Origin of the sequence: Lentzea sp. NPDC051208, assembly GCF_040682435.1 — a bacterium.
GTDB classification, from domain to species: Bacteria; Actinomycetota; Actinomycetes; order Mycobacteriales; family Pseudonocardiaceae; genus Lentzea; species Lentzea kristufekii.
This window is the reverse complement of the sequence record NZ_JBFBAW010000026.1, coordinates 1-57671: the sequence shown is the minus strand read 5'-3', so window position 1 is coordinate 57671 and position 57671 is coordinate 1. Positions and strand designations below refer to the sequence as shown.

Sequence of the window (57671 nt, the reverse complement as noted above, 5' to 3'; positions counted from 1 at the left end):
CGATGGTCGACTCGGAACCGGAGGCGGGCGGCCAGTACCTGCGCGGCCGGGCCGAGTTCGGCCATGCCGGGGTCACGCACCTCAAGAACACCGAGGCCTGGCTGGTGGAGGGCGACACGCTCCACCTGCGCGGGCCGGGGCGACTGCGGTTCGACGCGCTGGTCATCGCCACCGGCGCCTACGACCGCCCCCTGCCCTTCCCCGGCTGGGACGGTCCCGGTGTGATCACCGCGGGTGCCGCCCAGGCCCTCGCCAAGCAGGGCGTCACGCTGGCCGAACGCGTGATCGTCACGGGCACCGGCCCGTTCCTGCTGCCCGTCGCCACCGCGCTCCAAGACCTCGGCGCCACGCTCGTCGGCGTCTACGAGGCCTCCTCTCCCGCCCGGTGGCTGCGCGAGTCCAGGGCCGTGCTCGCCAACCGGCACAAGATCGGCGAACTCGCGGGCTACCGGAAGGTGCTGCCCCGCCTGGAGACCCGCAGCGCCGTCATCGCCAAGCACGGCGACCGCGTGACGATCGCGAAGCTCGACAGCCGGTGGCGGCCCGTCAGCCACCGCACCGAGCACGCCGACCTCGTGTGCGTCGGCTACGGCTTCCTGCCCCGCACGGACCTCCTGCCGAACGCCTTGCGCATCAACGACTTCTACGACGTCGACGAACACCAGCGGACCTCGGTCGAGAACGTCTACGCGGCCGGCGAGGTCACCGGCATCGGCGGCGCCGACCTCGCCGAGGCCGAGGGAGTCGTCGCCGGAGCCGCCGCGGCGGGACAGGAACCGCCCGCGAAGGCCGTGGAGGCCGTCCGCAGGGGGCGTCTGTTCGCCGGCGCGCTGGCCAGGGCGCACGAGGTCCAGCCCGGCTGGCGGACGTGGCTGAACCCGGACACCACCGTGTGCCGCTGCGAGAAGGTACGTCTCGACGATCTGACCGACGCCGCGAGCATGCGCGAACTCAAGCTCACCAGCCGTGTCGCGATGGGCCGCTGCCAGGGCCGCATCTGCGCCCGCAACGCCGCCGAGCTGACCGGCGTCCCGTTCGACGGCCAGCGCCGCGTGATCGCGGTCCCGATCCCCCTCGGCGAACTAGCAGAACTCCCGGAGGAATCTGAATGACCGTGTCAAGCCGCAGCAGTAGCGGGCTGGGGCGCGGCCGGGGTGAATTTTCGGCCGTCGCGCAGCAGGGCCCAGAGCACGTCGACCAGGCGGCGGGCCAGGGCGAGCAGGGCCTGGGTGTGGATGAGTCGTTCACCGCGTTTCTTGTCATAGAAGGCGCGGGAAGGTCCACTGACTTTGAGGCTGGACAGTGCTGCCATGTAGAACACGCGTCGCAACCTGCGGTTGTAGCGTTTCGGGCGACGCAGGTTGCCGGTCACCCGACCGGAGTCCTGCGGCACCGGGACCAGTCCGGCGTAGGAGGCCAAGCGACCGGACGTGGCGAAAGCGGCGAGGTCGCCGCCGGTGGTCACCAGGAACTCCGCGCCCAGGATCGGCCCGAGACCGGGCAGCGACTCGATGATCTCCGCCTGCGGGTGCGCCCGGAACCTGCTGGTGATCAGCTTGTCGGTCTCCTTGATCCGCCGGTCCAGGTCGAGCAGCCACCGGGCCAGGTCGGCGATCAGCGTGGCGGTGGTCGCCTCGCCGGGCAGCCGCAGCGTCTGGGCCTCGGCGGCGGCCAGCGCGTCGGAGACCATGGCCGGGATTCCTTTGACCCAGGCGCCGTGCTCACGCAGGTAACTGTCCAGACAGGACTGTCCCGCGTCCCGGACCGCTTGTGGTGTCTGGAAACCGGTGACCAGTATCAGGGCGCTGCGGGTGGAGAAGTCGAACGCGCGTTCCAATGCGGGGAAGATCCCGGTCAGCATGTCCCGCAACCGGTTGACCCCGCGCACCCAGTCGGCCATCAGGTCCTCGCGGTGCGCGGTCAGCCGGGTCAGCTCGACCACCAGCTCGTCGGTGGCCGTGACAGGCGTGAGGTCGGTGCGCATGCGGGCGGTCTCGGCGATCACCCGCGCGTCCTTGGCGTCGGACTTCGCCTCGCCGCGGAACACCCCGCTCATGCGGTTCACCACCCGGCCCGGCACGTAGACCACCTGCTGACCCGCGGCGATCAGCACCGCGACCAGCAGCGCCGCCGCGTTGCTGGTCAGATCGATCGCCCACCGCACCTCGCCGGCCGCCTGGCCGGCACGGGCAACGAGGTGCTCGATGGCGGCCTGGTCGTTGGCGAACTTCTGCGAGAACACCACCTTCCCGGCCGAGTCCATCGCGCACGCGTGGTGCGTGGCCTTGCCGACATCGACACCGACCCAGACCAGCGGCCGATCCTTCACCCTCGTTCTCCTGTTGTCTCAGTCAAGTCCCGTGGACAACCCCGCCAGCAGGTCCCTAAACAGCGACGGTCCGCACCAGATCTGAATCAGCGGCCAGGGCGTCCAGAACGACGGGGCGGCCATTCCTTCGGAGCCACCTCACGGCAACTAGTCATCAGCCACACCCCATCGCTCTGGGCTTCCGGGGCACTCACCCCGAACAACATCGACCTTAGGGACAAGTCATGACCGAACGCCTCGACGGCGTCATCGTCGCCACCGCGCTCCCCTACGCGGAAGACCCGAAGGCCCCCGCCGGGCTCCGTCCCGACCTGGACAGGTTCGCCGAGCACTGCCGGTGGGTCGTCGACAGCGGCTGCCGCGGCGTCGGCCCGAACGGCTCGCTGGGCGAGTACTCGTCGCTGACCGACGCGGAACGCCGTGAGGTCGCCCAGACCGCCATCGCGGCGGTCAAGGGACGTGGCATCGCGGTCATCGGCGTGCACGGCGTGGGCGCGCACCAGGCCCGGCACTGGGCCGAGCTCGCGGCCGAGGACGGCGCGGACGGCGTGCTGTGCCTGCCGCCGACGATGTACCGGGCCAACCGCGGCGAGGTCGTGCACCACTTCCGCGAGGTCGCGAAGGCCGGGCTGCCGATCATGGTCTACAACAACCCGATCGACACCAAGGTCGACCTGACCCCGGACCTGCTCGCCGAGCTCGGCCAGATCGAGAACGTCGTGGCGGTCAAGGAGTTCTCCGGTGACGTCCGGCGTGTGCTGGAGATCCGCGCGGCCGCCCCGCACCTCACCGTCGTGGCGGGTGCGGACGACGTCGTGCTGGAGAGCCTGCTGATGGGCGCGACGGGCTGGTTCGCGGGCTACCCCAACGTGTTCCCGGCCGAGAGCAAGCAGCTGTTCGACCTGGCGCTGGAGGGCAGGCTCGACGAGGCGCGGGCGCTGTACGAGAAGCTCGTGCCGGCGTTCCGCTGGGACTCGCGCACCGAGTTCGTGCAGGCCATCAAGCGTTCGATGGACTACGTCGGCCGCTACGGCGGTCCGTGCCGTCCCCCGCGCGGCCCGCTGAGCCCCGAGCAGCTCGCCCAGGTCGACGCGGACATGAAGCTGGCGACCTCATGAGGTTCGCCAAGTACTTCAGCGCCGTCGACTCGCACACCGAGGGCATGCCGACGCGGGTGATCACGGGCGGGGCCGGCGTGATCCCCGGCGAGACCATGGCCGAGAAGCGGCTGAACTTCATCAAGGACCACGACCACATCCGCCGGCTGCTGGTCAACGAGCCGCGCGGCCACGCGGCGATGAGCGGCGCGATCCTGCAGCCGCCGACCCGCCAGGACGCGGACTGGGGTGTGCTGTTCATCGAGGTCTCCGGCCTGCTGCCGATGTGCGGGCACGGCACGATCGGCGTCGCCACGGTGCTGGTCGAGACCGGCATGGTCGAAATGACAGAACCTGTCACGACCGTGCGCCTGGACACCCCGGCCGGGCTGGTCCTCGCCGACTACGACACCCGCACGAAGCTCGTGACGATCCGCAACGTCCCGTCCTACGCGCACGAGCTGGACGCCGTGGTGACCGTGCCCGGACTCGGCGAGATCCGGTACGACATGGCGTACGGCGGCAACTTCTACGCGATCGTGCCCTTGGCGGACCTGGGCATCCCGTTCGATCGTGTGGAGAAAGAACGAATTCTGGCCGCTGGTCTGTCCATCATGGACGAGATCAACGCGGTGAACCGGCCGGTGCACCCCGTGGACGCCGCGATCAGCGGGTGCAAGCACGTCCAGTTCGTCGCGCCCGGTCACGACGGCGCCCACTCGCGCAACGCGATGGCGATCCACCCCGGCTGGTTCGACCGATCTCCTTGCGGCACGGGCACTTGCGCCCGGATGGCTCAGCTGCACGCCCGCGGTGAGCTCGGCATCGGCGAGGACTTCGTGAACGAGTCGTTCATCGGCACGAGGTTCGTCGGCCGGTTGCTGGAGGAGGTCCCGCTCGGCGACCGCACGGCCGTCGTGCCCACGGTGGCGGGACGGGCGTGGATCACCGGCATGGGCCAGTACCTGCTGGACGAGACCGATCCGTTCCCCGAGGGGTTCGCGCTCTAGGCAGGCCGCCGACCGTTGTCACTAGAGTCAAGTCCGTGACAACGACGCCCAGTCTGGAAGCGCTGCTGCGCATCGGACCGTTCCACTCGGCGCTGCGCGCGGCCATCCGCCGTCGTGGCCTGACGCTGGAACGGCTCCGGCTACGCCTGCGGCAGCAGGACGTGGCCGTCGCGCTGTCGACGCTGAGCGACTGGCAGCAGGGCAGGGTGCGGCCGGTCTCCCCGAAGTCGCTGCGGGCCGTGGCGGTGCTCGAAGAGCTGCTGGAGGTGCCGCCGCGCTCGCTGCTGGCCCTGCTGGAGCACACCGGCCCGAGCGGCTGGCCGGACGTCGTGCCCGGCATGGTGCCCGGCTTCAACGCCAACGACCTGGAGGTCCTCTCCCGGCACGACAGGGTGTTCGTGGACGCGGAACGGCACGCGTCCCGCGTCCACGCGCAGATGGCCGTCCGTGCCCGCCACGACGGCGTCGACAGGTTCTACGCGCACTACTTCTGCGACGACTCGGCGGAGACCGCGGAGGTGCGGCAGGAGCCCGTCCGCAACTGCCGTCTCGGCCGGTCCACGCGCCACGAGGCCGAGCGTGTGGTCGTCCACGAACTGCTCTTCGACAAGCCGTTGTGGGAAGGCGAGACCTGGGTCTTCGAGTTCGTCGCGCACGACCCCACACAGCTCGACAGCATCGAGTACGCGCACGGCGTGCGTTGTTTCCTCGCGCAGAGCCTGATCGAGGTGCACTTCGACCCGGCCGCGCTGCCCGTGGACCCGCACGTCTACTTGCAGGACTGGGAGGAAGAAGAACCGCACCGGACCATCGACCTGGTACCGGACCACACGAACTCCGTGCACCACTTCGAGACTGACGTGTCGGTCAACTGGGTAGGTATCCGCTGGAGGTGGGCCTAGGCCCTGTCCTGCCTCGCCTCCGGATCGCTGGACCGCGACGCCCCTCGAACGGACGCACAGGACAGGACCTGGATGATCACCACCGAGTACGTCCCCGGAGCGCCGGCCTGGATCGACCTGGGCACCTCGGACGAGGCGAAGGCGGCCGAGTTCTACAGCGGCGTGCTCGGCTGGGAGTACCAGCCCCTCGACACCCCGGGCTCCGGCGTCTTCACCCGCGGCGGCCGGGCGGTCGCCGGGCACGCGACCTCGCGGCCCGGCTCGTGGACCGTCCACTTCGCCGGTACCTCGCCCGCCGCGGACGTCCGGCTGACCGACCCGCACGGCGAGGAGTTCGGCGTGTGGCAGGGCCCCGCCGGGCTCGGCGCGGTGTCGGTCCCGGGGTCGCTGACGTGGCTGGAGCTCCACTCCCCAGCCCCCACCGTGTCCGCGGACTTCTACCGCTCGCTGTTCTCGTGGGAGATCCAGGTGGTTCCCGGCGCGCCGGGCCAGTTCCTGCAGCCCGCGGGCGCGGGTGCGGGCCGGATGTTCGGTGCGATCGTCGCGGACTCGCAGGCCTTCTGGCTGCCGTACTTCGAGGTGGCCGATGTGGATCAGGTGGCGGCCGCGGCACCGGTGCTCCTCGCACCCCACGACCTGGACGGAGTCGGCCGGATCGCGGTGCTCGTCGACCCGTTCGGCGGCCGGTTCGGCGTCATGCGTTCCGTTACCTCCTGAACGCTCCCCAAATCGGGGAACGGCGGTTAGCGTGCGCTGGTGCAGTTGCCGTGGAGAGCCGCGCCCAGGGCGGCGCTGTCGAGTCCGCTCACGTTGCTCGTGAGCATCGCGACGACGTTGCTGCTGGGCTTCGTGGTGGCCGCGGCCGCCCTGCACTCCTCCGCCGCGGGCAGCGCCGCTCTCGCCTACCAGCAGAGCCGGATGTGCCCGCACTCCGTGCACCCGTCGCTGGACGGGGACCGGCTCCCGCTGTCCACGGCCGTCTCGCTGGCGGCGCGCAGTGATCTGGGCGGCGCCTACTCGCGGATCGGCCGGCCCGACTTCAACGGCATCGCGACCTACGGCCGGTTCGGGTACCGGCCGGACGCGGTGTCGCACCTGACCGCGGTGCAGGGTGGTGGTACCGGGTTGTGGGTGCCGCAGACGATCGCGACGGCGGCGAAGGTGAAGGTCGGCGACCGGCTGACCGGGTCCTCTCTGGTGGTGTCCGCGATCTACGCCGACCTCACGCAGCCGGTGGACGGCTGGTGGTGTTCCGAGGCGAAGACCGTGGTGCCGAACCCGCTGGCCGGCGACGGTGCCAGCACGTCGGTGATCTGGGTGACCTCGGCCGCGGACCTCGCCGCGCTGCCACCGGAGTTCGCGTCGGACGCCACGGTGTCGTTGCGTTTCGCGGCCGAGGCGCCGTCGACGCTCGCCGAGGCGGAGGCGTTGCGGGACAACGGCAACGCGCGGCTGGCGGCGCTCGGGCTGTCGTTGACGCGGACCGATCTGCTGTCCGGTGCCATCGCGGCGGCACGGACCTCCGAGCGCAACGTCTCCTCCTCGCTGCTGCCGTTGGTGATCATCAGCGTGCTGGTCGGGCTTGCGGGCGTGGGCACCGTGACCGTGCAGTGGGCGCAGCGGCGGCATTCCGAGCTGAGGTTGCTGTGGGTGCGCGGGGCGAGTCCGTTGGCACTGGGCCTGCGCGGTGTGCTGGAGCTGGGGATGCCGCTGGTCCTGGGCGGCGTGCTCGGGCTGGTGGCCGCCCGGTTGCTGCTGCCGTTGTACGCGCCGGGTGTGGTGCTGGCTCGCGGAACGCTCTGGGTGGCGCTGGGCTTCGTGCTGGCCGTGGTGGCGCTGAGCCTCGCCGTGACGGTGCTGGTGGCGTCCTGGCGCGCGCATCGGACGTTCCAGCGGCAGGCCCGTTCGCGGCGGCTCGCGCTGGTGCCGTGGGAACTGGTCGTCGCCGGGCTGGCCGTGCTCGCGTGGGTCCGCCTGTCCCACAACGGGTTGGGCACGTCGCTGAAGCCCGGCTCGCTGCCGCGCGTCGACGTGGCCGCGCTCGCGTTCCCCCTGCTCGTGGTGCTGGCGGCGGCGTTGCTCGCGACGCGGCTGCTGCGCTGGTCGCTGGGGTGGTCGCACCACGTGCGGTGGTGGCGGGTTCCGGCCGCCCAGCTCGCGTTGCGGCGGCTGGCCGCCGCCGTCGGACCGGTGACCGGCGTGCTGCTCGTGGGCGTGCTGGCGGTCGGCACCATCGCCGTCGGCAGCGCGGTGGCGGGGGCCCAGCAGTCGGCGCTGGACTCGAAGTCCGGCGTGTTCGTCGGCGCCAACAGCACGGTCCAGGTGTCGCAGGACGTCGCGCTCGGCCGGGTCGCGCTGCCCTCGTCGTTGCGGGGCAACACGACTCTCGTCGGGGTGAGCACGGGCGCGCTGGTCGTGGACCCCGCGACGTTCACCGACGCCGCCGTGCTGAACGACGCCGCCGAGGTGCGCTCGCTGCTCTCGGGCCTGAAGCGCACCGGTGAGGTCGCGCCCGCCCTGCGCATCGGCCGGTCGGCGAACCAGGAGATCCAGATCGCCGGCCTGCCGCTGCTCAAGCCCGTGGCGGCGCTGCCGTCGTTCCCGAAGCTCGGCACCCGCGGGTACGTCGTCGCCCGCGACTCGGTGCCGGCAGTCGAGCAGGTCGGCTCGTGGCACCTGTGGTCGACGCTTCCGTTGTCCGCCTTGACTTCCGCGTTGCAGGCCGACGGCATTCACTACACGAACGTCGCCGACCGCGCCCGCGTCCTCGACGGCCTGCCGTTCCTGACCGTCGAGTGGACCTTCGGCTTCGTGGCGGCGATCGGCGTCGTCCTGGCCGTGGTCGCCGCCGTGGCGCTGCTGCTGGCCGTCGAGGTCCGCCGCCGCCAGAACGCCGTGTCCGGCGCCCTGTCGACGCGCATGGGCATGCGCCCGTCCGTGCTGTGGTCGAGCCATCTCCTGGAGGTGGGCGCGCTGGCGTTGCTGGCCGTGGGGATCGGCGTGGTGGCGTCGTTCGCGAGCGCCGGGGCGGCCGTACCGCGCCTGGACCCCGCGCCCTGGCTGAACCCGGCGCCGATGCTGCCGGACCTGCTGCCGCTGCTGGGGTCGATGGTGGCGTGCGGCACCCTGGTGGTCGTCGTGGCGGCCTGGCTTGCTTTGCGCGGTGTGCGCACCGCGCGGATGGGAGAACTGCTCAGGTGATCCGTGCTTGTGGCGTAGGGGTGTCCTACGGTTCCGTGCACGCCGTCACGGACGTGTCGCTGTCGATCGCGCCCGGCCTCACCGCCCTGTCGGGACCGTCCGGCTCCGGCAAGTCGACCCTGCTGCGCGTCCTGTCGCTGATCGAACGCCCTTCGCTGGGTGAGGTGTACGTCCACGACGTGCCGACCTCGTCGTTGTCGTGGTCGGAGCTGCGGGTGTTGCGGAGCAAGGAGATCGCGGTCGTGTTCCAGAACCCGGCCGACAACCTGATCTCGCACCTGACGGTGGGCGAGAACCTGCGCGCGGCCGGTGCCGCGGACCTCTCCCTGCTCGACCGGCTCGGGCTGGGCGGGTCCGCGACCTGGCGGATCGGCGCGCTGTCCGGTGGCCAGCAACAACGTCTGGCGTTCGGGTGCGCGCTCGCCCGCGGCGCTTCGGTCGTGGTGGCCGACGAACCGACCTCGCAGCTCGACGCGCGGTCGGCCGATCTCGTGCTGGAGATCCTGGGTTCGCTGCCGGTGCCGGCCGTGGTGGCGTCGCACGACCCGCGGCTGGTGGCGCTGGCGGACCTGTGCGTCCCGCTGGCCGCGTCGTGATCCGGGCGGCCGGGGTGCACCGGGCCTTCGGCGGGGTGTCCGTGCTGCGCGGGGTGGATCTGGCGGTCTCCTCCGGCGAGCTGGTGACCCTGAGCGGGCCGTCCGGTTCCGGCAAGACCGCGCTGCTGTCCCTGTTGTGCGGGTTCGACTTCCCCGACAGCGGGTCGGTGTCGCCCGGACTCGCCTCGTGGTCCGCGTGTGCCGTCCTGCCGCAGTCGCTCGGGCTGGCCTCCGAGCTGACGCTGGAGGAGAACGTCGCGCTGCCGTTGCGGCTGGCGGGGCGGGACGTGGCCGGCGTCGCCGAGTTGCTGGCCGAGCTGGGGATCTCCGGGCTGAGGTCCCGGTATCCGGGGCAGGTCTCGTTCGGGCAGCAGCAACGCGCGGCGCTGGCGCGGGCAGTGGTGGCGCGGCCTTCGGCGTTGCTCGCCGACGAGCCCACCGCGCACCTGGACGCCACCAGTGCCGAGGCCGCGGTCGGGCTGTTGCGGCGGGTCGCGGACGAGGGGGCCGCGGTGCTGATCGCGACCCATCACGACGCCGTGCACGCCGTCGCCGACCGGGTGCTGGTGCTCGCCGACGGACAGGTGCGCTGACGGCTGGTGCTGCGGCGGGATCTCCCACCGCAGCAGGCAGTCCACCGTCAGACCGCGGGCGGCCTGTCCTCGTACGGCGTCGACAGCACGACGGTCGTCCTCGTCGACACGTTCGCCGACTCCCGGATCTTCTGGAGGAGCTCCTCCAGCGCGACCGGCGAGCTGACGCGGACGCGCAGGACGTAGGAGGCGTCACCCGCCACCGAGTAGCAGGCCTCGATCTCAGGTAGGTGTTCGAGGCGCTTCGGGTAGTCGTCCGGCTCGGCCGGGTTGATCGGGAACAGCGAGATGAACGCGGACATCGGCAGGCCGATCTCGGCGCCGTCCAGCCGGGCCGCGTAGCCCTTCACGATGCCGCGCTGTTCGAGGCGCTTCACGCGCTGGTGGACGGCCGAGACGGACAGGCCCACGCGTTCGGCGAGGTCGGTGAAGCTGCACCGGCCGTCCGAGGCGAGTTCCTTCAGTATCGCTCTGTCGATCTGCTCGAGGGTCAAAGCACCACCAGGTCGTGAGGTCGGTTGTTGAAGGACTCGACGCCGTCCGGGGTGGCGACCACGATGTCCTCGATGCGGGCGCCCCAGCGGCCGGGCAGGTAGATGCCCGGCTCCACGCTGAACGCCATGCCGGCTTCGAGCGGCAGCGAGTTGCCGCTGACGATGTAGGGCTCCTCGTGCACGTCCAGGCCGATGCCGTGGCCGGTGCGGTGGACGAAGAACTCGCCGAACCCGGCGTCCGCGATGACGGAGCGGGCGGCGGCGTCCACCTCTTCACAGGTCACACCCGGCTTCACGGCGTCCACAGCGGCCTGTTGCGCGGCCTGCAGGACGGCGTAGGTCTCCCGGACGTCGTCGTAGGCGGGCTCGCCCATCACGTACGTGCGGGTCGAGTCGGAGTTGTAGCCCTCGGCGACCGGGCCGCCGATGTCGATGACGACGACGTCGCCCGCCTCGACCACGCGGTCGGAGTCGCGGTGGTGCGGGGACGCGCCGTTCGGGCCGGAGCCGACGATGACGAATTCGGCGACGGTGTGGCCTTCCTCGACGATCGCCAGCGCGATGTCGTGCGCGACCTCGCGTTCGGTGCGGCCCACGCGCAGGAACTCGCCCATGCGCGCGTGCACGCGGTCGATCGCGGCGCCCGCCTTGCGCAGGGCGTCGATCTCGGCGGCGTCCTTGCGCATGCGCAGTTCGCGGATGATCGGGCCGGCCAGCGACTGCGCGCCGCCGATCGCCTGGCCGAGCTTGATGGTGTGCAGGGCGGGCATCATGTCCGCCACGGCCGTGCGCGAGCCCTTGAGCGCGGCCTTGACCAGCGCGTACGGGTCCTCGCCGTCGACCCACGTGACGACCTCGACGCCGAGCTCGTCGGTGGGGATCGCCGCGTAGCCCGGCTGCTCCAGCTTCGGCACGACCAGCGTCGGCGTGCCGCCCACGGGCAGCGCGAGGCAGGTGAGGCGCTCGAAGGAGTCGCCACCGGCACCGATCAGGTACCGCAGGTCCGAGCCGGGCGAGATGAGGAGGGCGTCGACGCCCGCCTGCTCGGCGGCGGCGGAAGCGCGGTCGAGCCGCGCGCGCAGCGCGGACACGTCGATGGGCCCGGTGATCGTTGCCATGGAGGAAAGCCTAGTAGCTTGTCCGTTCGTGAGCTCTCCCCTGGTGCTGCTCGACTCCGCGAGCCTCTACTTCCGGTCGTACTACGCGCTGCCGGACTCGATGACCGCGCCCGACGGCACGCCCGTCAACGCCGTGCGCGGGTTCGTCGACACGATCGCCCGCGTCATCACCGAACGCGGCGCCGCGCGCCTGGTCGCGTGCCTCGACGCCGACTGGCGTCCCGAGTTCCGGGTGAAGGCGCTGCCGTCGTACAAGGCGCACCGGGTCGCCGCGGACGCCACCGACGGCTCGGAGGAGGTCCCGGACACGCTGACCCCGCAGATCCCGATCATCCTCGACGTCCTCGACGCCGCCGGCATCTGCACCGCCGAGGCCGTGGGTCACGAGGCCGACGACGTGATCGGCGCGCTCGCCCACCGCGAGACGAAGTCGCCCGTCGAGGTCGTCACCGGCGACCGCGACATGTTCCAGGTCGTGCGCCACGAACCGACGCCCGTGCACGTCGTCTACGTCGGCCGCGGCTGGAACAAGGCGGAGGTCCTCGGCCCCGAGGAGCTGGCCGCCAAGTACTCGCTGCCCGTCGAGAACGCGGGCTCGGCGTACGCCGACATGTCCGTGCTGCGCGGCGACCCGTCCGACGGCCTGCCGGGCGTCGCGGGCATCGGCGAGAAGACGGCGGCCAAGCTCATCACCGAGTTCGGCTCGCTCGACGCCGTCCTCAAGGCCGTGACGGACCCGATGGACCGCAAGCTCACCACCAAGGCCCGCAACGCGCTCATCGCGGCCGAGGAGTACCTGGCGGTGGCGCCCGTGGTCGTCCGCACCGCGCTGGACGCCCCGGTCGTGCTGGACCGCGCCGACGAGGTGCCGCGCGTGCCCGCCGACCCCGAGCGGCTGCGTGAGCTCACACAGCGCTGGGGCCTGGGCAGTTCCGTTCCGCGCCTGGTGAACGCGATGGAGCGGCGCGCTTAGAAGAACGTCGAGCAGAGCGGGGCGAGAGGGCCGGCGAACAACGCGTCGGCCTCCGCGCACCGCGAGCCCTGGATCCGCTGGGCGGCCGCGAGGTCGGAGAACCTCGTGTCACCGAGGTAGACGGCCCCGAGCAGGTCGGCCGGGATCGTGATGTCGGGCTGCGCCTCGACGCGTTCGGCACCGGCGGGCGAGACGCGGTAGCAGCCGTCGTTCGCGGGCAGGAGCTTGTCGCGCACCTCGATGACGACGGGATCGGCGCTGCCGTAGGTGCGGGCGGCGAGCATGCGCGGGACGTCCACGAGCCGCAGCCAGATCTGGTCGTAGACGTCCTTCGTGTACACGACGCGCGGGTCTTCGAAGAGCCAGTGGAGCGGGTCGTCGAGTGCGGCGTCGAACTCGATCGTGTCGACCAGGTCGAGCCTCGTCAGGTAGATCCAGAGGTCGCGCCACGCGTCGGCGTTGGCCCACGCGAAGTCCTGCACCTCCATGTGGTGGTGGAAGTCCTTGTCCTCGGACACTTTGTAGCAGACGTAGCCGTCGTCGCCGTCTGGTCCACTGTGGACGATGGTGACCACGTTCTCGGCCTCGGTCTTGCGGTCGAGCGCCCTGGCCCACCAGCCCGGCCAGCGGGAGATCTGTCCCGGCCGGTTCAGCGCGACCTGGGAGTGCAGCTCCGGCCGCAGCTTGTCCGCGGTGTCGGGGTCCACCATCCGCACCCGCCCGGCCGGCGAGCCCGGGATCACGGCCTTGCGCGCGTCGATCCGCAGGAACCGCACGCGTCCGGCGAGGCCGTAGCCGAAACGGCCGTAGATGCGGCCCTCCGACGCGCGCAACGTCGCGACGGGTTCCTGGAGCGTCGAGAGTTGTTCGCGCATCAGGGCGCTCAGCACGCCACGGCGCGTGTGGTCCGCACGCACACCCACGCGTGACACGGCCGCGTGCGGTACGAGGGCGCCGCCGGGTACCACCATGGTGCAGCCGAACGACTGGGTGGTGCCGATCATCTCGTCGCCTTCGAACGCGGCGAGCACCCGGCCGGACTCGTAGGACGGCAGCGTCGTCGGCCACTGTTCGTCCGTGGGCGGGCCCCAATGCATCGCACGGCGGAAGAGCGTGTTGTGGGCGCGGTACTGCGCTTCGTCGGTGAGTACGCGGATCTCCGTCACGCCCGCGATCGTCGCTCAGGCCGACGGCGAACGCACCTCAGTTTCCGCGAGACGCGAAAGGCGCCCCGCAGGAACCCTGGGGACGCCTTCCGGAAGAGCTGGAATCAGCCGGTGGGCTGGCCGACCTCGTACTCGCCGTCCTCGGTCTTGACGACGATCTTGACCTTCTTGTCCTTGCCGCCGACCTGCACCTTGCACTCGAACGAGGTGTTGGGCTTGACCTCGTTCTCACCGGTGCACGTCGCCGCGCCGACGTCCGAGATCTTGTACTCGTCCTTCAGGATCTGGACGACGCCCTTCTGGACCTCGGTGTTGTTGAAGATCTTCTTCTTGAAGAAGGCCGGCGACACGAAGCCGGTGAACAGCACGCCGCCCACGAGCAGGACGACGACGACCGCGGCGACCCAGATCGCGGCGCTGGACTTCTTCTTCGGCGGCATCGGCGGGCCGTAACCCGGCTGCTGCCCGTACGGGTTGGGCTGCTGCTGGCCCGGCATGCCGTACTGCTGCGTCTGCTGACCGTACGGGTCCTGGGCGGGAGTGCCGTACGGGTTCGACTGCGGCTGCTGACCAGGCACGCCGTACTGCTGCGTCTGCTGCTGCGACGGGTCGAAACCCGGGTACGGCTGCTGCTGACCCGGCTGGGGCTGCGGCGGGCCGTACGGGTTCTGTCCCGGGTTCTGCGCCGGGAAGCCGCCAGACGGGGTGCCGGGAGGGAAACCGCCTCCATAAGGCTGCTGCGGCGGTTGCGGCTGCTGGCCCCACGGCTGCTGCGGATCGTTCCCTCCGGACGGTCCGTACGGGCTGCTCATCAGTCGACCTCCGTGTGTACGACGTTGCGGCGAAATCCAATCACACCGTTGACGTCAGTCTTTACTCCGACTCGCAAAACCTTCGTCAGGCCTGGGGTCTGCATCGAAGTCCGTGTTCGCGACAGCCGGCCGGACGCGACTCTCATCGAACGGGACTTCGATGCAGACCCTAGGCCACGACTCGGGGTCACATCATCGCCACCACTCCGCGGCGCAGCGCGTCGACGGCCTTGGCCGCGGCCGCGCCGACCGGGTCCTGGCGGCCGACCACGTCGCGGATCTGGTCCAGGAGGTCGATCACCTGGCGGCACCAGCGCACGAAGTCACCGGCGCCGAGCTCGTTGCCCCCGGCCTCGGCGGCGATCAGGACCTTCTCCAGCGACTCGCCGCGCGCCCAGCGGTACACCGGCCAGGCGAAGCCGGGGTCGGGCTGGCGGGTGATGCGTTCGAGCTTGTGACGACGCTCGTCGTCCTCGATCTCCGCCCACAGCCGCACGGTCTTGAGCATCGCGTCGGCGACCGGGCCCTGCGGCAGGCGTGCCTCGACGGGACCGTCCCGGCGCGCCTCGTAGACCAGCGACGACACGACGGCGGCGAGCTCCTCCGGCTTGAGGCCCTTCCACACGCCGTTGCGGATGCACTCGGCGGCGAGCAGGTCGGACTCGCTGTAGAGCCTGGTCAGCCGCTTGCCGTCAGCGGTGACCTCCTCCGACTCGCTCAGGTAACCGCGCTCGCGCAGCAACGCGCGGATGCGGTCGAACTGGCGCGCCAGCGAGTGCGTCGTCGCCGCGACCTTGCGCTCCAGCTGCTGGTTCTCGGCCAGCAGCCGGTGGTACCGCTCGCCCCACCGGGCGTGGTCCTCGCGCTGGTCACAGCCGTGGCACGGGTGGGCGCGCAGGGCGCGGCGCAGCGTCGCGAGCTCGGGGTCGTCGTCCGCCGTGGTCTGCCTGCGGCCCCGCGACGGCACGGTGATGCCCGTGTTGCGGATCGTGGACGCGAGGTCGCGCCGCGACTTGGGCGAGCGCACGTCGACCTGCTTGGGCAGCCGGATGTGGCCGAGCACCTCGACCGGCGACGGGAAGTCCGCCGACGTGAGGCGGCCGGACCAGCGGTCCTCGGTGACGACCAGCGGCTTCGCCTCGCCCATCGGCTCCAGGCCGGGGTCGACGACGACGGCGAGGCCGCTGCGGCGCCCGGACGGCACCGCGATCACGTCGCCCTTGCGCAGCCGTTCGAGCGACTTGGCCGTCTCGATGCGGCGCGCGTTCGTGTTCTGCTTCGAGAGCTGCTTCTCCCGGTCGCCGATGCGGCGGCGCAGTGCCGCGTACTCGGAGAAGTCGCCCAGGTGGCACGTCATCGACTCGGTGTAGCCCGCGAGCGCCTCCTTGTTGCGCTCGATGCGGCGCGCGAGCCCGACCACCGACCTGTCCGCCTGGAACTGCGCGAACGACTGCTCCAGGATCTCGCGCGCGGACGCGGCACCGAGCTGGTGCACGAGGTTGACGGCCATGTTGTAGCCCGGCCGGAACGACGACCGCAGCGGGTACGTGCGGGTGGACGCGAGCCCGCCGACCGCCTTGGGGTCGATCCCCGGCTGCCAGACGACGACCGCGTGCCCCTCGACGTCGATGCCTCGACGCCCCGCACGGCCCGTGAGCTGCGTGTACTCACCCGGGGTGAGGTCGACGTGCGCCTCGCCGTTGTACTTCACGAGCTTCTCGAGCACGACCGTCCGCGCGGGCATGTTGATGCCCAGCGCGAGCGTCTCGGTCGCGAACACGACCTTGACCAGACCGCGGACGAACAGCTCCTCGACCGTCTCCTTGAACGCGGGCAGCAGCCCGGCGTGGTGCGACGCGATGCCGCGCTCCAGCGCCTCGCGCCACTCCCAGTACCCGAGCACCGTCAGGTCGGCCTCGGGCAGGTCGCGCGTCTTCTCGTCGACGATCCGGCGGACCTGTTCGGTCTCCTCCGGCGAGTTGAGCCGCAGCCCCGCCCGCGCCGTCTGCGCGACCGCCGCGTCACAGCCCGCGCGGCTGAACACGAACACGATCGCCGGCAGCAACGACGCCGCGTCGAGCCGCTGGATCATGTCGATGCGCGACGTCGGCTTGAACCCGCTGTTGCGCGCAGGCCGCCCCGGGCCGCCGCCGCGGTTGCGCCCGCGGCTGAACGGCACGTGGTACCGCACGAGCTCCTCGGTCTTGCGCAGCACCTGGGAGTTGATCCGCGCGTGCGTCTGGTCGCCCTCGAACAGGTCGAGCATCTGGTTGCCCACCAGCATGTGCTGCCACAGCGGCACGGGCCGGTGCTCGTCGACCACGACGGAGGTGTCGCCGCGGACCTCGACCAGCCACTCGCCGAACTCCTCGGCGTTGCTGACCGTCGCGGACAGACCGACCACCTGCACGTGCTCGGGCAGGTGCAGGATGACCTCTTCCCACACGGGGCCGCGGAAGCGGTCCGCCAGGTAGTGCACCTCGTCCATCACGACGTACGCGAGTCCGTCCAGAGTGGACGAACCCGAGTAGAGCATGTTCCGCAGCACCTCGGTCGTCATGACCACGACCGGCGCACCGCCGTTCACGCTCGTGTCGCCGGTGAGCAGGCCGATGTTCTCGGGCCCGTACCGCGCGGTGAGGTCGGCGAACTTCTGGTTGCTCAGCGCCTTGATCGGCGTCGTGTAGAAGCACTTGCGGCCCTCGGTCAGCGCGAGGTGCACGGCGAACTCGCCCACCACCGTCTTACCGGCACCGGTGGGGGCGCAGACGAGCACTCCGTGACCGTCCTCCAGGGCCTCGCAGGCCTGGCGCTGGAACGGGTCCAGCTCGAACGAGATCACGGACAGGAAATCGGTCAGCTTGGGCCGCTGGGCGTTGCGCCGGGAGTGGGCGTAGGCCTCGGCCGGGGACCGCGAAGCACTTGACACCCCTCCAGGCTTTCACATCGCACCGACAATTGCCGTCGAGATAGATTAACTTCAGCCTGCACTGAAGCCATAGAGGGCGATGTCCCCTGGACATCGCCCTCCACCTGCGGTTTTGTCAGAACGTGCGCTGCACCCGGTCCGCCACCAGCTTCACGAACCGCGACGGGTCGGCGAGCTCGCCGCCCTCGGCCAGCAGCGCCAGCCCGTGGATCAGCTCCGCGGTGTCGGCCAGCCCGTCGCGTTCGCCGGTCGCGAACGCCTTCTGCAGGCCCTCCACCAGCGGGTGCGACGGGTTGAGCTCCAGGATCCGCTTGATCTTCGGCAGCTCCTGCCCCATCGCCTTGTACATCTTCTCCAGCGTCGGAGTGATGTCGTACGAGTCACCGACGACGCACGCCGGCGAGGTCGTCAGACGGGACGAGAGGCGGACCTCCTTGACGCTGTCCTCCAGCTGCTCCTTCATCCACGTGAGCAGGTCGGCGAACTCCGCGGCCTTGGCCTCGTTGGCCGACTTCTCCTCGTCGGTCTCCAGGTCCACCTGACCCTTGGCGACGGACTGCAGCGTCTTGCCGTCGAAGCCGGGGACGGAGTCGACCCACATCTCGTCGATCGTGTCGGTGAGGATCAGCACCTCGTAACCCTTGGCGCGCAACGCTTCCAGGTGCGGCGACTTCTCGACGGCCACCCGCGAGTCGCCGGTCATGTAGTAGATGTGCTCCTGGCCGTCCTTCATCCGGGAGACGTACTCGGCGAGCGTGGTCAGCGACTCTTCAGAGTGCGTCGACGCGAAGGAGCACACCTCCAGGATCGCGTCGCGGTTGTCCGCGTCGGAGAGCAGGCCCTCCTTCAGCGCCGCGCCGACCTCGCGCCACAGCTTCGCGTAGTCGTCCGGGCGCGTGCCCATCAGCGACTTGATCGAGGACAGCACCTTCTTGACCAGGCGGCGGCGCATCAGCTGGATCTGGCGGTCCTGCTGCAGGATCTCGCGCGAGACGTTCAGCGAGAGGTCCGCCGCGTCGACGACGCCCTTCACGAAGCGCAGGTACTCCGGCATCAGCTCGGCGCAGTCCTCCATGATGAAGACGCGCTTCACGTAGAGCTGGACGCCGCGCTTGCCGTCGCGCATGAACAGGTCCATCGGCGCCTGCGAGGGCAGGAACAGCAGCGCCTGGTACTCGAACGTGCCCTCCGCCTGCATGCGGATGGTCTCGAGCGGCGCGTTCCAGTCGTGGCTGATGTGCCGGTAGAACTCGGCGTACTCCTCCTCCGTCACCTCGGAGGCCGGGCGCGCCCACAGGGCCTTGCGCGAGTTGATGTCCTCGCCGCCCAGGCGCACCGGCCAGGTGATGAAGTCCGAGTAGCGCTTGACGATCTCGCGGATCTTCGCCGGCTCGGTGTAGTCCGGCAGGCGGTCCTCGTCGTCGGACGGCTTGAGGTGCAACGTGACCGAGGTGCCCTGCGGCGCGTCGTCCACGTCGTCGATCGTGTACGTGGCCTCGCCGGTCGACTCCCAGCGCACGCCCTTCTCGGCGTGCGGGTACTTCGTCACGAGGGTGACCTTGTCCGCCACCATGAACGACGAGTAGAAGCCGATGCCGAACTGGCCGATCAGGTCGGACGCGCTGCCGGACTGCTGTTCCTTGAGCTGCTTCAGGAACTCCGCGGTGCCGGACTTCGCGATCGTGCCGATGAGCCGGACGACGTCCTCGCGCGTCATGCCGATGCCGTTGTCCCGCACGGTCAGCGTGCGCTCGGCCGGATCGGACTCGATCACGATGTGCAGGTCGTCGACGTCGACCTGCATGTCCTTGTCGCGGAACGACTCCAGCCTCAGCTTGTCGAGCGCGTCGGAGGCGTTCGAGACCAGCTCCCGCAGGAACGTGTCCTTGTTCGAGTAGATCGAGTGGATCATCAGCTGCAGCAGCTGACGCGCCTCGGACTGAAACTCCAGCGTCTCCATGAATCCCTACCGAAAACCGTGAAACGAACCGAACAGCCCCATAATTTAGCGACCCACGACCGTGAGGGCTCCGGGAACCGTCCGAACGGTGATGGGCAACGCCTCCTGGCGTTCGCCGTCGGCGTAGGCGATCCAGCCGTTGCCGCCGGACAGCGAGACCTCGCGCGCACGGAACGTCCGCACGGCCGGGTGCTCGGTGTGCTTGCCGGTGCGCAACGTGGGCAGCATCCGCATCAGCATCGTGCGGCTGGCGCCCTCGACGACCGTGACGTCGAACAACCCGTCGCCGGCGTCGGCCGTGGGGCACACGGGGATGCCGCCGCCGTAGTTCGGCGTGTTGCCGATCGCGACCAGCGTCGCGTCCAGCTCGACCGTCCCGGACTCGGTGGTCACGACCAGCGGCGCCGGCTTCAGCGACGCGAGCTCCGCGACGATCGCCAGGTCGTAGCGGCGCGGACCGGCGGGCCAGCGCATCGCGTTCGCCCGCTCGTTGACCGCGGAGTCGAACCCGGCGCACAGCACCGTGGCGAACCACTGCCCAGTCGACAGCCGCCCGAGGTCGAGCTGCCTGCGGGTGCCGTGCACGACGTCCTCGACCGACTGCGAGCCCACGGCCGCGGCCAGGTCGTTGCCGGTGCCCGCCGGGACGATGCCCAGCGCCGTGGACGTGCCCGCGACCGCCTGGACGCCCAGGTGAGCGGCTCCGTCACCGCCCAGGACGACGAGCAGGTCGACGCCGTCCGCGACGGCCTGGTGCGCCATCGCCAGCGTGCCCTCGGCGTCGTGCGCGACCAGCTGCGTCAACGACGACACGTGCGGCCGCAGCGCCGCGGCGGTCGACCCGGCCATCCGGGCCGCCCGCCCCTTGCCCGACGCGGGGCAGACCAGTAAAGCCGCGCGCGTCACGTGGCGTCGTCGTAGTTCACGCGCTTGGGGGGATCCGCGGCGATGGCCTTCTCGCCGGGGTCGTTGCCCTCCGCGTCGGACGCGACGTAGTTGAACGGCGCCGCCTCGTCGTCGTCGAGCGCGTCCCAGCCCTCGGCGACGCGGAGCTTCGCCTTGCGCTTGTCGTGCACGCGGGAGATCTGGATCGCCATCTCGAACAGCACCGACAGCGCGAGGGCCAGCACGACCATCGAGATCGGGTCGGTGCCCGGGGTCGCGATCGCGGCGAACACGAACAGGCCCATCATCAGGCCGCGCCGCCACTTCGCCAGCCGCTCGTAGGACAGCACGCCCGCGCGGTTGAGCATCACCACCACCAGCGGCAGCAGGAAACTCACGCCGAAGATGAACAGCATGGTGATGACGAAGTTGATGTACTTGCTACCGGTGAGCGCCGTGACCCAGTTGTCGCCACCGAAACCGAGCAGGACCTTCAAGCCTTCGGGCACCACCAGGTAGGCGAGCACCGCGCCCGCGACGAACAGCAGCGCGCCGGCGCCGACGAAGACGCGCGCGAACTTGCGTTCCTTCTGGTAGAGGCCGGGCGTGATGAACGCCCAGATCTGGTACAGCCACAAGGGGCTGAGCAGCACCGCACCCGCCGCCGCACCGACCTGCAGCTGCACGAGGAAGATCTCGAACGGCTCGGTCTGCAGCAGCGCGCACTCGCCGTTGTTGGTGATCTTCGCGCGGTACTTCTCCAGGTCCGGCTGGCAGTACGGTCCCGTCAGGATGTCGCCGAGCGACGGGATCGGGCCGAGCCGCACCTGGAACCAGATGAAGCCGAAGATGGCACCCAGGCTGATGACCAGCATCGCGAGACCGAGCCGGTACCTCAGCTCGTAAAGGTGCTCTTTGAGCGACATCGTGCCGTCGGCGTTGCCCCGACGGCGCCTGCCGCGTTCCCGGCGTTCAGCGACCCACCGGAACGGACTTGCCACCGCGTCGACCGTCCTTACAAGTCAGGAGAGGAGGAAGGTCAGTTGTTCGCCTTGTTCTGGGTGGTCTGCTCGATGGGAGGCGCGACCTGGGGCTGCTGCACCGGCTGCGGCTGGGCGGGCGGGAGCTGCTGGACCGGCTGCTGCACGGGCTGCTGCACCGGCGCGTCGTCCGCGTCCTGGTTGTCGCGCAGGCCCTTGGTCTCAGCCTTGAAGATCTTCGCCGACTTGCCGAGCGAACGGGCCATGTCGGGAAGCTTCTTCGCACCGAACAGCAAGATGATCACCACAGCGATGATGATCAGCTCGGTGGGTCCGAGGTTACCCATTGGTGATCCTCCTGTCTGCCCCGCCACGACGATCGTACGCGGGGTTTGCCCTGGTGCGGGCCTGTTGCCTGGGCCGCCGTCCGGCGATGGCCACCTTCAGCGCCGCGGATCGCGCCTTGAGCAGACCGACGCCGTTGCCGACCCCGTCCCCCACCAGAGTGCGGGCGCGGGCGAATCGACGCAAGGATCGGATGACTCGGATTGCGATCACGACGAGCACGATCAGGCCGAGCGCGATCAGCGCCAGGGTCGGTGTGGACGGCACAAGCACACGTTATACGTCTTGGGTGGACAGCAGGTGATCTGCCCGGCGCAATGCTTCTGCCGCTTGGCGAACAACTTCCCCGGCGAGTTCCGACGGCTGTTCGACGTGCACGTCGCCGCCCAGCCCGAGGAGCAGGCGAACCATCCACGACGGGTCGTCGTAGCGCATGAGCACACGCGTGCGGCCGTCCGAGAGCTCGGCCGAGTGGTCGACCGGGTAGTACTCGGCGACCCAGTGCGCGTCCGGTTCGAGCAGCAGCACGGCGACCTTCTGGTCGTCTCGGGGGTGGAACAACCCCTCCGATGTGTCGGTCAGCTGGGCGTGCGGCGGAGGCGACGACGGCTCGTCGAGCACCCGGACGTCGTCGATGCGGTCGAGCCGGAACAACCGCACGCCGAGCGCCGACCGGCACCATCCTTCGAGGTAGCCGCGCCCTTCGACGAGCAGAAGACGCATCGGATCGACCACTCGGTCGCTCATCGCGTCGTGCGACTGCGAGTAGTAACGGATGCTCACGGCCCGTTCGCGCTTCACGGCGTCCTGCACGGCGGCGCGGACCTCGGCGGTCTCGCCGCGCTCGAACGCGCCGAGCCCGACGACCATGCCCGCCGGCTGCGCCTTGCCGACCGCGGCCTCGATCTTGGCCAGCGCCCGCTGCACCGCGTCCGTGTCGACGACGCCCGGTGTGTCCGCCAGCGCCCTGAGCGCGACCAGCAGCGACGCCGCCTCGGCCGCGGTGAGGCGCAGCGGCCGGTCGAGGCCCGCGTCGAACGAGACGGTGATCGTCTCGCCCTCGAACGACAGGTCGATCAGGTCGCCCGGCCCGTAACCGGGCAGGCCGCACATCCACAGCAGCTCGAGGTCCTTGCGCAGCTGCTTGGGCGTGATGCCGAAGTCGGCCGCGGCCTCCTTGACGGTGATCGCGGGCCGGTTGAGCAGGTACGGCACGAGTGCGAGCAGCCGCGGCAGCCGTTCGTTCGACGCGGTCACCGCGCTCCTTCCAGTGCGCCCTGCAGGCGGTCGCGGACCGACTTGGCCAGGACCTCGGGCTCCAGCACCACGACGTCGGGCCCGAACCCCGCGAGCCACTTGGCGGCCGAGTCGGGGAACTTCAGGTCGATCTCGACGACGTCGCCGCCGTCGCGTTCCCCGACGACCTTCGCGTGCCGCCGCAGCCCCTGCGCCCGGCCCTTGGCCACCCAGATCTTGGCGGGCGCCGTGTGGTGCGGATCGGCCTGCGTGCGCGCGATGAGGCTCATCAGGTCCGTGCCCTCGGGCACGGTGAAGGCGCCGGGCTTGCCGACGGTGCGGACCGCGCCCACGACGCGAGAGAGCCGGAAGCACCGCGTGTCGTTGCGTTCACGGTCCCAGCCGACGAGGTACCACTTGCCGCGCCACGCGACCACGCCCCACGGTTCGACCGTGCGTTCCTTCTGCCCGCCCGGCGGCGGCTTGCGGTAGTCGAACGAGACCACCTGTCCCGCCTGCACGGCCTGCAGCAGCGGTGGGAACGCGGGCTCGTTGGCCCGCACCTTGGGCTCGACGGCCGCGGGCGTGTCCTGGTCGACGTCGACCCCGGCGGCCCTCAGCTTGATCAACGCGCCGTGCACGGCGCCCGTGAGCTGCGGCGAGTCCCACAGCCGGGCGGCCAGCGCCACAGCGGCGGCCTCGTCGGGTTCGAGGTCGATGTCGCCGAGCTCGTAGTCGCGCCGCGCGATCCGGTAGCCGTCCTCCGCACCCTCGGCGTTGGACTGCCTCCCGGTCTCGAGCGGCACGCCGAGATCACGCAGCTCGGACTTGTCCCGTTCGAACATGCGGAAGAACGCCTCGTCCGTCGGCGCTTCGTGATAGCCGGGGACGATGGCGCGGATGCGCTCCGCTGTCAGGTACTGACGGGTCGACAACAGGCACAGCACCAGGTTGACGAGGCGTTCGGCACGTGCGATGGCCACGGACAGACCCTAACGCGTGCGCGCGCCGAAACCTCATCACCACCTGTCGTGAACGGTCCGTTCAGAACAACTCACGTAGTTCGCGGACCAGTTCGACGGGTGCTTCCTCGGCCATGTGGTGCCCGCAGTCGAGGGAACGAACCCGCACGTCGTCGGCCCATTCGGCCCAGATCGCGGACAGGTCGCCGTACAGCTCGCCGAGGTCGTCCTTGGCCGACCAGAGAGCGAGCACCGGACACGTGATCCTGCGTCCCGCGGCCAGGTCCTCGTCGTCGTGGTGGCGGTCGACCTCCAGGCCCGCCCGGTAGTCGCCGCACATCGCGACCACGGTCTCGGGGTCGTGGATGGCCCGCTGGAAGTCGGCCCAGTTCTCCACGCCCATCGCGAGCGGGGTGTCGCGGTAGCGGCCGCCGTACCAGAGGTCGGGGTTCTCGTTGATCATCGCGGCGGCGAGTTCCTGCTGGGCCAGGAAGAACCAGTGGTACCAGGCCTGGGCGAACCGGTCGTCGCAGCGGCTCAGGTGCGCGCCGATCGGCAGTCCGTCCAGCACGGCCAGGTGCGTGACCCGGTCCGGGTGGTCGAGCGCCAGCCTGATCGCCGCGGCGGCCCCGCGGTCGTGGCCGACGACGGCGAACTCCTCGTGGCCGAGCCCCCGCATCAGGTTCACGAAGTCGCGGGCCATCGCCCGTTTCGAGTAGTCACCGGGTTTGCTGGATTCGCCGTAACCGCGCAGATCCGGGCACACGACCGTGTGGTCCTCAGCGAGCAGTGGCGCGACGCGGTGCCAGGTGGTGTGGGTCCGCGGGTGGCCGTGCAAGAGGAGGACCGGCGGCCCTGCACCGCCGGTCCTCACTCGCAGATTGGCCTCGCCAACGTCCCTGCAACGCAACGAGAATCCGTCGAACACCTGCTTCGGTTACCCCGCGAGGGAGCGGCCGACACGTCCTTTTTCGCCGAAGGCCCGGCCGGTGTTACACCGCGACGACGATCTCGGACTCGGGATCGTGGCGGAGTTCGCCCGTACCTGCGACGACGACGGTCGCCCTGCGCCACGGCTGTTCGCGCAGCAGGAACGGCAACTCCTCGGCCAGCCACGCGGCGACGTGCCGGCGCTGCTCGGCGGAGTCACCGTCGCGGGCGGACAGCCGGCGTTCCTGCTCGTCCAGGTCGCCCTGCACCCAGATCGAGGCGTCGATCCACGGAGCGCACTGCTCCCGGATGATGCCGGTGCCCTCGACCCACACGACGTCCGCCCCGGACGCGACGTGGATCGCGCCGGGCCGGTCGTGGCCGGCCCAGGCCACCGGCCGGAACGCCACCGCCTCGCCCCGGTGGAGGGGCACCAGGACGTTCTCGGCCAGCAGACCGCCCCAGTCGAAGTACGCGTGGTTCCAGGCGACGTCGTCGGTGTGCACCACCCCGGACCCCGGGACGAGGCTTCGCAACCGTTCGACGAGAGTGGTCTTCCCGGCACCACCGCGCCCGTCGACGGCGACGACCAGCGGACGCCCGGTGACGCCGGGCGCCTCCTCCCGCAGTCGCCGCACGACGTCGGTCAGCTTCGCGACCCGCCAGCCCGAGGCCTCGGTCTCACCCGGATGCAGACGCATTCCCCGTCTCCTCTCAGGTGCGGCCGACGCGTCCCTTCTCGCCGGCTGCCCAGCAGGTGTGTCCCACGCAGTCCACGGTGTCGAAACTTCCCGTGTCCGCGATCTTCCAGGACTTGCCGTCCTTGCTGGTGTCCGTCCCGGACGGACCGACCGCCACCAGCCCGTTGCCGCGGTAGGCGATGCCCGACCGGTAGCCGACCGGCGCCTGCTCGCCCGCCGTCCAGCCACGCCCGTCGCTGGTCGCGAACGCCGGCGTCGGATCGGTCGGCTTCAGGTAGTCGCCACCGATCGCCACCCCGCGCCAGGGCGTCTTGAACGCCACCGCGAACACCCCGGCCGCCTCGCCGGACGGCAACGGCACCTCGCTCGCCTTCCACGACCGGCCGCCGTCGCGCGACTGGAGCACCCGTGCCTTCGCGCCGCCGCCGGTCGCGATCCACGCGTGGTTGCCGCTGGTCGTCACGCACTGCCCGGACGCCGCGAACGCGAACTCACCCGGCAGTGCGTCCGGCATGCCCTTGGGGTCGTCGACGTGCCACGACCGCCCGCCGTCCCACGTCCGCAGCACCCGGAACCTCCCGTCGACGGGGTCGCTCAGCGCCAGCCCGCGGAACCGGTCGAAGAACGCCACGCAGTCGTAGAACGCCTTCGGGTCGGTGTTGCGGAACTCCTCCTGCCAGGTCTTGCCGCCGTCGGACGTGCGGTAGATCCGCGACGACTCGCCCGGACCGATCGAGAGCGTCACGGCGTTGCGCGCGTCGAAGGCCTCGATGTCGCGGAACTCGAGCGCCTCGGTGCCGGGCGGGCCGACCGACTCCCACGTCCGGCCGGCGTTCACGGTGCGCAGGACGGTGCCCTGGGAGCCGCTCGCCCACGCGACCTGATCCGACACGGCGGACAGGCCGCGCAGGCGGGCGTCGGTGCCGGTCGGCTTCAGTTCCCAGTAGGTGTCCGTCGCCGAAGCCACCCCGGGAAGAACCAGGAGTGCGGCGAGTGCCACCGCGATGATCCTCATGCGGCCACTCTGGTCGAGCTGGTGATCGCTTCCTACCCCCGATCGGCGGTCAGGGCGCGATCCGGGCCAGGTCCACCCTGGACCCGATCGCGAGCTTGCGGTAGATCTGCCGCAGGTGGAACCCGACCGTGTGCGGGGAGATGAAGAGCTCCTTCGCCACCTGGCGGTTGGTGAGGCCGTCCGCGACGAGGCGGGCGACCTTCTGCTCGGTGCCGGTGAGGCTGTCCCAGCCGGTGCGGGGCCTGGGTTCCGGGTCCTGGTCGTCCTGGCGTCTCGCCGTGGCGCGGCGCCGCCGGACGCCGAGCCTGCGCAGGGTGCGGCGCACTCGGGCGGAATCGAGTTCGGCCTCGATCTCGTCGTAGCCGCCCAGCGCGTTGTTGAGTTCGAGGACCGCCTGCTCCCGGTCGGTCTCGACGTGGACGGCCGCGATGTCCTCCGCGAGAGAGGCTTTCGTCCACGGGTCGGTGCACGTGTCGCGCAGTCCCGCCAGCGCGGCGGTGTCGTGTTTCACCAGCGCACGGCCGTGTGCGGCCGCTACGACCACCGACTCGTGCTTCGGGTTCGCACGGGCCAGGTCCTCGGCCGTGCTCGCGAACAGCTCGGCGAGGGCGTGGTCGTCGGCGGCCAGGGCGGTGCGCACGCACCACGCCGTCGCGGTGGGTGCCTCCATCAGCAGTTGCAGGCACAGCCCGGGATCTTCCGCGTACGGGCGGATCTCGTCGATCGCCGCCGCCGCGCCGTCGCCGGCCGCGGCCACCTGACCCGCGATCAGCCGCAGCGTCACCGCGCACGGGTGGGGGTGCCCGGCGGGGATCGACCCCTCCAGCTGACGCAGCCCGTCGGTGGCGGTCACCAGATCGCCGCGCCGGAGTGCGCAGCGCACCAGCACCGCACCGAGTTGCGGCTGGAACAACGGCATCTCGGCGATCTCGGAGGCCGCGAGACCGGTGGTGGCGGCCGCTTCGGCGGCGGCGACGTCGCCCTGGGCCAGCAGCACGGCCGCGCGCAGCGTGAGCGGGACCGAGGTCATCACGCCGGTGCCGTGCGCTTCCGCCGTGCCGCAGGCCTCGTCGACCGCGACGAGCGCCTCGTCGAGCCGGCCGAGCCTGGTGAGGATCCACACCTTCGTCCACAGTGGATCGCTCTGCCAGATCCTGGTCAGCTCGGCGCGCACGGCCACGGCCGCCTCGGCGGCCTCGATCGCCGCGTCGAGGTCCCCCTCGCGCCAGCTCGCCATCGCCCGCACGGTCAGCGCGGCGGCCAGCACGTCCGGGCTGAACTCGCCGGACTGCGCCAGCACCTGGTCCGCCATCCCGATCGCCGCGCCGAGGTTGTGCAGCGACAGGATGTTGAGCAGCAACAACTCCGGCGACAGGTCGTGCCCGTCTGCGGCCGCCCCGGTGACCTCCAGGCCGACGGTGCACACGGTCGTGGCGTCGCCGCGCAGCATCTGGGCGATGGCCTGCCAGGTGCGCAGCACGGACGCCGACTGCACGTGGCCGGGGTCGTCGGGGTGCAGCAGGTCGCGCGCGAGCTCCACCGCCTGGCTGAGCCTGCCCATCCGGACGAGGGCCGCGGCCGCCGTGACGCCGAGCGCGATCCGGTTCGGCTCGCCCTGCCCGGTGATCCTCAGGCCGTTGATCGCGAGCGCCGCGGCCGCCTCCGGCGACTCCGGCAGCAGGCTCTGCGCGGCCGCGTCGACAGCGCTGACGGCCTCCGCGTCCCCGGTGCGCGCGCAGTGCACGAGATGCACCGCGACGGACACGGCGTCCTGGTGCTCACGGCCGAGCAGCATCGTCACCGCCTGCCGGTGCAACGCCGACCGCATGGGCTCCGGCACGGAGCCGAGCACGGCCCGCCACACCGGTTCCCGGTGGAAGACGAACTCGGCACCGCCACCGCGCAGGAACCCGGCCGCGAGCGCTTCGCGCAGCGGCCGCAGCAGCACGGCCACGGGCTCGCCCAGCATCTCCGCCAGGTCCTCGGGGGCGAAGCCGCAGCCGAGCACCGCCGCGACCTGGAGCACGTCCTGCGCCTGGGGCGACAGCGCGTGCAGCCGCTCGCCCATCCTCCGCCGGAACGACCACGGCAGTCGCCCGGCCGGTTCCGGTGACACGGCGCAGGCGATGCCGCGCTCCATCGGGCCGGCCATCAGCCGGGCGACGTCGCCCACGACCTGGACCTGGCCGTCCCGCAGCAGGTCCAGGACGACCTCGACGACCTGCAGCGGTGTCGTGCCGGCGCTGTTGACCAGTGCGGCGACGTCGTGGTCCGGCACCGCGCCCAGCACGTCGGCGGCGATGGCCAGCGCCGCGTCGTCCGACAGTGGCGTGAGCGGTTCAAGCCAGTCGCACGGAAGAACGCGCGCCATGTCCTGCAGCATCGCGCTTGCGGCCGTGCCGAACTGTTCGGCGTGCACGGTGAGAAGCCAGCACACGGGCAGATCTTTGAACTTGGCCATCACCGCGCTCACGGCTGCGAGCACCGACGGTGGCGTCCGATGAGCGTCGTCGAGCGTGACCAGCACCGGTCCCTGCCGGAGCCGCTGGGCCAGTCGCGGCTCGATCTGGGCGGCCAGCGCGCTCACGCTGACCACGTGGGGGTGGTCCGTCCGGGAGCCCTCCGCCGGAAAGGCGCCCGGCGACAGGTCCAGCGAGGAGAAGCCGCGCAGCGCGGCCAGGGACGTGCCTTCGGCCACCAGCCTGGTGTTGCCCGTGCCCGCGGGGGACGCCACCACCAGCATCCGGGCCTGCCGGGACTCCGCCACCGCCTGAATGAATCGCTTGGTCCTGCGAGTTTCCTCGTCACGTCCGCGCAACGGGAGCGACACGGGCAGATCAACCGACTGCTCGCACGCCGCGAGATTCTCACCGAGAGGTGTGCACGACACTTATTTTCCCTGTCCTATGAGCACAGTGGGGAAAGATGAAAAGCGAACTTCCTACGACTCGGATAAATCTGCCTCGCGCAGCCAATCAAGACGCGGATGTCCATTGGGCGTGCGACTCACCGACTCCACCCCAGAACCTCCCTACCTCGTCCGCCTGGAGACTCGCGCGACGTCACCCGCCATGTCAACACCCGTGAGAGATCGAGAACAGGTGCGTTCTTCCAGTGCCGCTCCACGAGCCGGCGCAATCACCGCGTGGAATTCCGCTCCCCCGGCGGGCGATGCCAACAATGTTGACCAGCACGATCACGGCCTGATCACCGGAAGCACACCGGGCCGTCGCGATCGGAATCCGAGAAGAGCGCTCCCACGAGGACGGTGTCCGAAGAGCGCCCATTCGAGACGCCAGACGTCCGTCACACCGGCGAAAATCCGAGTGCCGCGCACGTTCACACGGGGTGCGGGTGGTCAAATGTCAACCGAGGCAGCGCACCGCCGCGCCGACGGAGGCGGGGTCGAACGCGGAGAAATGACCCATGGCCGCGGTCGCGTGCAGGGGAAGTGGTCTCCCAGCACGGCGACCAGCTGGGTCGCGGTGGAGGTCGCTCAGGCATCCGACGAGCTTCGGTAGGTCGTGCCGCGGGACAGGCCCGCTAGGAGCCGAGCTCGGGCTCGGGGCTTCGCCGACGCTGGCCGTCAGGGCCTTCGGGACCGCGAGCACTCGCGCGGCGGTCCGGCGCGTCGGGATCGCGGTGCCCGGCCGGTGCGTCACCGCGTCAGATCCAGCGCCGCCACGTGGGCGGTGCGCCGCAGTTCGATGGCGACCGGTGCACGCTGCCACCCGGTGACGGAGTCGTTCCATTCGCCGTGGTCGAAGGCCACCCCCTGCGGGCCGGCCGCGCGACCGGCCCGCCGATCCCCGTCAGCGCAGGGTCGCCGGCAGAACGCTCATCCGGCGGATCATCCACTCGGACTCCCACTCGTACGGCGTGGTCGTGCTCAGCCGGGCCTGCGGAAAACGCCGCAGGAACCCGCTCACCGCGATCTGGGCTTCCAGGCGCACCAGCGACGCGCCGATGCAGTAGTGCATGCCCAGGCCGAACGAGAGGTGCCCGTGCCCGCCGCGTGCGGAGTCGAAGCTGTCCGCCCCCTCCCCCGGCTCCCGGTTGGCCGCGGCGATGCTGACCTGCACGGGCGCGCCCTTGGGGATCAGGTAGCCGCCGAGCTCGATGTCCTCCAGCGGGAAGCGCCAGGTCGGGTGCGGGAACGGCGGGTGCACGCGCAGCGCCTCCTCGATCCACGCCTTGATCTCGTCGTCCGTCTTCGGCCGCTCCTGCACCGGGCGCCGCAACGCCTCGAAGAGGGAGGCCGAGATCAGGCTGCCCGTCGTCTCGTAGCCCGTGATGATCATGCCCAGGGTCCACACGATCACCTCGCCCTCCGTCACGGCGGCGTCGATGCCGTTGGAGGAGGCCAGAAGCCCGGTGATGACGCCGTCGCGCAGCGGTGCCGGGTCGGCCACCCAGCCCTCGACCGCGCCGTACAACGCCCGCACCGCAAGGGTCCTGGCCTCGTAGTCCGACGAGTAGAGCATCACGTCGGTGATGCTGCGCAGCTGCCGTTCCGCCTCGTCGGGCAGGCCCAGCATCTCGGAGATGAACGCCAGCGGGATCTTGTGGGTGTAGTCGGTGACGACGTTGACCTCGTTGTCGCCTTGGGCGCCGCGCTGGTCGAGCTCGTCGAGGAAGCCCTCGACCTTCACGCTGACGCGTTCGCCCCACTTCTCCGTGTTGCGCGGGCTCAGCACGGGCGCGTGCAGCCGCCTGATCCGCGCGTGGTCCTCCCCGTCACTCATGATCATGGCCCGCGCGTACTCGGGCGGCGGCTGGGAACCGACCATCAGGCCCGGCTGCTTCATGAACTCGGGCACGAGGGTGATGTCCTTGCCCATCTTCGGGTGCGCGAGCGCGACCTTGACGAGCTCGCGGTCGCACACCACCCACGCGTGCTGTCCGAGGTAGGGAATCCGCACGACCGGGGCCACCCGCGCGGCGGCGAGCAGTTCCGGCATGCAGTCGAAAGGACCAGGATCGATGGGCATGGTCGTCTCGGGGGCCTGGAGCCCCGTCTTCGTCGTCCCGTTCAACTTGCGATACCTCCGGTGGGAATCTGGTCCTGGAAAACGACGGCGGACTCGATCAGGTCGGCGGCCCGTTTCGGCGCGTCGCTGTTGTTGAGGTCCACCGCGATCTCGGCGGCGCGACGCCGGTAGCGCTCGTCGGTCCGCACCGTGGTGACGGCGGCGCGCAGGCTGGACTCGGTGACAGCACGGGGTTTCACGACCACGCCGACGCCGGCGTACTCGACCCGCGCCGCCACGTCGGGGTTTTCCTCCGTGGCGGGAACGACGACCAACGGCACCCCGTGCGCGAGAGCGGCGTTGACCCCGTTATAGCCGCCGTTGGTCATCATCACGTCCACGTGCGGAAGCAGGTGGTGGTACGGCACGAACCGTTCCATCCGGACGTTGCGCGGCAACGGAAGCAGCCGCTCCACGTCCAGTTTGCTGCCGGTCGTCAGCACGACGAGGACGTCCTCGTCGGCGAGAGCGCGCACGGCGGGCACCAGCATGCGTTCGACGTCGTTGGCGGTGGTGCCCTGCGTGATCAGGACGACGGGCCGGTCCCCGGACAGCTCGTCCCACCACGAGGGCGGGTCGAAGTGCTTCGGTGGCACGCCGAACAGGCCGCCGATGAAGTGCGTGCCCGGCGCCAGGTCGCGGCGCGGGAACTCGAACGACGCCACTGACCCGACCAGGTACAGGTCGGGGTGACGGGAGATGTTCTCCATCGCCCTCGTCCTCAGCCGGGGCAGCCCGACCTGCGCGCGCACGCGGTCCGCTTCCGCACGCAGGTCCCGCATGGACACCTGGTCGCCGACGAACCTCAGCGCGGCGTTGCGCAGGCGGTTCCACGGGTTCGTGCTCGGCCCCAGACCCATGCCGAGCGGCCCGGTGTCGCGGCTGCCCAGGATGTAGATGGAGTTCGCCAGCCACACCAGGGGAATCCCCGTCTTCTCGCTGGCGAAGCAGGCGCCGTAACACATGTCGTCGGCGAGGATGCGGTCGGCGGGAAACCGTTCCAGCAACGCCAGGATGTCCGCGAGCTGGCCGGGGGCGGTGCGGTAGAAGATGTCGCGAACGCCGACCTTGAAGCTCTTCAGCCCGGCCAGTCCGGCGTGCTCGGGAAACGCCTCCTCCCGGCTCCTGCCGCCGAAGTCGAGCCCTTCGGTCATCGGCTCGAAGCGCGCCCCGGTCCGTTCGACCTGGTCCCGGAAGACCTCACCGGTGTACCAGCGCACCTCGTGACCGCGGCGCGTCAGTTCGGTGGCTATCTCGAACAGGCTGACCACATGTCCTGGGGCCGGTGTCGTCGCGATCAGCACTCGGGTCAACGTCGCCTCCAGCGGCTGCTCCGGGGTGGCCGCTGAGCGGCTCGCGTCAGCATCGCCCTGTTCACGGCGCTGTCCGGCGTGTCAAGACAAACCCCGCGCACTTGCGCAGGGGCCGGGCGGCTTCCGCCCGTCTCGATACCCCTCACGGACCTGCGCGGCCGTGCACGACCGGCTCTGTCGGGGGATACGGGCGCACCTCCGCCGACCCAACAATGGCGCCAGATCAATTCCTTGCCCGCCGCTAGCGCACCGGAAGGAAGTCCGCGGTGACAACGCTGCAAGAGGTCAACGGGCTCGACGCCATCGGTGAGAGGAAGAACGTCACCGTCATCGGCGCGGGGGTCGCCGGGCTGGTGACGGCTTACGAGCTGGAGCGTCTCGGCCACCGGGTGGAGATCGTCGAGGCCGGCGACAGGATCGGCGGACGCGTCCACACCCACCGGTTCACCGGCGAGGCCGGGCCGTTCGCCGAGCTCGGTGCGATGCGCATCCCTTCCGCACACCGCCTGACCCTGCACTACATCGCGGAACTCGGCCTGCAGGACCAGGTGCTGCCGTTCCACACGATCTTCTCCGACGACGCGGCGTACCTGCCCAGCTCGTCCGGCTACCTGCGCGTGCGCGACGCACACGACGTGCTCGTCAGCGACTTCGCCTCCGCGGTGCCCGCCGGGCGCTACCGCGACGGCACCCTGCTGTTCGGCGCCTGGCTGGACGCGACCATCCGCGCCATCGCGCCGCGGCAGTTCTACAACGGCATGCACGGCGAGATCGGCACCGGCCTGCTCGACCTGGTCGACGAGGTCGACCTGACGCCGTACCGCCGCGGCCACAACGGCACCATGATCGACCTGCACGCCTTCTACGCGGGCAACCCGCGCATCCGCTCGCTGGTTCCGCCCCACCTGGAGCGCTTCCTCGACGACGTGCTCGACGAGACCAGCTCCGACATCGTGCGGCTGCGCGACGGCATGGACCTGATCCCCCGCAGCCTCGCGGCCCGCCTGCTCGGCAGGATCACCCTCGGGCAGGAGGTCACCGGGATCGAGGTCCGCGACAAGGACGTGGTCCTGAACCTGAGGCAGGGCACCAGGTCCTTCACCAGGACCTGCGACTACGTGGTGTGCACCGTGCCGTTCACGGTGCTGCGCGGGATGCGTCTCAGCGGGTTCGACGACGAGAAGCTCGACATCATCCACGAGACGAAGTACTGGCCCGCCACGAAAGTCGCCTTCCACTGCCGTGAGGCGTTCTGGCACGAGGACGGCATCCGCGGCGGCGGTTCCTTCACCGGCGGGCACGTGCGGCAGACCTACTACCCGCCCGTCGACGGCGATCCGGCGCACGGCGCGGTGATGCTCGCCAGCTACAGCATCGGTCCCGACGCCGACGCGCTGAGCGAGCTCACCGAGCAGGAACGGATCGCGCTGATCACCCGGGAACTCGGCGTCATGCACCCCGAACTGCGCCGCCCCGGCATGGTCCTCGGCGTCGCCGCGAAGGCCTGGGGTGAGCACCGCTGGTCCCTCGGCGCGGCGACGATCCGCTGGGAACAGGACTCCGCGCTGCGGGAGGCGCAGCGCCGCGAGGCGACGAGGCCGCAGAAGGGCCTCTTCTTCGCCGGGGAGCACTGCTCGTCGAAGCCCGCGTGGATCGAGGGCGCGATCGAGTCGGCGATCGACGCGGCGCACGAGATCGAGTGGTGCGAACGACGGACGGGCGTGGCGTTCCCCGCACGCCGCCTCACCCGCACGGAGAAGTCCGCATGAGTGTCTTCGACCTGCCCAGGCTGCACTTCCGCGGTGCCGCCACCACGCGCCTGCCGACCGGACCGCGCAACGGCCTGGCCGACCTGGCGACGAACACCGCCCTGATGGCGGACGGCGAGCCGTTCCCGGTGCACCGGCCGCCCGCCGAGTACCACGCCCACCTCGACGAGACGGGGCCCCGGTACGACAGCGCGGGCAGCGAGGCGCCCGGCGGGCCGTTCAGCGCCGCCAAGGGCCGTGACTTCGCCGGCAACGGGCACTTCTCGATCAACGCGCAGGTCGTCAGCACCGAACGCGTGGCAGGCCGGCCCGGCACGGCGGATCCGGTGGTGGGACGGGCCGTCGACTTCTGGGGCCACTACAACGAGTACCTGGCGACCACGGTCAACCGGGCGCGGATCTTCGACGTTGATCCCGCCTCCGACTGGACGACGACCCTCATGGTCGGCCAGGTCGGCTTCGGCCGCGACGGGCGGTCGCACGACGTCGGCTACATGGCGACCGGCGCGGTCGAAGGATTCTCGCCGCCGCGCTGGCACGCCACCGGACGTGGCTGCGGGCACTGGCAGCTGGGCCGCTCGGTGGTGCACCAGTTCGTCGTCACCGACGACGACCTGCGCTGGCTGGACGAGGCGGAGGTGTCGCCGGTCGCGCGGCTTCTCCGGGAGGCCGGGACGGGTGGCCTCGTCGTGCAGTTCGCCCTCGACGGCCAGTCCGCGCCCCAGGCACCGGATCAGCCCTCCCAATGGCGTCTGCACGGCACGATCGCGCCGTGGCGGCCCGAGGAGCTGCGCACCTACCCGGCCGGACGGCTGCTCGTGCCGGATCGCGGCACCCGCAACCGCATGGGCAACCTCACGGTCGCGATCTCGCCGGGCCAGGTCACGCTGAACATGATCACGGCGCCCGCACCGGCCGCCGCGGCCCGGGACCTCGAACTGCGCACGGTCCGCGACGACCGGCTGGTGGCCCGGATCCCGGCCACCGCGTACACCGAGGACGCGGCGCTCACCTCCGGTGTGGTCACGGTTCCCGGTCTGCTGTCCGAAGAGGACATCGCGGGTGACGCGCTGCGGATCGTCGCCTCGGACGGCGTGCTCCTCCTGCGGGAGCAGGAGATCAACCTCCAGGTCGACGACGCGAGCGTGTTCGTGGAGCATCCGCGCAGCGCCGATGACGCCGAGCACGACGTCGAGGTGGCGGTGCGGTCGTTCGTCCGAGGCCGGCCCGCCCCGGTGCGTGACATCGCGGTCAGGCAGTTCACCAACCCGGCGGCCCGTCCTCGTGGCCCGGTCGACGCCGTCGTCTCGCTGGACACCGACGTGATCGAGACTGATGACCGCGGTCACGGCCGTTTCAGCATGCGCGGCAAGGCGGCCGGCACCGCACGGCTGCTGCTGACGGCAGTGCCGGAGCCCGCCGGGCTCGACTACGACAACGACGACAAACTCGGTTTCTGGTCCGGTGCCGGGTACCTGAGCGTGCGGGTGCTGCCGGACGACTGGCACCTCGACGACGTGGAGCAGGCCGGCTTCGACCTCGTCTACCGCGAGGTGTTCGCCTACTACGAACACCTCTTCTCCTTCATGGACAAGGAGGTCTTCAGTCTCGCGAACCGCAGCCGCACGGAGACCTACGCCAAGTTGATCTGGCAGATGTGCGATCCGCAGAACAGGACGAAGACCTACTACATGCCGCCGACGCGTGACCTGTCCGAAGCGAAGTCGCGGCTGCTGCTGAAGTTCCTGCGCACCCAGCAGACTCCCGGCCACCTGCTGCTGCCTGCCGAGACGACCGTGCCCGTCCGCAACCGCATCGCCACGCGCGGCCGGTTGGTCGAGGTCCTGCGGGAGGCGGCCCTGATCGAGCTGGCCGTCATGCTGCAGTACCTCTACGCGGCCTACTCCGTGCCGACCTACGGTGCCGGCGCGGAGTACGTGCGGCTGGGTCTGTGGACACCCGAACAGCTGCAGCTCGCCTGCGGTGACGGCGGGGAGACGCTCGACGAGGGCATCCGCAGCATGCTGCTCGGCATCGCCCGCGAGGAGATGATCCACTTCCTGCTGGTCAACAACATCATCATGGCGCTGGGCGAACCGTTCCACGTGCCGCGGGTCGACTTCGGCACGATCAACCACCAACTGCCGGTGCCGCTGGATTTCGCGCTGGAACGGCTGGGCCTGGGCAGCGTGGAGCGCTTCACCCAGATCGAGAAGCCCGAGCACCAGGTCGGCGATCTGCGGCCGCGCGACGGCGAACCTCAGGCGCAACGCCAGGAACACGGTTACGCCTCGTTGAGCGAGCTGTACGCGGACATCCGTGAGGCGTTGCAGCAGATTCCCGGCCTGTTCCTGGTCAAGAAGGGCAGGGGTGGCGGCGAGCACCACCTGTTCCTGCGGGAGTCGATCAACCACGAGCACCCCGACTACCAGCTGGAGGTCGACGACCTCCCGAGCGCCCTGTACGCGATCGACGTGATCACCGAGCAGGGCGAGGGCGGGGTGCTCGACGAGGAGGGCGTCGAGGACTCGCACTACACGTCGTTCCTGCTCATCGGTGAGCTGCTGCGCAAGGCGCCGGTGACGGGCCCGCACGGCGAGCTGTGGAACCCCGCGTACCCGGTGGCGCGCAACCCGTCGCTGAACCCCGCGAGCCCCGCCGCCGAGGCGGTGACGGACCCCGACGCCCGCACGGTCATGCAGATCTTCAACGAGTCGTACTTCCTGGCCCTGCAGCTGATGGCCCAGCACTTCGGCGAACGCCCGGACGCGAGCCTGCGCCGGTCGGACCTGATGAACGCGGCCATCGACGTCATGGCCGGGCTGATGCGCCCGCTGGCCGAACTGCTGGTGACGCTGCCGTCCGGGCGGCGCGGCACGACGGCCGGGCCCTCGTTCGAACTCCCCGACGTGCCCGCCGCGATCTCACGGGCGGACGTGGCCCGGCGCTCGATCTCGATGCGGCTGGACGACATCGCGGCCCAGTGCGCCAAGTGCGCCCTCGTGCCCGCACGAGTGGGCGAGCTGAGCACGTTCTGGGCGGACCACTTCCGCGCCCAGGCCGGAGGGCTGTGACATGCGATCCGTGACGCTGCCCCGGTTCAGCCTCCAGGGCTGGTCCGCAGAGGACATTGCCGACCCGTACCCGGTGTACCGGCGGTACCGCGAAGTCCGTTCCGTGCACGAAGGCGCGGACGACGGCCCGCCCACGTTCTACGTCTTCGGCTACCAGGACGTGGTGAAAGTGCTGTCCGACCGCGACTTCGGCCGCGTGTCGCGCTCCACTGAGGACGGATTCCCGCTGTCCCTGCCGGTGCCGCCGGAGTTCACCGCTCTGCGCTCGGTCGTGGAGAACTGGCTCGTCTTCCTCGACCCGCCCGAGCACACGCGGCTGCGGTCGCCGCTGCAGAAGGAGTTCTCGGCCGGGGTGGTCGCCGCGTTGCGGCCGCGCATCGCCCGCATCGCCCACGAGCTGCTGTCGCGGCTCGGGGGCCGGGCCGACCTGGTCGGGGGCTTCGCGGCGCCGTTCCCGATCATGGTGATCTGCGAGCTCCTCGGTGTTCCGGCGCGGGACCACGAACGGCTGCGCGCACTGGCGGTGGCGTTGCAGGGCGCCAGCACCACCCGCACCGGCGAGTCGCGGCACCTCGACGCGGAGACCGCCGCGCGGGAGCTCACCGACTACTTCCGCGACCAGGCGCAGCGGCGGAAGCCGGGCGAGCACGACCTGATCGCGTTGATGCTCGGCATCCCGCTGAGCACCGAACGCGTCGTCGGCACGTGCGTCCACCTGCTGACCGCGGGACACGAGACGACCACCAACTCGCTGGCCAAGGCGGCGCTGATCCTGCGCGGCCACCCGGACCTGCTCGCCGACCTGCGCGACTACCCGGACCTGGTGCCCACCGCCGTGGAGGAACTGCTCCGCTACGACCCGCCGGTGCAGGCGGTGACGCGCTGGGCCCGCCAGGACGCCGTCCTCGGCGGCACGACCATCCCGGCCGGCAGCCGCGTGATCGCCCTGCTCGGCTCGGCGAACAGGGACCCGGCCCGGTTCCCGCGCCCCGACGCCGTGGACGTGCACCGGCCGGCGGACCGGCACCTCGGGTTCGGCCTCGGCATCCACTACTGCCTCGGCGCGACGCTGGCCCGCGCCGAGCTGGAGATCGGCCTGCGGGCGCTGCTGGACGGCCTGCCGGGCTGGGAGAAGGCGCCCCACCAGGTCGAGTACGCCGACGACATGGTCTTCCACGGCCCCGCCCGCCTCGTCCTCGACCTGCCCACCAGCCCGGAAGGAACGCACCCGTGACATCGCAGACCGACGCAGTCGGCGGCAAGTACGACCAGTTCGCACAGGCCGGCACCACGGAAGCCCTGGGCGGCAACATCCACGCGGGCTACTGGGACGCCGGTGCCGAGCACGTGCCGATGGCCGCCGCGACCGACCGCCTGACCGACCTGGTCGCCGAGCGCCTGGCGCTGCGCCCCGGTCACCGGGTGCTCGACGTGGGCTGTGGCAACGGTTTCCCGGCCGTGCGCATCGCGGAAACGCACGACGTGCACGTCACCGGCATCACGGTGTCGCAGCAGGAGGTCGTCAGGGCGGCCGAGATCGCGGCGGAGTCGGAGGCGCGGGACCGGCTCAGCTTCCGGCTGGCCGACGCCGCCGGCCTGCCGGACGACCTCGGCACTTTCGACGCCGTCTTCGCGATCGAGTCGTTGCTGCACCTGTCCGACCAGGCCGCTGCGCTGACGCGGCTGCGCCGGTTCGTGCGTCCCGGTGGCAGGCTCGTCGTGGCGGACCTGTGCCAGCGCGAACCGTTCACCGGCGCGGGCGAGGCGGTGCTGGCGGGCATGATCCGCACGCTGGAGATCGCCGGCGTCAACAGCGAGCAGCAGCACCGGGCGAACCTGGAGCAGGCGGGCTGGAACCTGCTGGAGCTGCTCGACATCGGCGAGAACGTGCGGCCGAGCTACGAGCAGGCGGCCGCCGCGTTCCGCCGCATCGCCGACCCGGCACCGCCCTTCGCGGCCGCGGACATCATCACGGCCGCGGAGCTCATGGCGGCGTTCGGGGAGAACCCGAGCAGTGGCTACGTCCTGATCACCGCCCAACGGCCGTAGAGGGGGATCCGCCATGACCGCCCAGCTGAGCAAGCCGGCCACCCTGCGTGCCCGGGGAAACGCCGGCCACCTGCACCGCGTCGCCCTGTCCGCCGCGACCCGCCAGGGCGCGCACATGCGCACCGAGGACGTGCGCGCCTGGCTCGCGCAACGCCGCCAGGCCAACGTCCTGCGCGTCGAACGCGTCCCGTTCGCCGAGCTCGACCAGTGGCACTTCGTGCGGTCCACCGGGGATCTCGTGCACGCGAGCGGCCGGTTCTTCGCGATCGAGGGCCTGCACGTGGTGGAGCACGACGGACCGCACGGCGACGGCCCCTACCGCGAGTGGCAGCAGCCGGTCATCAAGCAGCCCGAGGTCGGGATCCTGGGCATCCTGTGCAAGGAGATCGACGGCGTCCTGCACTTCCTGATGCAGGCCAAGATGGAGCCGGGCAACCCCAACCTGGTGCAGCTGTCCCCGACCGTCCAGGCGACGCGCAGCAACTACACCGGGGCGCACGGCGGGTCGAGCGTGAAGCTGCTGGAGCACTTCGCCGACCTCGACCGCGACCAGGTCGTCGTCGACGTCCTGCAGGCCGAGCAGGGCTCGTGGTTCTTCCGCAAGTCCAACCGCAACATGATCGTCGAGACCTCCGCGGAGATCGCCGAGGACGAGGACTTCCGCTGGCTCACCCTCGGGCAGATCGCCGAACTGCTGCACGAGGACGAGACGGTGAACATGAACGCGCGCAGCGTGCTGTCGTGTCTCCCTTACTACGACCCGAATCCGGGCGCACTGCACTCCGACGTCCAGCTGCTGTCCTGGTTCACCGGCGAACGGGCGCGCCACGACGTGCGGACCACGCGCATCCCGCTGGCGTCCGTGCAGGGCTGGAAGCGCGGTCCCGACGCCATCGCGCACGAGGACGGCCGGTACTTCAAGGTCGTGGCGGTCGCCGTGCACGGCAGCAACCGGGAGCGGATCAGCTGGACCCAGCCGCTGCTCCAGTCCGTCGACATGGGCGTCTCGGCGTTCCTGGTGCGCGACTTCGGCGGCGTCCAGCACGTGCTGGTGCACGCCCGCGCCGACGGCGGTTTCCTCGACACCGTCGAACTCGCGCCCACCGTGCAGTGCACGCCGCGCAACTACGAACACCTCCCCGCCGGGGACCGCCCGCCGTTCCTCGACGTGGTGCTGGGGGCCGAGCGATCCCGCATCCGTTACGAGGCAGTGCATTCCGAGGAGGGCGGCCGGTTCCTGAACACCCGCTGCCGCTACCTCACCGTCGAGGCCGACCCCTCGCTGGTGCCGTCCGAGCCGCCCCGCGGCTTCGTCTGGGCCACGCCCGCGCAGCTGACCACGCTGGCGCGGCACGGCCACTACCTCAACGTGGAGGCGCGCACGCTGCTCGCGTGCATGAACGCCGCCTCCGCCTGGCCACGGGGACTGGTGTGACATGAACAGGATCACTGTGCTCGGCGCGACGGGGTTCATCGGCTCCGCGGTGCTGAAGACCCTGGCACGCCAGGAGATCCGCCTGCGTGCCGTGGCACGCAAACCGGCCGAGGTGCCACCAGGCCCCGCCGAGGTCGAGGTGGTGACTGCCGACCTCACCGGCCGCGCCGAGCTAGCGCACGCGGTCGAGGGCTCGGACGCGGTCGTCTACCTGCTCCTCGGCGACGGCGGCTGGCGTGCCGCCGAAGAGGGCTCCGCCGAGCGCGTGAACGTCGGTGTCATGCAGGACCTGCTCGACGTGCTGGGCCGCGACGACGGCGTCCGCCCGGTCGTCGTCTACGGCGGCGCGGCGTCCCAGGTCGGTGTGCCGCAACGGGAACCGCTCGACGGCAGCGAACCGGACAGGCCGGAGACCGCGTACGACCGGCAGAAGCTGCGCGCCGAACTGCTGCTGCGGCGGGCGACGGCCGCCGGGCGGGTGCGGGGCATCAGCCTGCGGCTGCCCACCGTGTTCGGTGAGAGCACGCCGGGCGGTGGTCACGACCGCGGTGTCGTGTCCGCGATGGCGGCCAGGGCGCTCGCCGGGCAGCCGATCACGATGTGGCACGACGGCACCGTGCGCCGCGATCTGGTGCACGTCGACGACATCGCCGACGCGTTCGCCGCGGCACTCGCGCACCCCGATCCGTTGTCCGGCAGGCACTGGCTGCTCGGCGCGGGCCGTGGTGACGCGCTGGGCGACGTGTTCCGGCTCGTCTCCGCCATCACGTCCGAGCACACCGGGGCCCCGCCGGTCGAGGTCACCTCGGTCCAGGCCCCCTCGCACGCCCCCGTGACCGACTTCCGCAGCGTGACCATCGACTCCTCCGCGTTCCGGGCCGTCACCGGCTGGCGCCCGGAGATCCCGCTGGGGGAAGGGATCCACCGCACCATCGCCGCACTCGCCCGAAAGGCTCGCCCATGACCACGCGTGTTTGGGACTACCTGCTCGAATACCAGAACGAACGGCTCGACATCCTCGACGCCGTCGAGATGGTGTTCAACTCCGGGCAGCTCGTGCTCGGGGAGAGCGTGCGCGGGTTCGAGGAGGAGTTCGCCGCCCACCACGGCGCCGGGCACTGCGTCGGTGTCGACAACGGCACGAACGCGATCACGCTCGGGCTGCAGGCGCTGGGCGTCCAGCCGGGCGACGAGGTGATCACGGTGTCGAACACCGCGGCGCCGACCGTCATCGCGATCGACAACGCGGGCGCCACGCCGGTGTTCGTCGACGTCCGCGAGGAGGACTTCCTCATGGACACCACCCAGATCGAAGCGAAGATCACCGATCGCACCCGTTGCCTCGTGCCCGTGCACCTCTACGGGCAGTGCGCCGACATGACGGCCATCCGGGCGATCGCGGACAAGCACGGTCTGAGCGTGCTGGAGGACTGCGCCCAGGCGCACGGTGCCCGTCAGCACGGCAAGATCGCCGGCTCGACCGGTGACGTGGCGGCGTTCTCCTTCTACCCCACCAAGGTGCTCGGCGCCTACGGCGACGGCGGCGCGGTGATCACCCCGCACGACAACGTCGCCGCTCAGTTGCGCCGGCTGCGCTACTACGGCATGGACAAGATCTACTACACGGTCCAGACCCCGGCGCACAACAGCCGCCTCGACGAGGTCCAGGCGGAGATCCTGCGGCGCAAGCTGACCCGGCTCGACACCTACGTCGCCGGACGGCAGGCGGTGGCGCGCCGGTACGAGGAAGGCCTGCAGGACACCGGGCTCAGGCTGCCGGCCACGAACGCGGGCAACGACCACGTCTACTACGTCTACGTGGTCCGGCATCCCCGGCGCGACGACATCATCGAGCGCCTCAAGGCCTACGACATCCACCTCAACATCAGCTACCCGTGGCCCGTGCACACCATGAGCGGTTTCGCGCACCTCGCCGAGCGCACCGGCTCGTTGCCCGTCACCGAGGCGCTGGCGGGCGAGATCTTCTCGCTGCCGATGTACCCCTCGCTGTCGCCCGACCAGCAGGACAAGGTCGTCCACGCGCTGCGCCAAGTGCTGTCCACGCTCTGATCCCCCGTTCGCACCGACCGCAGGAGCCCACATGGAAGTCCGCACGCTCGCAGTCGAAGGGGCGCTGGAGTTCAGCCCGCAGGTGTTCGCCGACGACCGGGGACGCTTCCTCTCCCCGTTCCAGGAGACGGCGTTCGCCGACGCGCACGGCGAACCCCTGTTCCCGGTCAGGCAGACCAACCACAGCGTGTCGAGCCGCGGTGTGGTGCGGGGGATCCACTACACCACCACGCCGCCGGGCTGCGCCAAGTACGTCTACTGCGCGGCCGGGTCGGCGATCGACATCGTGGTCGACATCCGGGTCGGCTCGCCGACGTTCGGCCGGTGGGACGCCGTGCTGATGGACCAGAACCACCACCGCACCATGTACTTCCCGGTCGGCGTGGGGCACGCGTTCGTCGCGCTGGAAGACAACACCGTCATGTCGTACATGGTGTCGAGCAGCTACGTGGCGGCCAACGAGCTCGCCCTCGACGTCCTCGACCCGGCCCTCGGCCTGCCCGTGCCGAAGGACGTCCCGCCGATCCTGTCCGAAAGGGACGGTGTGGCGATCACCCTCGCCCAGGCCCTGGAACAGGGTCTGCTGCCCGACTACGAGCTCTGCCGGCAGCTCGAGCAGGACCTGACGCGCGCGAAGGCCGGCTCGTTCCTCTGACCCCAGACCGACCACGACACGTTCACCCATCAGGAGAAGCACGCCATGACCCAGACCTTGCCCCAGCCGCACGAAGTCGGCGCGCTCTACGACAAGCTGACCCTGAGCGCGATGCGCGACGGCAGCTTCAACACCAACGTGCACATCGGTTACTGGGACTCGCCGGAGTCCACGGCCTCGATCGACGAGGCGATGGACCGGCTGACGGACGTGTTCATCGAGCAGCTCCACGTGGGCGAGTCGTCCCACGTGCTCGACCTGGGCTGCGGTGTCGGCGGTCCCGGCCTGCGGCTCGCGGGCAAGACCGGCGCGCGCGTGACGGGCGTCAGCATCAGCGCGGAGCAGGTCAAGACCGCCAACAAGCTCGCGGCCGAGACGGGCCTCGCCGCCAGGGTCGTCTTCGAGCACGCCGACGCGCTGAAGCTGCCGTTCCAGGACGGGTCGTTCGACGCGGTGATGGCGCTGGAGTCGATCTGCCACATGCCCGACCGCGACCAGGTCTTCCGCGAGATCTTCCGGGTGCTCAAGCCCGGCGGTCGCGTGGTGCTGACCGACGTCTTCGACCGCTACCCGCGCAAGGAGGTCCGCAGCCCCGGCATCGACAAGTTCTGCCGCGACCTCATGTGCACCATGGCCGACATCGACGACTACGTCCCGATGCTGCACCGGGCCGGCCTGCGGCTGCACAGCATCACCGACATCACCGAGCACAGCACGCTGCGCCTGGCCGACGAGATCGAGAAGCTGGGCGGCTTCGAGGAACGGCCCGTGGCGATGGACGAGGGCAACTTCGAGTTCTCCGAGGACGCTTTCAAGCCGTCCGACCTGTCCGGCGCGGACGACTTCGGCTGCCTGCTGGCCGTCGCGGTCCGTCCCTGAAAGCACTGACGCGGCAGGGCGGTGCGACCGCCCTGCCCCCACTCCCACGAAAGGCGTGGACACGATGACCGGCGAGCTCGAGCGGACCGACGTGCTGATCGCGGGTGGCGGCCCGGTCGGGATGGCACTGGCGATCGACCTGGCGTACCGCGGCATCGGCTGCCTGGTGGCTGAGGCCGGTGACGGCACCGTCCGCCACCCCAAGGTGAGCACGATCGGGCCACGCTCGATGGAACTCTTCCGGCGCTGGGGACTCGCGGTCGCGATCCGCGACGCCGGCTGGCCGCCCGACCACCCGCTGGACATCGCGTGGGTCACCAAGATCGGCGGCCACGAGCTGCACCGCTACCGGCGGGGCACGGCCGCGGACCGCCCGGTCTTCCAGCACACCCCCGAACCGGACCAGATCTGCCCGGCGCACTGGCTCAACCCCGTGCTGGCACAGGCGGTCGGCGTGCACCCGGCAGGACCGTTGCGGTTGCGGACGTCGATCAGCGACGTGACGCAGACCGACAACCACGTCCACGCCGTTCTCACCGACCTGGAAACCGGCACGACCAAAACGGTGCGGGCCAAGTACCTCGTGGCCTGCGACGGCGCCTCGTCCCCCATCCGCCAGGCCTGCGGGATCGACGCCCCCGCCCGGTTCCAGCCCCAGATCTTCCGCAACGTGCTGTTCCGCGCCCCCGAACTCAGGGCGCGGCTCGGTGACAAGACCGCACTCGTGCACTTCCTGGTCCGCTCGGCCACGCTGCGCTTCCCGTTGCGCTCCCTGGACGGCGACGCCTTGTTCAACATGGTCGTCGGCGTCGAGGACGAGACGGCTCCCCGCGCCGACGCGCTGTCCCTGATCCGCGACGCGATCGCGTTCGAGACGCCGGTCGAGGTGCTGAGCGACGGCGACTGGCACCTCACCCACCGCGTCGCCGGCCGGTACCGGGACCGCCGGGTGTTCCTCGCCGGCGACGCCGCGCACACCCTGTCGCCGTCCGGCGGTTTCGGCCTCAACACCGGCATCGCCGACGCGGCGGACCTGGGCTGGAAGATCGCCGCCACGCTCGGCGGCTGGGCCGGCCCCGGCCTGCTCGACAGCTACGAGGCAGAACGCCGGCCGATCGCCGAGGAGAGCCTGCGCGCGGCCAACGCGAACCTGCGGCGCACGATGGACCGCCAGGTGCCGCAGGAGATCGACCTGGACGGCCCGGAGGGCGAGCAGGCCCGCAGGGCCATGGCCGAACGGCTCGCGTCGAGCGGCGCGCACCGCGAGTTCGACGCCCCGGAGATCCACTTCGGCCTCCGCTACCGGTCCGCGATCGTCGTCGACGACCCCGGCCAGCCGGTGGACATCACCGTGCCGGACGCGGCCTGGCGGCCCGGTGGTGATCCGGGCAGGCGCGCCGCGCACGCCTGGTGGGACGGCACGACGTCCACGCTCGACCTGTTCGGGCACGGCTTCGTCCTGCTCCAGTTCGGCGGCGACGAAGGACTTCCGCGGTTCGAGGCGGCGTTCGCCGGACGCGGTGTGCCGCTGAGCGTCCACCGCAGCGGCGACGACGAGCTGGCCAAGCTCTACGAGCGGGCCTACGTCCTGGTCCGGCCGGACGGCCACGTGGCGTGGCGGGGCGATCAGCTCCCGGACGACCCGGCCGCTCTCGCCGACACGGTGCGCGGAGCCGCGACGGACGGAATTGGCCGGTGAGGTCGGACGAGTTGCTGAGGACACCTCGGGCCGAGATGCCCGCCGAACCGGCACCCGTCGACTCCATTCCGGCGGTGCTGGTGGCGGGCGGGGTGGCGCCGTTCGTCACCGTGGACCACTTCGGCGGCACCATTCGGGTGGTGTGCGACCCGGACCTCGCCTGTGCCGCGCTCCTGGACGGGAGGCTCGGCAAGGAGGCCGGGGGCGCGGGTGTTCGAACGGGGCGGGCTGGGGCACCGCGGTTCGACGGCGATGGAATCGCTGCACCTGTTCGAGGCCGTCGCACGCTGACGACACGAGGGGCGCGCTCCGCACTGGAGCGCGCCCCTCGTCACTGTTCAGCCGAAACGAAGAAATGAGGGCTTCACGCGCACGCCAACCGCCCGGAACAGGGCCCCTGCACAGCACCCGTGCGCCGCACCTGCCCGAGACCACCACACACCAGAAACGACACGAGGGGCGCACTCCAGACCGGAGCACGCCCCTCGCCACCGTCTAATCAGAGCGAAGAGATGAGGCGCTTCACGCGCACGTCCACCACCGGAACAGGTCCCGCACAGCACCATGCGCCGCACCCACTCGAGACCACCACACGCCAGAAACGACACGAGGGGCGTGCTCCGGCCCGGAGCACGCCCCTCGTCACCGTGTGGTCAGAGCGAGGAGATGAGGCGTTCCACGCGCTCGTCGACAGCCCGGAACGGGTCCTTGCACAGCACCGTGCGCTGCGCCTGGTCGTTCAGCTTCAAGTGCACCCAGTCGACGGTGAAGTCGCGACCGGCGGCCTGCGCGGCGGCGATGAAGTCACCGCGCAGCTTGGCCCGCGTGGTCTGCGGCGGGGTGTCCTTGGCGGCCTCGATCTCGCCGTCGTCGGTCACGCGCTCGACCTGGCCCTTGCGCTGCAGCAGGTCGAACACGCCACGGCCACGGCGGATGTCGTGGTAGGCGAGGTCGAGCTGGGCGATGCGCGGGTTGGACAGGTCCATGTTGTGCTTTTCCATGTACCGGTTCATCAGGCGGTTCTTGATGGCCCAGTCGATCTCGCGGTCGATCTTCGTGAGGTCCTGCGACTCGACGGCGTCGAGCGTGCGGCCCCAGAGTTCGAGGACTCGCTCGGCCATGGGGTCCGGCGAGCGCTTGGCCGTGTGCTCGACGGCCTTCTCGAAGTACTCGCGCTGGATGTCGAGCGCGGAGGCCTCCTTGCCGCCCGCGAGGCGAACGGTGCGGCGACCGGTCAGGTCGTGGGAGATCTCGCGGATGGCGCGGATCGGGTTGTCCAGCGAGAAGTCGCGGAACTGGACGCCCTGCTCGATCATCTCCAGCACCAGGTTCGCGCTGCCGACCTTCAGCAGCGTCGTCACCTCGGACATGTTCGAGTCGCCGACGATGACGTGCAGGCGCCGGTAGCGCTCGGCGTCGGCGTGCGGCTCGTCGCGGGTGTTGATGATCGGGCGGGACCGGGTGGTCGCGGACGACACGCCCTCCCAGATGTGCTCGGCGCGCTGCGAGAGGCAGTACACGGCGCCGCGCGGGGTCTGCAGCACCTTGCCGGCGCCGCAGATGAGCTGGCGGGTGACCAGGAACGGCAGCAGCACGTCCGCGATGCGGGAGAACTCGCCTGCCCGTGCGACCAGGTAGTTCTCGTGGCAGCCGTAGGAGTTGCCCGCCGAGTCGGTGTTGTTCTTGAACAGGAAGATGTCGCCGCCGATGCCCTCGTCGGCGAGCCTGCGCTCGGCGTCGACGAGCAGGTCCTCCAGGATCCGCTCACCGGCCTTGTCGTGCGTGACGAGCTGCGCCAGGTCGTCGCACTCGGCCGTCGCGTACTCCGGGTGGGAGCCGACGTCGAGGTAGAGCCGGGAGCCGTTGCGCAAGAAGACGTTGGAAGAACGTCCCCACGAGACGACGCGGCGGAACAAGTACCGCGCGACCTCGTCCGGGGACAGACGACGCTGCCCGTGGAAGGTGCAGGTCACCCCGAATTCTGTCTCAATGCCGAAGATCCGCCGCTGCATGCCTCAACAGTAGGCGACTCTCAGGCGGAGCAGGGTGATCCGTTCGGGCGGCACGCCGGTTGCGGTTTAGTGTCGGTGGCGTGTGGAAACGGGTCAGCGCTCTCGACAAGAAGCTCATGAGCTCCTCGGCCGGACTACGTCCGAGCAGGCTCGACACGGGTTTGAAGAGGCTTTCGAAAGCCGCCAACCACAGTCTGCTGTGGTTCGTCATCGCGGCGATTCTGGCGACGAGAAAAGGCCCGTACCGGCGTGGTGCGATGAGAGGCCTTGCGGCCATCGCGGGGGCCTCCACCAGCGCGAACCTGGTCGGGAAGTCACTTTTCCCGCGCCGGCGGCCCGCCGCCGATCTGCTCGCGATGCGCCGCCGGCTGTCCAAGCGGCCGACGTCGTCGTCATTCCCGTCCGGTCACTCCGCGTCAGCGGCCGCTTTCGCCACGGCGGTGGCGATGGAATCGCCCAAAGCAGGCGTGGTGATGGCGCCGATCGCCGCCGCCGTCGCCTATTCACGCGTTCACACGGGTGTTCATTGGCCGACGGATGTCGCGGCCGGCGCGGCGGTGGGCGTCGGTGCCGCGTTGCTGACGCGCCGGTGGTGGCCGCTCGGGATGAACGAGCCCGCCTCGGCCTACGAACACGCCGACCTGACGTCGTTGCAGGACGGCGACGGGCTGGTCGTGGTGGTGAACCCGTTCTCGGGCATCGGGCCGGACCCGACGCCGCAGATCACCGAGGAGTGGCCGAAGGCGCAGGTCGTCACGATCGAGGAACTCGACGACCTGCCGGACGCGAAGGCGCTGGGTGTGGCCGGTGGCGACGGGACCGTGGCCGCCGTGGCCTCTATCGCCGCCGAACGCGACCTTCCGCTGGTGCTCATCCCCTCCGGCACGTTGAACCATTTCGCGCGGGACGTGGGCATCACCGGCCTGCACGACACGGCCCAGGCGGTCGCGGACGGCGTGGGCGTGCGGGTGGACATGGCCCAGGTCAACGGGCAGTGGTTCGTGAACACGGCGTCGCTGGGCGGCTACCCGGACATGGTGCGGATCCGCGAGAAGCTGGAGAAGCGCTGGGGCAAGTGGCCCGCGGCGGGCATGGCGTTGTTCCGCGTGCTGCAACGCGCCAAGCCGCTGGACATCACCATCGACGGCGACAAGCACCTCGTCTGGCTGCTGTTCGTGGGCAACGGGCCGTACCGGCCGAAGGGCTTCGCGCCCACGATGCGGCCGCGGCTGAACGACGGGCTGCTCGACGTCCGGTACGTCCGGGCGGACCGGAAGTACTCGCGGACCAGGTTCTTCCTGGGCGCGCTGCTCGGCGCGCTGGAGCACTCGCGCATGTACAAGCACTTCGAGGTGCCCTCGTTGAACGTCGAGGTGCACGGCGCGCCGATCTCGATCGCGACGGACGGCGAGGTGCGCGAGCGGGCCAACCACTTCAAGTTCCGCTCGCGTGCGGCGGCGCTCGGAATCTATCGGCCATAACCGTCAAACGTTCGACATTGTCGAACAGACGCAGCTAGAGTGGGGTGCGTGCCCGGACCCATTCAGTCCATTCAGCGCGCGGCCGAGGTCCTGAAGCTGCTCGCGCACGGCGGCGCGCACCAGTTGAGCGTCGGCGAGATCGCGCGCGCCCTCGACCTGGCGAAACCGACCGTGCACGGCATCCTGCGGACGTTGCAGGAGGTCGGGTTCGTCGAGCAGGAGGTCGAGGGCGGCAAGTACCGCCTGGGCGCCGCGCTGTTCCAGATCGGCACGTCGTACCTCGACGGCAACGAGCTGCGCGCCAAGGCGTTGAACTGGTCGGACACGCTGGCGATGCGGGCGCGCGAGGCGGTGCGCATCGGCGTCATGCACGGCAAGCACGTGCTCGTCGTGCACCACGTGTTCCGCCCGGACAACAGCCGGCAGACGCTCGACACCGGCGCGCTGCTGCCGTGGAACGCGACGGCACTGGGCAAGGCGCTGGTCGCGTTCGGCGACAACTGGCCCGACGGCGACCTGCAGGCCTTCACCCGGCACACGCTCGACCCCGAACAGCTGCACGCCGACATGAACGTGGTCCGCGACCGCGACTGGGCGTACGACCTGCACGAACTCGTCGAGGGCGAGGCGTCGGTCGCCGCGCCGATCCGGGACAGGCGCGGCGTGGTCGTCGGGGCGATCGGCATCTCCGGGCCGGTCGAGCGGCTGTGCGACTCGCCCGACCAGCCGCCGCGCCTCGAGCTCGTGTCCTACGTACGTGAGGCAGCTCGCAGCGTTTCGAGGGAGCTCGGCGGGCTTTCCTGGTAGTACTGTGGAATCGTTCGACATTGTCGAATGGTTCACACAGAGGAGTGTGCACGGTGGCCTACATCGCGGCGATCGACCAGGGCACGACGTCGTCCAGGTGCATCGTGTTCGACCGAGCCGGCGGGATCGTGTCGGTCGCTCAGCGCGAGCACCGCCAGATCTTCCCGAAGCCGGGCTGGGTGGAGCACGACGCGTCCGAGATCTGGACGAACGTGCAGGCCGTCGTGCGCGACGCCCTCTCTCACGCATCTCTCTCGCTCGCTGACATCGCCGCGTTCGGCATCACGAACCAGCGCGAGACGACGGTCGTGTGGGACAAGGCGACCGGCGAGCCCGTGCACAACGCGATCGTCTGGCAGGACACGCGCACGGACGCGTTGATCAGGCAGCTCGGCGACCAGGACAGGTTCCGCGAGCGCTCCGGCCTGCCGCTCGCGACCTACTTCTCCGGCCCGAAGCTGCGGTGGCTGCTCGACAACGTCGACGGCCTGCGCGCACGCGCCGAACGCGGCGAGGTCCTGTTCGGCACCATGGACACCTGGCTGATCTGGAACCTGACCGGCCGCCACGTCACCGACGTCACCAACGCGTCGCGCACCATGCTGATGAACCTGGAGACCCTCGACTGGGACCAGGAGCTGGTGGACGCGATGGACGTCCCGCGCGAGATGCTCCCCGAGATCCGTTCCTCCTCCGAGGTCTACGGCACCTACGAGGGCGTGCCCGTCGCGTCGGCGCTCGGCGACCAGCAGGCCGCGCTGTTCGGCCAGACCTGCTTCGAACCCGGCGAAGGCAAGTGCACCTACGGCACGGGCGCGTTCCTGCTGATCAACACCGGTGACAAGCCGGTGCACTCGCAGAACGGCCTGCTCACGACCGTGGGCTACCGGATCGGCGACCAGCCCGCCGCGTACGCGCTGGAAGGCGCCGTCGCGGTGACGGGCGCGCTGGTGCAGTGGTTCCGCGACAAGATCGGGCTGATCTCGTCGGCGGCCGAGATCGAGACTCTCGCGCGCACGGTGGACGACAACGGCGGCGCGTACTTCGTGCCCGCGTTCTCCGGCCTCTTCGCACCGCACTGGCGCAGCGACGCGCGTGGCGTGATCGCCGGCCTGACGGGCTACATCTCGCGCGGGCACCTCGCACGGGCCGTGCTGGAGGCATCGGCGTGGCAGACGCGTGAGGTCGTGGACGCGATGAACGCCGACGCTGTGAATGCCCACTCGGCAGCGGACCTCACGACGTTGCGCGTCGACGGCGGCATGACGGCGAACAACCTGCTCATGCAGTTCCTGTCGGACGTGCTGGACGTGCCGGTGGTGCGCCCGATCGTGGCCGAGACGACGTGCCTGGGCGCGGCGTACGCGGCCGGTCTCGCGGTGGGCTACTGGAGCAGCACCGACGAACTGAAAGCCAACTGGCACAAGGCGGCCGAGTGGGAGCCGTCGATGGAACCGGCGGCGCGAGCTCGCGGCTACCGGAAGTGGAAGAAGGCGGTCGAGCGGACCGTCGGGTGGATGGACGAGGACGATGACTGATCTTTCTTCTGGCCTTTCGCAGCGTGACAGGGCTCGCGAAGAGCTGCAGCACGGCAAGTTCGACGTCGTCGTGATCGGCGGCGGCATCCTGGGCATCGCGACCTCGTGGGCCGCGGCCCGTTCGGGACTGCGCGTCGCCCTGATCGAGAGCGGCGACTTCGCGGGCGCCACGTCGTCCGCGTCGTCCAAGCTCGTGCACGGCGGCCTGCGCTACCTCGCGATGGGCCCGTCGGCCGTGCCGATGGTGCACGAGAACCACAAGGAACGCCGCGCGCTGGGCGACCACCTGGCCCCGCACCTGGTGCGCCCGCTGCCGTTCCTCGTCCCCGTCTACAAGGGCGGCCCGCACAGCCGGTTCGTGCTGGGTGCGGGCGTCACGTTGTACTCCGCGCTGTCGGGCTTCGGCGACGGCATGGGGAAGGTGCTGTCGGCGCGCAGGGCTGCGGAGTGGGTGCCTGACCTGCGCGCCGACGGTCTGCGCGGTGCCGCGATGTACTACGACCACCAGATGAACGACAGCCGCGTGGCGATCACCGCCGCCCGCGCCGCCGCCGAGGCCGGTGCCGTGCTGCTCAACCACATCTCGGTCGTGGGCCTGCGCAAGACCGGTTCGAAGGTCACGGGCGTGGACCTGAAGGACTCGCTCGGCGAGTTCGGCGTGGACGCGAAGGTCGTCGTGAACGCGACCGGCCCGTGGCTCGACGTGCTGCGGCGCATGGAGGATCCGGCCGCGGACCCGTCGATCCGCCTGTCCAAGGGCTCGCACCTGGTGCTGAAGCAGACCTCGGAGTGGAAGGCCGCGCTGACGATCCCGGTCGACGACGTGCGCGTGTCGTTCGCGATCCCGTGGGAGGGCCACCTCCTGCTCGGCACGACCGACGAGGCCTACGAGGGCGACCCGGCCGCGGTGGCGTGCACCGACGCCGACATCGACCAGATCCTCAGCGAGGCGGGCGTCGCGGTGTCCGGCCTGGACCGTTCGCGGATCGCGTACACGTTCGCGGGCCTGAGGGTGCTGCCCGGCGGTCCCGGCGACACCTCGCACGCCAAGCGCGAGACGGTGATCACCGCGGGCTCCGGCGGCATGATCAGCGTGGCCGGCGGCAAGTGGACGACGTTCCGCAAGATCGGCGCCACCGTCCTGGCCCGCGTGAACTCCGAACTCGGCCGCACGTTCGACGGCCCGCTGGACGGCGTCGCGCTGCCCGGTTCCGCGTCGCCCGACACCGTGGGTTCCGTGCTGGGCCACGCTTTCGACGCACTGCCCGACGACGTGGTCCGCCACCTCGCCACGCACTACGGCACGACGTCGCACGAGGTCGTCGCCCTGGGCCTGGAGAACCCGGCGCTGCTGGAGCGCGTCCACCCGGACGGCCCGGACATCTGGGCTCAGGTCGAGCACGCCCGCCGCACCGAGTGGGCGACCGAAGTGGACGACGTGCTGCGCCGCCGCACCACCGTGATGGTGCGCGGGCTCGACTCGCCCGAGGTGCGGTCGCGGGTGTCGGAACTGCTGGCTTCCTAGAGCGCCATGGCGCGTTCCACGAGGTACTCGGCCAGTTCGGGTTCCGAGTGGAACGCGCTGCGCAGCGCCAGCGTGCCGTCGCAGCCGAGCACGACCTCTTCCCGTGACACCGCACGGTGTTCGAGGTGCAGTCCCTCCAGGTAAGCGTCGATGATCGTCTCGCGCACGGGCGGCAGGTCCGCGACGGCCATCCGTCCCGCCTGCGCGAGTCCCACGAGCAGCTGACCGAGGTCCGCGCCGACCGGGTTCGGGCACTGCCAGGTCACGTCGATCACCACGAACGACTCCGGATCGTCGTGCGGTACCAGCAGGTTCTGCGGGCACGCGTCGTTGTGCCCGTTCGCCTGGGGCAGCGCTTCGAGCCGTGCCAGGAGCCCCGGCATCCGTTCCGCGAGGGCGGAGCAGTGCGGCCGCAGGAACGCGTCCCGCACGAGCCTTCCCTCGTACAGCACCCGCAACGCCCTGCCCGGCGCACCGCCGAACCTGCGCCCCGCCCAACGGCCGAACCCCAGCGCGGCCCGGCGGAACCTCGGCAGGTCCCACTCCACGTCCGCGCAGCGCACGTCCTCCAGCCACAACGCGATCCGGTCGCCGAAGTCGTCCACCCGCAGCACGCGCGGCCGGCGCATCCCCGGTGGCAACACGAAGTCCGACACCAGGAACTCCGCCTCGTCGCGCCACGGGAGCTCGCCCACCACGTCGTTGAACTCGTCCGGGACGTGCGGCCGCCGCAGGACCTTCACGAAGGTCGGCTCCCCCGCCGACACCACCCGGTAGACGGCGGCCGTCGTCACCGCGACCGGGTCGAACGCCACCGGCACCACGCGGGTCAGCGGTACGGATCGGTGATCTCGCCGAGCATCTCCAGCGCCTCGCGCAGCTGGGCCATGCGGCGCTTGCCGATGTGCCGTTCCCACTCCGCCTCGATCCTGGCCATCTCCGCGTTCGCGACGGGGACGGCCTCCTTCGCCTTGTCGGTCACGCGCACCAGCCGCGCCCGGCCGTCCGTGGGGTCGGGCACGCGTTCGACGTAGCCGGCCTTCTCCAGCTGGTCCACCAGGAACCCGGCGGTCTGCTTGGTCACCTGCGCGGCCTCGGCGAGCTCGGTCAGCCGCGTCCCGTCCGACCCCACGCGCATCAGCACCCGCGCCTGCGCCTGGGTGATCTCGAACCCCGCCGCGACGACCGCGGCCAGGATCCGGTTCTCCACCTCGCGGCTCGGGATGAAGAGCAGCAGACCGATGTTCACCCGTTGGCTCCTCTTGTTTTAGTCAGATACTCTGATTAAAGTAGTCAGCCTCTCGAACTAAATCAAGAGGAGGACGGCCATGGACGACACGCAGATGTGGCAGACGATCGACTCCGAACGCGCGGCGACCGCGGACCTGCTCGCCGGACTCACCGACGTCGAGTGGACCTACCCGTCGCTCTGCGAGGGCTGGACGGTGCGCGAGGTCGCCGCCCACCTGTCGCTCGCGCACCGGATCGGCGTCGGCAGGGCGTTCAAGGCGTTCGTCCGGGCTCGCGGCAGCTTCAACCGCATGGTCGACCAGACCGCGCGCGAGGAGGCGCGCAGACCGGCCGCCGAGATCGTCGCGGAACTGCGCGGCGCCGTCGGACACCACCGGCTCGCCCCCGGCCAGACGCTCAAGAACGCGCTGATGGACACCATGGTCCACACCCAGGACATCGCGCTGCCGCTCGGCATCGAACGCCACATGCCTCTCGACGCCGCCGTGGTCGCGGCGGATGACCTGTGGCGGATCGGGTTCCCGTTCCACGCGCGCCGCAGGCTGGCCGGGCACCGGCTCGTCGCCACCGACGCGGACTGGGCCGTCGGCGAGGGCGCCGAGATCAGCGGGCCGATCGAGGCGCTCGTGATGCTGCTCGCCGGGCACACCGCGACGATCCCGCGGCTGACCGGCATCACGGTCTGAGTTCGCGCACCATCCTGCGGCACACGTGGACGCGCTCGAACCGTTGGCGCATCTCGGCTTCCCGCTCGATCCGGGCGTGCAGCAACGCCCCGGCCGGCACCAGCCCGTGCCTCGCGGTGAGCACCGTGCCGAGCTCGTCGGCGGACGCGTGCACGTGCAGGCAGCTCTCCGACTCCGCGAAACCGTTGCGCGCGAACCAGTTCAGCGCGGGCTCGTCCTCACGGGCCCAGGCGTCGAGCGTCCGCACCCCGCACCGCTCCAGCCGCGGCACCGCCTCCACGAGCAGTGCCGTCGCGATCCCCTCGCCCTGGCGGCCGGGATGCACCACCACCGTGTCGATGGTCGCCTCCGAGCCGGGCACCGACACGTCCAGGATTCCGGCCACCTCGTCGCCGTCGAGCGCGACGAGCTCCAGGTCCGTGCGGCGCTTGGCCTGCCAGACGTCGTCGAAGTAGTTCGTCGCGAGGAATCCGAGCACCCGGCACCTCAGCCAGGACGCCTCGTCGGCCGGTTCGTAGTTCCTGATCTCCGGCGGCCGGCCCGGCGTGCCCCTGGACCTGCCCGATGCTCCCAGCAAGCGCACTTCCCCTGGTCGCCCCCGTGCGGCGTCCACCACGTCATCCCCCAGTCCCCTGCCCGCCGGACGTCTCCGGCACGGTCCAGGGTTCCTGATGCCGGGACCGCACGCACTCCTGTTTCGGCGTCACCGGTTACCAGGAACATACTCGGTATGCATACTCAGCAGGCATGTCGGTCAAACACGGTCTGCTCGCCCTCCTGGAGCGCGGGCCCATGCACGGCTACCAGCTGCGGGCGGCGTTCGACTCGGCCACCGGCGGCACGTGGCCGTTGAACATCGGGCAGGTCTACACGACGTTGTCACGCCTCGAGCGCGACGACCTGGTGGCCGCTCTCCCGGAGAACGAGGGCCAGCGGCCCTACGAGATCACCGCGCAGGGCCGGGACGAGCTGAAGAAGTGGTTCGCCACGCCCGTCCAGCGCAGTGACCGCCCACGCGACGAGGTGGCGATCAAGCTCGCCCTAGCCATCACCACGCCGGGCGTAGACGTCGCCAAGGTCGTGATGACTCAGCGCACGGCCACCATGCGCACGTTGCAGGAGCACACGAGGCTCAAGACCCAGCCGACCGACCTGCCGTGGCTGCTAGTGCTCGACGCGATGATCTTCCAGGCCGAGGCCGAACTGCGCTGGCTGGACCACTGCGAGACGAGCCTGCTGCGCAACGAGCCGAAGCCCGCCCCCGAGACCACCGATGTCGAGGTGCCGAGATGACGGTCCTGCTGGTCCCGTCCGCGGCAATGCTGGGCGCGGCCTTCTTCACCCGTTCCCGCCTGCCGATCGAGCGCCGCCCCTAGGCTCACCCCATGACCACCTTCGTCATAGCGCACGGAGGGGGCGACGTCGGCTGGTCGTGGCACCTGGTAGCAGAAGCCCTGCAAGCCAAGGGTCACACCGCAGTCGCCCCAGACCTCCCCATCGAAGACGAGTCAAAAGATTTGACGGACTGGGCAAAAGCACTGACAGACGCCCTACCGTCCACAGAGGACGTAGTGGTGGTGGGGCACTCGTTCGGCGGCTTCGTCGCCCCACTGGCCGCAGCGAGCATCAACGCCAAAGCCCTGGCCTACGTAACGGCAATGCTCCCCGCCCCAGGTGAAGCCCCAGGAGACTGGTGGGACAACACCGGCTACACCGACTCGGGCCTGGAGGACAAGTTCTTCCACGACGTCCCACCAGACCTGGTGGCGGAAGCGCAAAAACGCGGACGCGGCATGTCCGAGAACTCGATGGCCAAGCCGTGGCCGTTGGACGCGATGCCGAACGTGCCCACGCACTTCATCCTGTGCACAGAGGACCGGTTCTTCACCCAGGACTTCATGCGCAAGGTGGTGAAAACCCGCCTCCCCGGCACAGAGCCGGTAGAACTGGCCGCAGGCCACTACGCATCACTGAGCAAACCACAAGAACTAGCAGACCTACTGGCAAACTACGCGAGATAGCAGCCAGCCCAAGCGAAGCCGAAGGCGAGCCGTCCTTCCACAAGGCAAGGGCGGTGGGGTCCCGTCACGAGCCGCACCAAGAGCAAGAGCTGTGGCGCGGCATCTCGCCGCGGTCGAGCGCCGCCCTGAGCACCTGCTGGGGT

49 protein-coding genes (1 of these 49 running past the window's edge) are annotated in these 57671 nt (G+C 70.5%); 26 read left to right on the top strand and 23 right to left on the bottom strand.

The features are described 5' to 3' along the window. On the top strand, positions 1-1112 hold the 3' portion of the coding sequence (locus AB0M48_RS40550; protein WP_363853053.1) for an FAD/NAD(P)-binding oxidoreductase. It extends 79 nt beyond the left edge of the window; the window shows 1112 of its 1191 coding nt (coding positions 80-1191); its start codon lies beyond the left edge, outside the window; the stop codon is at positions 1110-1112. A gap of 5 nt (positions 1113-1117) precedes the next feature. Here AB0M48_RS40550 and AB0M48_RS40545 read toward each other — a convergent pair whose 3' ends face one another. Continuing rightward, positions 1118-2329 carry an IS110 family transposase gene (locus tag AB0M48_RS40545; RefSeq protein ID WP_363853050.1) on the bottom strand — a complete coding sequence of 404 codons (1212 nt, stop codon included), beginning with the start codon at positions 2327-2329 and terminating at the stop codon, positions 1118-1120. Between the two features lie 224 nt (positions 2330-2553). Here AB0M48_RS40545 and AB0M48_RS40540 point away from each other — a divergent pair, with 224 nt between their 5' ends. The 7 genes from AB0M48_RS40540 (at position 2554) to AB0M48_RS40510 (ending at position 9728) form a co-directional block, all read left to right on the top strand. Continuing rightward, positions 2554-3447: a dihydrodipicolinate synthase family protein gene (locus AB0M48_RS40540; RefSeq protein WP_363853047.1), complete on the top strand. Its 894-nt coding sequence runs from the start codon at positions 2554-2556 to the stop codon at positions 3445-3447. After that, the gene (locus AB0M48_RS40535; RefSeq protein ID WP_363853044.1) at positions 3444-4436 is read left to right on the top strand and encodes a proline racemase family protein; all 993 of its coding nucleotides are present in this window, start codon (positions 3444-3446) and stop codon (positions 4434-4436) included. Before AB0M48_RS40540 ends, AB0M48_RS40535 begins: the two co-directional genes overlap by 4 nt. A 35-nt stretch (positions 4437-4471) precedes the next feature. Next, positions 4472-5338, top strand: a complete 867-nt coding sequence (locus tag AB0M48_RS40530; protein WP_363853041.1) for a hypothetical protein — start codon at positions 4472-4474, stop codon at positions 5336-5338. Between the two features lie 72 nt (positions 5339-5410). Then, on the top strand, positions 5411-6055 hold the full coding sequence (locus tag AB0M48_RS40525; protein WP_363853039.1) for a hypothetical protein: 645 nt from the start codon (positions 5411-5413) through the stop codon (positions 6053-6055). Positions 6056-6094: 39 nt separating this feature from the next. Next, complete coding sequence (locus tag AB0M48_RS40520; RefSeq protein ID WP_363853036.1) at positions 6095-8539, top strand: ABC transporter permease; 2445 nt, start codon at positions 6095-6097, stop codon at positions 8537-8539. Between the two features lie 20 nt (positions 8540-8559). Further along, entirely contained in the window at positions 8560-9135 is a 576-nt protein-coding gene (locus AB0M48_RS40515) for an ATP-binding cassette domain-containing protein (RefSeq protein WP_363853033.1), read from the top strand. Next, entirely contained in the window at positions 9111-9728 is a 618-nt protein-coding gene (locus AB0M48_RS40510; RefSeq protein ID WP_363853030.1) for an ATP-binding cassette domain-containing protein, read from the top strand. Before AB0M48_RS40515 ends, AB0M48_RS40510 begins: the two co-directional genes overlap by 25 nt. A gap of 47 nt (positions 9729-9775) precedes the next feature. Here the strand turns inward: AB0M48_RS40510 and AB0M48_RS40505 are convergent, their stop codons facing one another. Both AB0M48_RS40505 and AB0M48_RS40500 read right to left on the bottom strand, forming a co-directional pair. Next, a complete protein-coding gene (locus AB0M48_RS40505) occupies positions 9776-10222 on the bottom strand; it encodes an Lrp/AsnC family transcriptional regulator (protein ID WP_258950223.1) in 447 nt (148 codons plus the stop codon). After that, on the bottom strand, positions 10219-11340 hold the full coding sequence (locus AB0M48_RS40500; RefSeq protein WP_363853026.1) for a Xaa-Pro peptidase family protein: 1122 nt from the start codon (positions 11338-11340) through the stop codon (positions 10219-10221). The genes AB0M48_RS40505 and AB0M48_RS40500 overlap by 4 nt, the downstream gene beginning before the upstream one ends. Before the next feature lie 28 nt (positions 11341-11368). Between AB0M48_RS40500 and AB0M48_RS40495 the strand changes: the two genes are divergently transcribed. Next, positions 11369-12313, top strand: a complete 945-nt coding sequence (locus AB0M48_RS40495; RefSeq protein ID WP_363853023.1) for a 5'-3' exonuclease — start codon at positions 11369-11371, stop codon at positions 12311-12313. On the opposite strand, the gene AB0M48_RS40490 is transcribed toward AB0M48_RS40495, so the two are convergent. From AB0M48_RS40490 to AB0M48_RS40415, 16 genes are all read right to left on the bottom strand, one after another. After that, positions 12310-13479: a GNAT family N-acetyltransferase gene (locus tag AB0M48_RS40490; RefSeq protein ID WP_363853020.1), complete on the bottom strand. Its 1170-nt coding sequence runs from the start codon at positions 13477-13479 to the stop codon at positions 12310-12312. The genes AB0M48_RS40495 and AB0M48_RS40490 overlap by 4 nt on opposite strands. A 104-nt stretch (positions 13480-13583) precedes the next feature. Continuing rightward, positions 13584-14291 (bottom strand): DUF4333 domain-containing protein, encoded by a 708-nt coding sequence (locus AB0M48_RS40485; protein WP_258950227.1) that lies wholly within the window; start codon positions 14289-14291, stop codon positions 13584-13586. A gap of 187 nt (positions 14292-14478) precedes the next feature. After that, positions 14479-17220, bottom strand: a complete 2742-nt coding sequence (locus AB0M48_RS40480; protein WP_363853016.1) for a DEAD/DEAH box helicase — start codon at positions 17218-17220, stop codon at positions 14479-14481. 115 nt (positions 17221-17335) lie between these two features. Next, positions 17336-19180, bottom strand: a complete 1845-nt coding sequence (gene htpG, locus AB0M48_RS40475) for a molecular chaperone HtpG (RefSeq protein WP_363853014.1) — start codon at positions 19178-19180, stop codon at positions 17336-17338. 45 nt (positions 19181-19225) lie between these two features. After that, on the bottom strand, positions 19226-20086 hold the full coding sequence (locus tag AB0M48_RS40470; protein ID WP_363853011.1) for a diacylglycerol kinase family protein: 861 nt from the start codon (positions 20084-20086) through the stop codon (positions 19226-19228). Beyond that, entirely contained in the window at positions 20083-20991 is a 909-nt protein-coding gene (gene tatC, locus AB0M48_RS40465; RefSeq protein WP_363853143.1) for a twin-arginine translocase subunit TatC, read from the bottom strand. The genes AB0M48_RS40470 and tatC overlap by 4 nt, the downstream gene beginning before the upstream one ends. A 113-nt stretch (positions 20992-21104) precedes the next feature. Continuing rightward, a complete protein-coding gene (tatA, locus tag AB0M48_RS40460) occupies positions 21105-21392 on the bottom strand; it encodes a Sec-independent protein translocase subunit TatA (protein WP_363853008.1) in 288 nt (95 codons plus the stop codon). Then, positions 21385-21657, bottom strand: a complete 273-nt coding sequence (locus AB0M48_RS40455; protein WP_363853005.1) for a bacteriophage holin — start codon at positions 21655-21657, stop codon at positions 21385-21387. Before AB0M48_RS40455 ends, tatA begins: the two co-directional genes overlap by 8 nt. A 9-nt stretch (positions 21658-21666) precedes the next feature. After that, the gene (locus AB0M48_RS40450; RefSeq protein WP_363853002.1) at positions 21667-22647 is read right to left on the bottom strand and encodes a YafY family protein; all 981 of its coding nucleotides are present in this window, start codon (positions 22645-22647) and stop codon (positions 21667-21669) included. Beyond that, entirely contained in the window at positions 22644-23609 is a 966-nt protein-coding gene (locus AB0M48_RS40445; RefSeq protein ID WP_363852999.1) for a WYL domain-containing protein, read from the bottom strand. Before AB0M48_RS40445 ends, AB0M48_RS40450 begins: the two co-directional genes overlap by 4 nt. Positions 23610-23670: 61 nt before the next feature. Next, on the bottom strand, positions 23671-24462 hold the full coding sequence (locus AB0M48_RS40440) for an alpha/beta hydrolase (RefSeq protein ID WP_363852996.1): 792 nt from the start codon (positions 24460-24462) through the stop codon (positions 23671-23673). Positions 24463-24580: 118 nt separating this feature from the next. After that, positions 24581-25219: a hypothetical protein gene (locus AB0M48_RS40435; protein ID WP_363852994.1), complete on the bottom strand. Its 639-nt coding sequence runs from the start codon at positions 25217-25219 to the stop codon at positions 24581-24583. Positions 25220-25232: 13 nt separating this feature from the next. Further along, complete coding sequence (locus tag AB0M48_RS40430; protein WP_363852991.1) at positions 25233-26234, bottom strand: oxidoreductase; 1002 nt, start codon at positions 26232-26234, stop codon at positions 25233-25235. Between the two features lie 49 nt (positions 26235-26283). Beyond that, complete coding sequence (locus AB0M48_RS40425) at positions 26284-29001, bottom strand: helix-turn-helix transcriptional regulator (protein WP_363852987.1); 2718 nt, start codon at positions 28999-29001, stop codon at positions 26284-26286. 1045 nt (positions 29002-30046) lie between these two features. Beyond that, positions 30047-31195 carry a cytochrome P450 gene (locus AB0M48_RS40420; protein ID WP_363852984.1) on the bottom strand — a complete coding sequence of 383 codons (1149 nt, stop codon included), beginning with the start codon at positions 31193-31195 and terminating at the stop codon, positions 30047-30049. A gap of 71 nt (positions 31196-31266) precedes the next feature. Further along, entirely contained in the window at positions 31267-32568 is a 1302-nt protein-coding gene (locus tag AB0M48_RS40415; RefSeq protein ID WP_363853140.1) for a glycosyltransferase, read from the bottom strand. Between the two features lie 275 nt (positions 32569-32843). Here AB0M48_RS40415 and AB0M48_RS40410 point away from each other — a divergent pair, with 275 nt between their 5' ends. From AB0M48_RS40410 to AB0M48_RS40365, 10 genes are all read left to right on the top strand, one after another. After that, on the top strand, positions 32844-34346 hold the full coding sequence (locus AB0M48_RS40410) for an NAD(P)/FAD-dependent oxidoreductase (RefSeq protein WP_363852981.1): 1503 nt from the start codon (positions 32844-32846) through the stop codon (positions 34344-34346). After that, positions 34343-37420, top strand: coding sequence for a ferritin-like domain-containing protein (locus tag AB0M48_RS40405; RefSeq protein ID WP_363852979.1), 3078 nt, complete (start codon positions 34343-34345; stop codon positions 37418-37420). Before AB0M48_RS40410 ends, AB0M48_RS40405 begins: the two co-directional genes overlap by 4 nt. A 1-nt stretch (position 37421) precedes the next feature. Beyond that, entirely contained in the window at positions 37422-38654 is a 1233-nt protein-coding gene (locus AB0M48_RS40400) for a cytochrome P450 (protein WP_363852976.1), read from the top strand. Then, a complete protein-coding gene (locus AB0M48_RS40395; RefSeq protein ID WP_363852973.1) occupies positions 38651-39469 on the top strand; it encodes a methyltransferase domain-containing protein in 819 nt (272 codons plus the stop codon). Before AB0M48_RS40400 ends, AB0M48_RS40395 begins: the two co-directional genes overlap by 4 nt. A 13-nt stretch (positions 39470-39482) precedes the next feature. After that, on the top strand, positions 39483-40904 hold the full coding sequence (locus AB0M48_RS40390) for an NDP-hexose 2,3-dehydratase family protein (RefSeq protein WP_363852971.1): 1422 nt from the start codon (positions 39483-39485) through the stop codon (positions 40902-40904). 1 nt (position 40905) lies between these two features. After that, the gene (locus AB0M48_RS40385; protein WP_363852968.1) at positions 40906-41868 is read left to right on the top strand and encodes an NAD-dependent epimerase/dehydratase family protein; all 963 of its coding nucleotides are present in this window, start codon (positions 40906-40908) and stop codon (positions 41866-41868) included. Beyond that, positions 41865-42974 (top strand): DegT/DnrJ/EryC1/StrS family aminotransferase, encoded by a 1110-nt coding sequence (locus AB0M48_RS40380; RefSeq protein WP_363852965.1) that lies wholly within the window; start codon positions 41865-41867, stop codon positions 42972-42974. The genes AB0M48_RS40385 and AB0M48_RS40380 overlap by 4 nt, the downstream gene beginning before the upstream one ends. Positions 42975-43005: 31 nt before the next feature. Continuing rightward, positions 43006-43629, top strand: coding sequence for a dTDP-4-dehydrorhamnose 3,5-epimerase (gene rfbC / locus AB0M48_RS40375; RefSeq protein ID WP_363852962.1), 624 nt, complete (start codon positions 43006-43008; stop codon positions 43627-43629). Between the two features lie 45 nt (positions 43630-43674). Further along, on the top strand, positions 43675-44508 hold the full coding sequence (locus AB0M48_RS40370; RefSeq protein WP_363852960.1) for a methyltransferase domain-containing protein: 834 nt from the start codon (positions 43675-43677) through the stop codon (positions 44506-44508). Positions 44509-44572: 64 nt separating this feature from the next. Then, positions 44573-46207 (top strand): FAD-dependent monooxygenase, encoded by a 1635-nt coding sequence (locus AB0M48_RS40365; RefSeq protein ID WP_363852957.1) that lies wholly within the window; start codon positions 44573-44575, stop codon positions 46205-46207. Between the two features lie 653 nt (positions 46208-46860). Here the strand turns inward: AB0M48_RS40365 and pafA are convergent. Continuing rightward, positions 46861-48219, bottom strand: a complete 1359-nt coding sequence (pafA, locus tag AB0M48_RS40360; protein ID WP_266035082.1) for a Pup--protein ligase — start codon at positions 48217-48219, stop codon at positions 46861-46863. Between the two features lie 116 nt (positions 48220-48335). On the opposite strand from pafA, the gene AB0M48_RS40355 reads away from it, so the two are divergent. The 4 genes from AB0M48_RS40355 to AB0M48_RS40340 are packed head-to-tail and all read left to right on the top strand — an operon-like array spanning position 48336 to position 53570. Then, on the top strand, positions 48336-49700 hold the full coding sequence (locus tag AB0M48_RS40355) for a phosphatase PAP2 family protein (protein ID WP_363853137.1): 1365 nt from the start codon (positions 48336-48338) through the stop codon (positions 49698-49700). Positions 49701-49748: 48 nt separating this feature from the next. After that, positions 49749-50507, top strand: a complete 759-nt coding sequence (locus tag AB0M48_RS40350; RefSeq protein ID WP_030477134.1) for an IclR family transcriptional regulator — start codon at positions 49749-49751, stop codon at positions 50505-50507. A gap of 53 nt (positions 50508-50560) precedes the next feature. After that, complete coding sequence (gene glpK / locus AB0M48_RS40345; RefSeq protein ID WP_363852952.1) at positions 50561-52045, top strand: glycerol kinase GlpK; 1485 nt, start codon at positions 50561-50563, stop codon at positions 52043-52045. After that, a complete protein-coding gene (locus AB0M48_RS40340) occupies positions 52038-53570 on the top strand; it encodes a glycerol-3-phosphate dehydrogenase/oxidase (RefSeq protein WP_363852949.1) in 1533 nt (510 codons plus the stop codon). The genes glpK and AB0M48_RS40340 overlap by 8 nt, the downstream gene beginning before the upstream one ends. Here the strand turns inward: AB0M48_RS40340 and AB0M48_RS40335 are convergent. Together AB0M48_RS40335 and AB0M48_RS40330 are read right to left on the bottom strand one after the other, a co-directional pair. Next, on the bottom strand, positions 53567-54394 hold the full coding sequence (locus tag AB0M48_RS40335; RefSeq protein WP_363852946.1) for a hypothetical protein: 828 nt from the start codon (positions 54392-54394) through the stop codon (positions 53567-53569). The genes AB0M48_RS40340 and AB0M48_RS40335 overlap by 4 nt on opposite strands. Before the next feature lie 5 nt (positions 54395-54399). Beyond that, positions 54400-54819 carry a MarR family transcriptional regulator gene (locus AB0M48_RS40330; RefSeq protein ID WP_363852943.1) on the bottom strand — a complete coding sequence of 140 codons (420 nt, stop codon included), beginning with the start codon at positions 54817-54819 and terminating at the stop codon, positions 54400-54402. A 79-nt stretch (positions 54820-54898) separates the two neighbouring features. Here AB0M48_RS40330 and AB0M48_RS40325 point away from each other — a divergent pair, with 79 nt between their 5' ends. Continuing rightward, a complete protein-coding gene (locus tag AB0M48_RS40325; RefSeq protein ID WP_363852940.1) occupies positions 54899-55507 on the top strand; it encodes a maleylpyruvate isomerase family mycothiol-dependent enzyme in 609 nt (202 codons plus the stop codon). Here the strand turns inward: AB0M48_RS40325 and AB0M48_RS40320 are convergent. Then, positions 55497-56084: a GNAT family N-acetyltransferase gene (locus tag AB0M48_RS40320; protein WP_363852937.1), complete on the bottom strand. Its 588-nt coding sequence runs from the start codon at positions 56082-56084 to the stop codon at positions 55497-55499. The two genes, AB0M48_RS40325 and AB0M48_RS40320, sit on opposite strands and share 11 nt — an antisense overlap. Positions 56085-56254: 170 nt before the next feature. On the opposite strand from AB0M48_RS40320, the gene AB0M48_RS40315 reads away from it, so the two are divergent. After that, complete coding sequence (locus AB0M48_RS40315) at positions 56255-56800, top strand: PadR family transcriptional regulator (RefSeq protein ID WP_363852934.1); 546 nt, start codon at positions 56255-56257, stop codon at positions 56798-56800. A 92-nt stretch (positions 56801-56892) separates the two neighbouring features. Then, entirely contained in the window at positions 56893-57528 is a 636-nt protein-coding gene (locus tag AB0M48_RS40310; protein WP_363852931.1) for an alpha/beta hydrolase, read from the top strand. Positions 57529-57671 lie beyond the last annotated feature (143 nt).

Bases quoted from the DNA above. Each gene is read 5' to 3' on its own strand.
- rfbC (WP_363852962.1), top strand. From the start codon at position 43,006: ATGGAAGTCCGCACGCTCGCAGTCGAAGGGGCGCTGGAGTTCAGCCCG.
- AB0M48_RS40380 (WP_363852965.1), top strand. From the start codon at position 41,865: ATGACCACGCGTGTTTGGGACTACCTGCTCGAATACCAGAACGAACGG.
- tatC (WP_363853143.1), bottom strand. From the start codon at position 20,991: ATGTCGCTCAAAGAGCACCTTTACGAGCTGAGGTACCGGCTCGGTCTC.
- AB0M48_RS40485 (WP_258950227.1), bottom strand. From the start codon at position 14,291: ATGAGCAGCCCGTACGGACCGTCCGGAGGGAACGATCCGCAGCAGCCG.
- AB0M48_RS40430 (WP_363852991.1), bottom strand. From the start codon at position 26,234: ATGAGGATCATCGCGGTGGCACTCGCCGCACTCCTGGTTCTTCCCGGG.
- AB0M48_RS40370 (WP_363852960.1), top strand. From the start codon at position 43,675: ATGACCCAGACCTTGCCCCAGCCGCACGAAGTCGGCGCGCTCTACGAC.
- AB0M48_RS40400 (WP_363852976.1), top strand. From the start codon at position 37,422: ATGCGATCCGTGACGCTGCCCCGGTTCAGCCTCCAGGGCTGGTCCGCA.
- AB0M48_RS40500 (WP_363853026.1), bottom strand. From the start codon at position 11,340: ATGGCAACGATCACCGGGCCCATCGACGTGTCCGCGCTGCGCGCGCGG.
- AB0M48_RS40355 (WP_363853137.1), top strand. From the start codon at position 48,336: ATGAGCTCCTCGGCCGGACTACGTCCGAGCAGGCTCGACACGGGTTTG.
- AB0M48_RS40435 (WP_363852994.1), bottom strand. From the start codon at position 25,219: ATGCGTCTGCATCCGGGTGAGACCGAGGCCTCGGGCTGGCGGGTCGCG.
- AB0M48_RS40365 (WP_363852957.1), top strand. From the start codon at position 44,573: ATGACCGGCGAGCTCGAGCGGACCGACGTGCTGATCGCGGGTGGCGGC.
- AB0M48_RS40310 (WP_363852931.1), top strand. From the start codon at position 56,893: ATGACCACCTTCGTCATAGCGCACGGAGGGGGCGACGTCGGCTGGTCG.
- AB0M48_RS40535 (WP_363853044.1), top strand. From the start codon at position 3,444: ATGAGGTTCGCCAAGTACTTCAGCGCCGTCGACTCGCACACCGAGGGC.
- AB0M48_RS40390 (WP_363852971.1), top strand. From the start codon at position 39,483: ATGACCGCCCAGCTGAGCAAGCCGGCCACCCTGCGTGCCCGGGGAAAC.
- tatA (WP_363853008.1), bottom strand. From the start codon at position 21,392: ATGGGTAACCTCGGACCCACCGAGCTGATCATCATCGCTGTGGTGATC.
- AB0M48_RS40315 (WP_363852934.1), top strand. From the start codon at position 56,255: ATGTCGGTCAAACACGGTCTGCTCGCCCTCCTGGAGCGCGGGCCCATG.
- AB0M48_RS40325 (WP_363852940.1), top strand. From the start codon at position 54,899: ATGGACGACACGCAGATGTGGCAGACGATCGACTCCGAACGCGCGGCG.
- pafA (WP_266035082.1), bottom strand. From the start codon at position 48,219: ATGCAGCGGCGGATCTTCGGCATTGAGACAGAATTCGGGGTGACCTGC.
- AB0M48_RS40525 (WP_363853039.1), top strand. From the start codon at position 5,411: ATGATCACCACCGAGTACGTCCCCGGAGCGCCGGCCTGGATCGACCTG.
- htpG (WP_363853014.1), bottom strand. From the start codon at position 19,180: ATGGAGACGCTGGAGTTTCAGTCCGAGGCGCGTCAGCTGCTGCAGCTG.
- AB0M48_RS40340 (WP_363852949.1), top strand. From the start codon at position 52,038: ATGACTGATCTTTCTTCTGGCCTTTCGCAGCGTGACAGGGCTCGCGAA.
- AB0M48_RS40385 (WP_363852968.1), top strand. From the start codon at position 40,906: ATGAACAGGATCACTGTGCTCGGCGCGACGGGGTTCATCGGCTCCGCG.
- AB0M48_RS40540 (WP_363853047.1), top strand. From the start codon at position 2,554: ATGACCGAACGCCTCGACGGCGTCATCGTCGCCACCGCGCTCCCCTAC.
- AB0M48_RS40420 (WP_363852984.1), bottom strand. From the start codon at position 31,195: ATGCCGGAACTGCTCGCCGCCGCGCGGGTGGCCCCGGTCGTGCGGATT.
- AB0M48_RS40405 (WP_363852979.1), top strand. From the start codon at position 34,343: ATGAGTGTCTTCGACCTGCCCAGGCTGCACTTCCGCGGTGCCGCCACC.